Raw genomic sequence first — 56,578 nt, forward strand, 5'->3', positions numbered from 1 at the left:
GGGGGGGGGGGCGTGCTCCCCCCCCCCCCCCCCGGGGGCGCGCCGGGCCCGGCCCCCCCGGGGGGGCCCCCGTCGCCGTCGCGAGGTTCCTGGGCCGTGGTCCGCGGGTCATTCCGGGCTCGCGGTGATCGGCGCAAGCGCCGAGCCGACCGAAAGCACCCACGGACCACGCCCTAGGGCCTGTTTTTTAGAAGTGGGTGTGTGGCAGGGCCTGTTCTGGCACTGTGGATGGCGTGCCCGGACGTCATGAACTCTCCGATGCCGAGTGGGCCCTGCTCGTCCCTCTCATGCCCGCCGACCCGCGCAAGGGCAAGAAGTGGGCCGACCACCGCCGCATCATCAACGGCATCCTGTTCCGCGCCCGCACCGGCATCCCCTGGCGGGACCTGCCCGAACGCTACGGCCCCTGGGAAACCGTCGCGGGCCGTCACCGCCGCTGGTCCCTCGATGGCACCTGGCAACGCATCGCCGACCGGCTGCGCATCGACGCCGACAGCGGTGAGGAACTCATCGTGGGGATCGACTCCACCACGGTGCGGGCCCACCAGCACGCCGCCGGAGCGGCGAAAAAGGGGAGATAGCGCGGGACGAACCGGACGGGGCTGAGGCCCTGGGACGCTCCCGGGGCGGGCTGACCACCAAACTCCACCTACTCGCCGATCAGCATCGGCGGCCCCTGGTGCTGGCAACCAGCCCTGGCCAGCGCGGGGACAGTGTGATGTTCGAGCCGTTGATGGCCGCGTTGCGGTTGCCCCGCCGGGTGGGCAGGCCCCGGACCCGCCCGGACCGTGTGCTGGGCGACAAGGCCTACTCCAGCCGGGCGAACCGGGATCACCTCAGGCGTCGCAAGATCAAGGCGACCATCGCCCAGCCCAAGGACCAGCGTGAGAACCGCCGCCGTAAGGGATCGGCTGGCGGTAGGCCCCCGGTCTTCGACCGGGAGGCCTACCGGGGCCGCAACACCGTGGAGCGGTGTATCAACCTGCTCAAGCAGAACCGGGCGGTCGCGACCCGCTACGACAAGCGGGCCACGATCTTCGACGGGACCGTGTTGGTGGCCTCGATCCGGATCTGGCTCCGAGACCTCACCCGTCTAAAAAACAGTGCCTAGTGGGCGATCGGAGCGCCCTCCGAGGTGCCCGACTCGACGCGGCGCACGAAGAAGGTCGCCGCGAAGGCCAGGACCGAGATCGTGGCCCCGAGGAGGAAGGCGACGTGGATGCCGCCGGCCTGGGCGCTGATCTCGGGGAGGCCGTCGGTGAGCAGGCTCGCCGAGCTGGCGGACATGACCGCGATGAACGTGGCGGTGCCCGCCGCGCCCGCGACCTGCTGCACCGTGCCGACCACGGCGCTGCCGTGCGAGTAGAGCTCGGGCTTGAGCGACCCGAGCGCGCCGGTGAGCAGCGGGGTGAACATGAAGCCCAGTCCGGCGCTCAGCAGGACGTGCGTGGCGACCACGAAGCCCAGCGGTGTCTCGGTGCCGAACAGCGTCATCGTCCAGAGCACCAGCGAGACGACCGCCGCGCCCGGGATGACCAGCGGGCGCGGGCCGAACCGGTCGTAGAGGCGGCCGACCACCGGGGCGAGCAGGCCCATCGTCAGGCCGCCCGGCAGCAGGGTCAGGCCGGTGACGAGCGTGTCGTGCTGGAGGACGTTCTGCATGTAGAGCGGCAGCAGGATGAGCGTGCCGAACAGCGCCATGAAGCTGACCGCGACGAGGCCGATCGAGATCGAGAACTGACGCGAGCGGAACACGCGCAGGTCGAGCAGGGCGCGGTCGCCGCGCTGGAGGCGCAGCTGCCGCCACACGAACAGCACCAGTGCCACGGCGCCGCCGCCGATCGCGACCCACGGGGGCACGATCGCGGTGGCGTGGCCCTCGCCGAGGCTGGAGAACCCGTAGACGAGGCCGCCGAACGCGAACGCCGACACCAGGACCGAGAGGAGGTCGATGCTGGCGTGGCGGGGCTCGGTGACGTTGCGGATGAACAGCGAGCCGAGGACCAGGCCGAGGAGGGCAATGGGCAGGACGAGGCCGAACATCCAGCGCCAGTCCAGGGCGCTGAGGATGAAGCCGGCGAGTGTGGGGCCGACCGCGGGGGCGACCGCCATGACGATGGAGATGTTGCCCATGGTGCGGCCGCGGCGGTCCGGCGGCACGAGGTTCAGCACGGTCGTCATGAGCAGCGGCATCATGATCGCCGTGCCGACGGCCTGGACGACACGGCCCGCCAGGAGGAGCCCGAACCCGGGCGCGAGGAAGCAGATCAGCGTGCCGATGCTGAACAGCGTCATGGCCGCCATGAACACCTGGCGGAGGTGGAACCGCTGGAGCAGGAACCCGGTGGCCGGGATGACCACGGCCATCACGAGCATGAACGCCGAGGTCAGCCACTGCCCGGTGGAGACGGAGATCCCGAGGTCCCTGTTGAGCGCGGGAAGCGCCACTCCCATGATCGTCTCGTTCAGAATCACGACGAACGCCGAGACGAGGAGCAGCGGGATGACGAGGCGGTCGGCGGTGCGCGGCTCCGCTCCGCCGCTACTGCCGGCCGAGTTCTCCTCGGCCACTGATGGATTGTGCTGCCCGGTCACTGGTGTCCTCGCGTCGTCGTGTGGGTGGTCGTGTCGTGGAAAGGAACGGGGTCCGCGGGGGACGTGTTCGGACCCGCCCAGAGGTACACCAACCTCCCATGGGACCGGGACATTCCCGATCCTACGGGACGGGGCCCATTTACTTCTGTGTTCCAGATCATGGATCGTCCGGGAACCTTCGGAGGCCGTGCCGCGTGCCGGGAACCGGCTGCCCGGAAGGCTTGCACGGAGCCCGTCCACGGCGCGGGCGGGGTCCCTGACGGGTGTACCCGCCCGCGCCGCCGACGGCGCCGCGGCTACCGGGCGCCGCCCGCCGCGACCCGGTCGCCCTCCGCCGAGGGGGCGCCGTCCCCCGTGTCCGGCTGCGCTCCCCCGTCCCGCGTGTCCGGGGAGGCGGGGTCGGCGACGATCCCCTGTTCGACGGCCATGGTCCGGAGCAGGCGCGGAGTCGTCCACAGCGTCGGGAGCATGATCAGCCCCACCGGGACCGCGGTGACCACGATGAAGGACTGGAGCGCCTGCACGCCGCCGTCCCCGACCAGGAGGAGCGCGATGGCGGCGGCGCCCATGCCGAAGCACCAGAACGCCCGGAAGTACCCGGGCGGCGTGCCCTCGTGCATGCTCGACGAGGCGATCGCGTAGGACATCGCGTCCAGGGTGGAGGCGAAGAAGATCAGCGTCACCACCACCATGAGCACCCCCAGGAACGCGCTCATCGGCAGCGCCTCGACGATGGCCAGGGCGGCGGCGGGGAGCCCGTCCGCCTCGTAGGCGCCGGAGACGGCTCCGGGGTTCTGCTGCTCCAGGAAGATGCCGGTGCCGCCCAGCGCGGTGAACCAGACGGTGGTCACCACGGCCGGGGCGACCGTGGCCCCCACGAAGATCTGGCGCACGGTGCGGCCCCGGGAGATGCGGGCGATGAAGATCGCCATCATCGGCCCGTAGCCCAGGAACCAGCCGAAGAAGAAGACGGTCCAGTAGCCCAGCCACTCCTGGTCGCCGCGGAAGAGCGCCATCGGCACGAACTCGCGGACGTGGACCGACATCGCCTGGAGGTAGAGGTCGACGACGAAGGGCACGGAGCCGAGTCCGACGATGGCCAGGATCAGCGCGAGGGCCGCCCAGACGTTGGCCTTGCTCAGCAGCTGGATGCCCCGGTTGAGGCCGCTCGCCGCCGACACGGCGCCCACGACGGTCAGCCCCGCGATGATGGCTGCCTGGGTGCCGTACCCGTCGGGCAGCCCGAACAGTTGGCCCCCGATGTAGGACACCTGGAGACCGAGGAAGCCGATCGGTCCGACGGTCCCGGCGACGACCGCGACCACGCAGCTGATGTCGACGACCGCGCCGATCCAGTGGGTGCGCACACGCTCGCCCATGACCGGCCACAGCAGTGTCCGGGGGCGCAGCGGCATGCCCTTCTCGACACCCCGCATCATGACCAGGGTGGCCAGGGACCCTCCGATGGCCCAGGCGGGGAAGCCCCAGTGCACGAAGCTCTGGGCCAGCGCGACCGCGGCCCCCTCCATGCCTCCGGCCTGGTCGGCGTACGCCGGCGGCGCTGCGGTGTAGTGGGCGATGGGCTCGGCGGCGGCCCAGAACACCCCGCCCGCGGCGAGCAGGGTGGTCATGACCATCGCGACCCACCGGAACATGCCGAACTCGGGTGCGGGCATGCCGCCCATGCGGACCCTGCCGTAGCGGGAGAACGCGAGGACGGCGGCGACGGCGAGCATGGCGAGGAGCAGGACCTGCCAGTACGCGCCGAACCATTGTGCGGACCAGGCGAAGGCGGCGTCGACGGCGGCGCCGACCGCCCCGGGTGAGGCCAGGGCCGTCACCACGAAGGCGATCAGGAGCACGCAGGTGACGCCCATGACCCAGAGGTCGGGACGGTTTCCTGACGCGGACACACGTGTGCGCAGGGTGGAGAACATGGAGAAGGGGATGCTCCTCGGTGGGAAACTGCCGACCGGCATTGTCGACGGTCGGCGTGGAAGGGTCCGCCCCGGTCGGCGGCAGGCCGGTCGGACGGCGCCCGCTACGGGGCGCGCCGTCCGGCGAAACGCGGAGCCGGACGCCGTCGGGCGGCGCGGGTCCGCCCGGAGACGGTCGTCCCGGGCCGCTTCGGCGACGTACGCGGACTGTGGACGGGGCGGAGGGGTGGGGCGGCGGTGCGTTACGGCCCCCTGGCACGCCTCCGGCCCGTGCAGCGCGGACCAGTCAACCAGGGACGGGACGTGCTTCTCCCGTGAGGGAGGCCACGTCCGGCCGCGATGACGCCTGTGCGGGGGCTCCGGGGCGCCCGTGAGATAACGCACCCGTGTCCCGGGAACGCCTCGGGGGCCGCCCGGCCCCGGCACGTCCGGACCGGAACTCCCGTCCTCGGAGCACGCGGCCGTTCCGGGGGCGCCCGCCACGGCGGCTTCCCGACCGGGCCGGGGACGCACACGGGGCGGCCCGGACCGGGGGCGTGGTCTTCCGGGCCGGGGCGGGCGGTGTCGGCGGGCCGACGGGAACCGGCGCCGACAGGGTGCGGGGCGCGCGGCCGCCCCGCGCCCCTCGGGCGGCTGCGGCGTCCGGCGGGTGTGAGGGTGGCATGGGCGTGGGTGGTGAGGGGCGTCGACGGCCTTCCGGCGCGTCGGTGCGGATGTCGCGGTCCGCACCGATCCCGGAGGCCCTCTTGCCGTGTGTCGGGCGGGGAGGTCGTCACCGGCCTCCGTGGCCGGTACGGCTAGGTTGGGCCCATGTGCGTGCAGCCCCCCGCAGCCGACCGCCCCTTTCCCGCAGACCCCGCCCTCGACGCCCTCGTCGGCTCCGCCTTCGGGCGCGGGGCGCGGGTGCGCGGGCACACCGCCCTGCCCGGCGGCACCTACAACACGGTCCGCTCCGTGGTCCTGCGCGACGGCCGGAGGTCGGTCCTCAAGGTCGCGCCGCCCGCCGACCGCCCCCGCCTGACCTATGAGCAGGGCCTCCTGGCCACGGAGGCCCTGGTCTACGCCAGGGCCCGTCCGCTGCTGGGCGGGCTCGTCCCTCGCGTCCTGGCCTCCGGGCGGGTCCCCGGAGAACCGGGCCGGGAGTACCTGTTCCTCGACCACCTGCCCGGGGAGACCCTGGAGGACCTGCGGTCCGGCGAGGCGCCCGTGCGGTCCTCCGCCGCCCGCCGGGACCTGGGCCGTGCCGTGGCGGCCCTGCACACGGTCACCGGCGACGCCTTCGGCTATCCGGCGGGGTCCGCGGGGCTGCGGGCAGACACCTGGCCGGAGGCCTTCCGCGCCATGGTCGAGGCGGTCGTGGCGGACGCGCGGCGCTTCTCCGTGCCCCTGCCCGGGGGCGGCGCCGAGGTCGTGCGGCTGGTGTCCGCGAACCTCGTCCACCTCGCACCGGTCCGCACCCCCGCCCTCACGCACTTCGACCTGTGGGACGGCAACGTCCTGGCGTCGCGGCCCGGCGCGGACGGGGGCCCCGACCGCGAACCGCGCCTCACCGGGATCATCGACGCCGAGCGCGCGTTCTGGGGCGACCCCGCGGCGGACCTGGTCTCCCTGGCCCTGTTCGGCGACATCCGGGACGACGCCGACTTCCTCACGGGGTACCGCGACACGGGCGGCGTCCTCGACTTCTCCCCCGGCCTGCTCCGCCGGCTCGCCCTCTACCGGACGTACCTGTACCTGATCATGTTCGTCGAGCCCACGCCGCGCGGTCGCGCCCCCGCAGACGCGGCCCGCACCAGGGGGTTCCTGGGACCGCTCCTGGAGGCCGAACTGGCGGAGCTCGCCGGACCGGCCTCCTGAGGCGGGCCCTCCGGCGCGGGCGCCGCCCGCGGCCCCCTTCCCGCACGGTCGCGGGGCCCCGGGCGGGGGCGCCCCGCCGGGCCGGGCCGCCGGAGCCGCTGCCCCCGGAGCACGGGCCCGGCAGGGCGGATCCTCGCCCCGGGCCGGGGCGGGGCGGCGGTCAGCCGTGGTCCGGCACGGACGGCTCCCCGAGGCCCGCCCGCGCGCGTGCGCGGCGGCCGACCCCCTCGACGGCGCGCAGCGCGTCGCGCACGTCCCTGGGGGTGAAGGCGAAGGGCAGGTTGTGGATGGTCTCCTCCGGCGCGGTCGCCGCGGCCACCACCCGGTCGAGCGTGGCGTCGTCGGCGTCGCCCAGCCCCGCCTCGGTGAGCGTGGTGGGCAGGCCGACGCGGGCCGTGAACTCCGCGAACGCGTCCACCTCCGAGGTCGGGGCGCCCTCCAGGAGCAGCTGCGTGAGGGAGCCGATGTTGACCTTCTCCCCGTGCGCCAGGTGGTGCGTCTGGTCCACCGCGGTCAGGCCGTCGTGGACCGCGTGCGCGGCGGCCAGCCCGCCGGACTCGAAGCCGAGGCCGGACAGGAGGGTGTTGGCCTCCACCACCGCCTCGACGGCGGGGGTCACCAGGTTCCGGTCGACCGCCTCCAGCGCGGGGAGGGCCGACTCCCACAGGATGTCCCAGGACAGGCGCGCGAGCGTGGTCCCCGAGCGGGTCGGGAGGCCGCCCACCATGTTGTGGCTGTGCGCGTCGCGCACGGCCCGCGCCTCGATCCACGTGGCGAGCGCGTCGCCGACCCCCGCGGCGAGGAACCGGGTGGGAGCCTCGGCGACCAGCTGCGTGTCCACCACGACCAGGGCCGGGTTGCGGTCGTAGAAGCGGTACGACTCGAACGCGCCGGACTCGGTGTAGACGACGGACAGCGCCGACGTGGGGGCGTCCGTCGACGCGACCGTCGCCGCGCTCACCCACGGGACCCCCGAGTCGTCGCCCGCGGCCTTGGCCGTGTCGATCGCCGTCCCCCCGCCGAGGCCGATGACGACGTCGTGGCCGCCGTCCCCGATCACCGAGGCGACGCGCGCGGCCTCCGCCCGGGTCGGGACGCCCCCGAACCGCTCGAAGACGAGGGGCAGCCCCGCCTCGCGGAAGGAGTCGGTGACGACCTGTTCGGTCAGGCCGCGGACGACGTCGTCGGCCAGGACGAGCGGCCGCGATCCGTGGTCGGCGACCAGCTCGCCCAACCGGGCCAGGGCGCCGCGTCCCTGGACGTAGCGCCCCGGCGAGGCGAAGATCCGCAGCGTGGGGCCCTGGTTGTCGTCTCCCATGAGAGGAGAACCTCCTCTTGCTCGGTGTGTCCTGTCCTTCTCCCCCTGCTCACCGTTCACACGGCGACGCAAACCCCGGGGTGCGAAGCATCACCCGTCCTTGGGCAAACCCGGGGGTTCGGCGGCGGGCGTCCCACACGCGGCTCGGCGTCCCCGTCCCGGATCCGTCGTCCGACGTCGCGGCGCCCTGACGGCGACGGGCCGCCTCCCGGAAGGGGAGACGGCCCGTGCGCGTACGGCTCGGCGGGGTCAGCGCGGCAGGCGCTCGGCCAGCCAGGCCTCGACGTCGGCGGAGGAGCGGGGCAGGCCGGCCGACATCACGGTGCGGCCCTCCTCGGTGACCAGCACGTCGTCCTCGATGCGCACGCCGATGCCGCGCAGTTCCTCGGGGACGGTCAGGTCGTCGGGCTGGAAGTACAGGCCGGGCTCGACCGTGAGCACCATGCCCGGCTCGAGGTCGCCGTACAGGTGCACCTCCTGGCGGGACACCGCGCAGTCGTGCACGTCCATGCCGAGCATGTGGCCGGTGCCGTGCAGCGTGTACCGGCGCTGGAGGCCCAGTTCCAGGACCCTCTCGACCGGTCCCTCCAGCAGGCCCCACTCGACCAGGCCCTCGGCGAGCACGCGCTGGGACGCCTCGTGGAAGGCCGTGAACGGCCGTCCCGGGGCGACGGCGGCGATCCCCGCCTCCTGCGCGGCGAAGACCAGGTCGTACACCTTGCGCTGGAGGTCGGTGAAGGTGCCCGACACCGGCATCGTGCGGGTGACGTCGGCCGTGTACAGGGTGGTGGTCTCCACACCCGCGTCCAGGAGCAGCAGGTCGCCCTCGCGCACCGGCCCGTCGTTGCGGGTCCAGTGCAGGGTGGTGGCGTTGGCGCCGGAGGCGGCGATGGTGCCGTAGCCGACGTCGTTGCCCTCGACCCGGGCGCGCAGGAAGAACGTGCCCTCGACGAACCGCTCGGAGGTGTCCTTGGCCTGCGGCAGCGCCCGGACGACGTCCTCGAAACCGCGGACGGTGGCGTCCACCGCCAGCTGGAGCTGGGCGACCTCCCACTCGTCCTTGACCAGGCGGTGGTCGTCCAGCGTCACGGCCAGTTCCTCGTCGAGCCGGGCGGACCCGGCGCGGGAGTCCTCGTCGGCGTCGGCGCGCAGTCCGTCCACCAGGGCGTCGAGGGCGGCGTCGTGGCCGCGCACGATCCGGGTGGTCACCGCGTCGGAGCGCAGGGCCTCGGTCAGGCCGGTCACGTCGGCGGTGGGCACGCCGAGCAGGGCGGCGGCCTCGTCCAGGCTGTGGCGGCGGCCGGTCCACAGCTCGCCGTAGCCGCCCAGCCAGAACTCGCCGTTCTCGCGGTTGGAGCGGGGCTTGAGGTACAGGACCACGTCGTGGCCGCCGTCGGAGTCCGGGGAGAACACCAGGCAGCCGCCGTCGGAGGTGTCCCCGGTGAGGTACGCGTAGGCGGTGGCGGCCCGGAACGGGTACTCGGTGTCGTTGGAGCGGGTGAGCAGCTGTCCGGCCGGGACGACGAGGCGCTCGCCGGGGAAGGCGGCGCTGAGGGCCGCGCGGCGGCGGGCGGTGTGCCCGGCCTGCTCGACCGGCTTCAGGTCCCGCAGCTCGGTGTCGGCCCACCCGGTGCTCATCCACGCGGCGAGCTCGTCGGAGACCGACTGCGCCTGCCCGTTCTTGCGTGGACTGAACACGGGTGCGTCCGTCTGGGCTCCGGGGCGCTGCTGCTCGCTCACGTCGTGACTCTCCTGTCGGATCCGTCGTAGGGGCCGCGGGTGACGGCCCTCGGTGACCGCTGGTGACGGCCGTTGCCGCCCATCGTACGGGGGGTACCGTACGGGCGACCGGCCGACGGGCATAGCGGCCCCCATAACGCCCGTGGGGCGCCCGCTGTGCCCGGAGCCGACCCCGCGGAACCGGATCGCCGCAGGTCGGGCGGCCCGTGTGGCGGAGGGGCCGGGCTCACAGCTCGTGCGCGAAGGGGATCGCGGAGGAGTACGGCAGCTCGTCGAATTCGGCCGGGTCGACCCACCGGTAGCCGATGCCCTCGTACAGGGCGACGGCCTCGGGCTGGGAGGGGCCGGTGAAGAGCAGGACCCTGGTGTAGCCGAGGTCCCGGGCGGCCTCCTCCAGTGCGGCCATCACCCTTCGTCCGAGCCCGCGGCGGCGGTGGCGGCCCGAGGTCCAGATCCGCTTGAACTCGGCGGTGTCGGCCATGAACGCGCGGTCCTTCTTGTAGGGACGGATCGCGCCCCCGGCGACGACCTCCCCGTCCGACTCGGCCAGGACGATGCGGCCGTGGGGGGCGACGAACTCGGACACCGGGTACCGGGCGAGCTCCTTCGCGGCGCCCTCGGCGCCGTAGCGCTCGGTGTACTCCTCCAGCAGGCCCGCGAGCAGCCCCGCCACCCGGGGGTCGTCGTGGAGCACCCGCAGCATGCGCACCCCTCCGGTGCTGCCGCCCGCCCCGGCGTCCTCGGTGCTGGTGTGCGTCACCGCTTCCCCTCCCCTGTCGTCCGGGAGTCGCGGCGGCCGTCCGGGCGCACGGTGCCCGACCCCGCCGGAATACTACGTGCGGGACCGCCGCTCCCGCCGAAGGGGGTCGGCCGGCCCGGGGCCGCGGGGCTACGAAGGGCCCGGGGCGCGGCCGGGACCGCCACCGTCGCCGGGGTCCCCGCGGTCGGGGCCGTCGCCGCTCCCGCCGCCCGGGTCGGCGTTGGGCCCGAAACGGGCGCCGCGGTCCTGCGGGTCGGCCGGGTCGGCGAGGTTGCCCAGGGTGGCCGCGACCGGTGGGAGGACCGACGCCACCGCACACATGGCCACCGCCCACCCCGTGCCGAACACGTAGTAGACGGGCAGCGAACCGGCGAAGAGGACGAGGCAGAGGCCCATGAGGATCCCGTACTGCCGCACTCTGCGTCTCATCGGGGAACCCCCTCACCGGCGCTGACATCCACGCTACCTGCACCCGCGGCCCGGGCCGCGGGCCCCGGGGGACCCGCCCGGGGGCCGGGCCCCGCCGTCCGCACCGCCGCCGCGGGGCGGACCTCCCCCCGCTCCCCGTCACGCGTCCGGCGCACACGCCCCGCTAGTGTGTGCGCATGCCACTGACGGACCGCATCCTGCTCGGCCCCGGCCCGAGCAACCCCTATCCGGAGGCGACCCTGGGGCTCGCCGCGCCCCTCCTCGGTCACCTCGACCCCGAGTTCATCGCCGTGCTCGAACGCACCTGCGACCGGCTCCGGGCCCTGTGGGGCACCGGGAACCCGTTGACGCTGCCCCTGTCGGGAACCGGCTCCCTGGGCATGGAGACGGCCTTCGCCAACACGGTCTCCGCGGGCGACGTGGTGGTCGTCGCGGTCAACGGCCTCTTCGGCGAGCGCATGTGCGAGGTCGCCCGCCGCTACGGAGCCGATGTCGTACGGGTCGACCACGAGTGGGGACAGCCCGTGGACGTGCGGCGCGTGCTGGACGCCCACCCCTCCCCGAGGCTGGTCGCCGTGGTGCACGCCGAGACCTCGACCGGCGTGGTCAGCGACGTCGGCGCCCTGGGCCGCGCCCTGCGCGAGCGCTCCGACGACACCCTCCTGCTCGCCGACTGCGTGACCTCCCTGGGCGGCATGCCCCTGGAGCTGGACGCGTGGAAGGTCGACATCGCCTACTCCGGCACCCAGAAGTGCCTGGGCGTCGCACCGGGGCTGGCCCCGTTCACCTTCTCCGAGCGCGCCTGGGAGCGCAGGGTCACGACCCCGCCCGTGTGGTACGCCGACCTGGGGCTCCTGGGCGCCTACGTGCGCGGCGGCCCCGGCGGACGCGCCTACCACCACACCGCGCCGACGGCGATGATCGCGTCCCTGGACGCCGCGCTCGCACGCATCGAGGCCGAGGGCCCGGAAGCGGTGGCCGAGCGCCACCGCGCGGCCGGGGCCCGCCTGCGCGAGGGCCTGGTGGACATGGGGCTCGAGCTGTTCGCCGCCGAGGGGCACAGGCTGGCGCAGCTCACGTCGGTGCTCGTCCCCGAGGGCGTGGACTCGGCCAAGGTCCGGATGCGACTGCTCGACGAGTACGGCCTGGAGATCGGCGCGGGCGTGGGCCGCTACGCGGCGTCCGTGTGGCGGATCGGCCTCATGGGCCACAATGCCCGGTTGGACCGCGCCGAGGTGGTGCTCGCCGCGCTCCGCCGGGTCCTGGACAGGTAGGGGCACGGCCCGCAGCCGGCCCGGAAGCCCCCGCGGCTCGGGCGGGGCCGCCCACGGGCCGTCCCGTCCTCTCCGCGCGAAGTCCCCCCGCCGGAGGCCGTACCCCGTCGGGCGTGTGCCGGACCACGACGCGTACCGGCCCGCGGCGCCGGGGGCGGGCCCGCTCGCGACCGGGCCTCAGACCTCGGCGGGGTCGCGGGGCGCCGGCACGGCCGGCGCCCGGAAGCGCGTGCGGGCGCGCAGCGCCCGGAACCCGTTCTCGACCTCGTACCCCGCGGCCAGCAGGCGCTTCCTCGCCTCGTCGGCGCTGCGCACGGTGGCCTCGTCGAAGACGAGGTTGTAGTACCGCTCCGGCACCAGCTCCAGCCCTGCCCGCAGCCCCCGCAGTGCGGTGGTGGCGAGGGCGTCGCTCCCCGGCGGGTCCGGCAGCATCCCGTAGGCGCGACGCGCCCACGCGGGCAGGGTGGCGTAGGACAGCGCGCCGACGGGGAACCACAGGGGTTTGAGCGGGGTCAGCCATGCCAGGCGCTCGGGCACCTTGGGCCACAGCAGGAACCGCACCGCCTGCCGGGCCTCGGGGGTGGCGCGCAGGGAGGGCCGGACCGCGGCGAGGTAGCGGCGCATCCCGGCGAGGTCGCGGGGCACGTCGTCGCGGGAGAGGCCGACGTAGGCGGCGGTGCGCGACTGCTCGTCCACGTAGCGGTCCCCCTCCTCCGCCGTCAGCGGCACTCCGGCGCGGTGGGCGGTCTCCAGGTAGGAGGAGATCTCCGCGCAGTGCACCCACACGAGCAGGTCGCGCTGGTCCACCCGGTGCAGGCGTCCGGTGGCCGGGTCGGTGAAGGACAGCGCGCGGTGCACGCGGCGGATGTGCGCGCCGAGGGCCTCGGCCTCGGTGGGGCTGCCGTAGGTGGTGACGGCCACGAAGTGGGCGGTGCGGAGCAGGCGTCCGGTCGGGTCGGAGCGGAAGTCCGAGCGCTGCCACACCCCCTGCATGGCCACGGGGTGGAGCGCCTGGAGCATGAGGGCGCGCACGCCCGCCACCCACATCGACCGGTCCAGGTGGATCTTCCAGGTGACGCTCTCCGGGGCGGCGGCGGTGGGCTGCATCCGTTCTCCTCCGGGCTGCGCGGGGGGTTCGCGCCTTGTGGCGGGCGGTGGTCCCACGATACGTCCGGGGTCCGGGCGCCACCCCCGGCCCCCCTCGGACGCCGTCCCGGCCGGTGGGGTGCGTGCGCGGCGCTCCGGAGGGGAGGGCCGGCCGAACCGTTCGCGGGGCCCGGCCCGCCCGCCGTTCAGGCGGAGCGCCCCCGCAGGTAGGCCAGGACCGCCTGGACCCGGCGGTGGACGTCCTCGTCCAGGGGCAGGTCCAGCTTGGCCAGGATGTTGCCCACGTGCTTGCCGACGGCGGCGTCGCTGACCACGAGCCTGCGGGCGATGGCCCCGTTGGAGTGCCCCTCCGCCATCAGCGCGAGCACCTCGCGCTCCCGGGGGGTGAGGCGTTCCAGCGGGTCGGACCGGCGGCGCAGCAGCTGGCGGACCACCTCGGGGTCGACGAAGGTCGCCCCGTCCACCACGCGCCGGAGCACGGACGCGAACTCCCGCACGTCCCCCACACGCTGTTTGAGCAGGTAGCCGACGCCCCGGCCGTCCCCCGAGTCCAGCAGGTCGGAGGCGTAGCTCAGCTCCACGTACTGGCTCAGGGCCACCACCGCGAGCCCGGGGTGCTCGGCGCGCAGCCGGACCGCGGCGCGCAGCCCCTCGTCGGTGAAGCCGGGGGGCATGCGGATGTCCGTGACGACGAGGCCGGGGCGGTGCTCGGCGACCGCGGCCAGGAGCGCCTCCCCGTCCCCGACCGCGGCGGCGACGGGGAAGCCGAAGCGCTCCAGGACCCCGGCCAGGCCCTCCCTGAGCAGCACGCCGTCCTCGGCGAGGACGGTCGGCACGGGGGTCAGGTCAGCGGGGTCGGGGGAATCGGTCCGCACGGCAGCTCCACTCGGATTCGGGTCGGTCCGCCCTGGGGGCTGGACAGCTCCATTGTGCCGCCCATGACGGCCACCCGGTCCGTGAGCCCGGTGAGGCCGGAGCCCTGCCCCGGTTCGGCCCCGCCCGCGCCGTCGTCCGCGACCTCCACCACGAGGGTGTCCGGGGAACCGCCCGTCCCGGGCAGGACGCAGGCGCGCACGGTCACCGCCGCCGCCCCGGCGTGCTTGGCCACGTTGGTGAGCGCCTCGGCGACCACGAAGTAGGCGGTGCCCTCGACGTGGGCGGGCAGGCGGACCGGGACCGCGGCCTCCACGCGCGTGGGGACGGGGCAGCGGTCGGCCAGCTCCTCCAGTGCGGCGGGCAGGCCGCGGTCGGTGAGGACCCTGGGGTGGATGCCCCGCACGAGTTCGCGGAGTTCGTCGATGAGCTCGTCGGCGTTGGCCTGGGCGGCGGCCACGCGCCGGTCGGCCTCACTGCCCTCCTCCAGGTCCAGACGGGCCAGACCCAGGTCCACGGACAGGGCGACGAGCCTCTGCTGGGCTCCGTCGTGCAGGTCGCGCTCGATGCGCCTGCGCTCGTACTCGAAGGCGTTGACCAGCCGGGCGCGGGACTCGGTGACCTGGCTGAGCTCGGCGCGGAGCTCGTCCTTGGGCGGCCCCACGAGCAGGGCGCGGGCGATGGCGAGGTGCGTCTGGGCGAGGACCGCCGAGGCGTAGAGCAGCACGACGAGGATGACCGGGGCGAGGAGCATGTAGGGCACGGCCTCCGCGGAGGAGGTGATCGTGACGAAGCCCAGGGAGACCTGGCCGCCCCGGGACTCCTGGGCGAGGAGCGGGCCCGTGGCGAAGACCGCCGCCGCGCTGATCAGGGAGCCCAGGACCAGGCAGACCAGGAGTGCGACGGGGACCAGGAGCACCGAGTAGGCGATCTCCCGCCAGGTCGCCCCTTCCGTCAGGCGGGTGCGGGCCCAGGCCCACAGGCCGGGTTCCGGTACCCGGTGGCCGCTGGGGAAGGGCCCCCGCGTGATGAACACGAGGCGCCTGCGCTCCAGCACCCCCAGGGGAAGGGCGATGAGCGGCGCGAAGACCAGGACCATGGCCAGGCCGCCCAGGAACCCGGCCGCCACGGGGCCGGTGGAGAGGGTGTCCCACGGCCTCCTCAGGAGCATCCCCCCGACGAGCGTCCACGGCAGGTAGACGGGCATGGCGACCACGGCCACCGCCAGGCCGACGAACACGGTGTTCGCGGAGTGGGCCAGGGCGCGCCAGGGCCAGGCGGTGAGGAGGAAGCGGGGGCTCAGCAGGGCGGCCAGGAGTGTCCTCGGCTGCGCCTTCGTCATGCGGGGCGGCGTGGTCATGCCCCCACCGTAGGCAGCGGGCGCGGGGGCCGGAATCGGCCCCGCCCCCGGGCCGGGGGTGGGGCAGGGCCCACCCGGGGCGTGTCCCCCCTTCTCCGGGCCCGCGTCCACCGGGCCTCCTCCCACCGCGCTTCCCCACCCGTGGAGCACGGACGGGCCGAGGCCGGGGCGGGCGGCGCAGCTCAGGACGGTAGGGTGGGGCGACGTGAGCGCGAAACCTCTGATCCCCGATGTCCTGGCTGCCCGCTACGCCTCGGCGGAGCTGGCCCGGCTGTGGTCCCCCGAGTACAAGGTGGTCTCCGAGCGGCGGCTGTGGCTGGCCGTGCTGCGGGCCCAGTCGCGTCTGGGCGTCGACGTCCCCGACGGCGTCGTCCAGGACTACGAGAAGGTCCTGGAGCAGGTCGACCTGGCCTCGATCGCGGAGCGCGAGCGGGTCACCCGGCACGACGTGAAGGCCCGGATCGAGGAGTTCAACGCCCTCGCCGGCCACGAGCACGTGCACAAGGGCATGACCTCGCGCGACCTGACCGAGAACGTCGAGCAGCTGCAGGTGCGCGACAGCCTGCTGCTGGTGCGCGACCGCGTGGTGGCGCTGCTGGCCCGGCTCGGACGGCTGTCGGCCGAGTACGGCGGGACGGTGATGGCGGGCCGCTCCCACAACGTGGCGGCGCAGGCCACGACCCTGGGCAAGCGGTTCGCGTCGATCGCCGACGAGGTGCTGGTCGCCCACGGCCGGCTGGAGGAGCTGATCGCCCGCTACCCGCTGCGCGGGATCAAGGGGCCGGTGGGCACCGCGCAGGACATGCTGGACCTGCTGGGCGGCGACCGCGGGGCGCTGGCCGCCCTGGAGGACGAGGTGGCCGGGCACCTGGGCTTCGCGCACCGGTTCACGAGCGTGGGGCAGGTGTACCCCCGTTCGCTGGACTTCGAGGTGCTGACGGCGCTGGTGCAGCTGGCGGCGGGCCCGTCCTCGCTGGCCAAGACGATCCGGCTGATGGCCGGGCACGAGCTGGTGACCGAGGGGTTCGCCGAGGGCCAGGTCGGCTCGTCGGCCATGCCCCACAAGATGAACACGCGTTCGTGCGAGCGGGTCAACGGGCTGACCGTGGTCCTGCGCGGTTACGCGTCGATGGCCGGCGAGCTGGCCGGGGACCAGTGGAACGAGGGCGACGTGTCGTGCTCGGTAGTGCGCAGGGTGGCGCTGCCGGACGCGTTCTTCGCCTTCGACGGCCTGGTCGAGACGATGCTGACGGTGCTGGACGAGTTCGGCGCCTTCCCCGCTGTGGTCTCCGCCGAGCTGGACCGGTACCTGCCGTTCCTGGCCACGACCAAGATGCTGATGGCGGCCGTGCGCGCGGGCGTGGGCCGGGAGACCGCCCACGAGCTGATCAAGGAGCACGCGGTGGGTGCGGCCCTGGCGATGCGCCAGGAGGGCGCGGGCAACCGGCTCCTGGAGCGGCTGGGCGCTGACGAGCGCTTCCCGCTGGACCGTGCCGCGCTGGAGGAGCTGCTCGAGGACCGGATCACCTTCACGGGGGCCGCGGCCGACCAGGTCGCCTCCGTGGTGGCGCGGATCGACGGGATCGTGGCGGAGCGCCCGGAGGCCGCCGCCTACTCCCCCGGTTCGATCCTGTAGCCGTTCCGGCCCCGCGACGCGTCGCCGCGGGGCCGACCGCCGGGCCCGGGACAGGGGCGCCGTCCCGGGCCCTCCGTGTGTCCTGGGCCCTCGCCCGCCCGGGGCCGTGTATGACGCAGTTCACTCGTGCTAACACTGGGTCCGAAAGTTAACGCCTATTACGGTGAGGGGACCAGACCGCCCGCGAACCCCCGGAGCCCCCGTGACCGACCCCTCCTCCTTCGGCACCGCCCTGTGGACCCTGCTGATCGTCGCCGCGCTCGTCGTCGCGCTGGGACTGGCCGCCGTGTCCGACATGGCCATGCGCCGCCGCGAGGACCGAGCCGCCCGGAACACCCCGGCGACCGGCCCGGGCTCCCGTTCCGCCTCCCCCGCCGCCCAGGCGCCGCAGGCGGGCGCGACCGCGGGCGGCGTCCCCGACCGCGACGCCGCCGAACGCCGCTGACCGCAGCAGCACCTCCCGCGGGACGTCCGGTGCCCGCCCGCGGAGACCGTGACCGCGCAGCGCTCCGCCTCCCCGCGCTCGGCCGCCGGGCCCGTCGTGGACGCGCGCGCCGGTACCGGGCCGGGCCCGGCCAAACGCCGTGATCACCGACGACACGAGCAGGCCGTCGGCCTCGGCCCTGCAGCCCGGGCGGTGGGCCGCCCACACGAACGCCGACGGCCGGCGGAGGGGCAGGGCCGTGCCCGGCAGCCCGGGGACCTGCCCACCGGGCGGCGTACGCCGAGCCTGAGGCGCTCTCCTCAGCCCTGTGCCGCCCCCTTCTGTCCGAGAGATTCCCTCGTCCGCCCCGACCGCCCGGTCCGGGGAACCGCGTGCGGCCGCGCCCAGGGATCCGGCGCGCCCGGCGCACGGCATCACCGGGAAGGGGGCCGCCTCGTGGGACGTGTGCGGTACGAGGACCTGCCGGCGCTGTTGCGCGCCGCCGACACCAACTCCCTGTCCGGGCAGCGCCGACTCCTGCTCATCACCCGGGTCCAGCTCGCCTCGCTGGTCGCCGCGGCCGGGTTCGGAATGCTCAGTCTGCAGGGGTGGGCCGGCGACGCCGCCGCCGTGCTCGCGGCGGTGGCTTTCGGCACGGCCCTCGTCACCGAGGTCTACCGCCTCAAGGACCGCCCCGACCGGCTGTGGTACACGGGGCGCGCCGTCGCGGAGTCGGCCAAGACGCTGACCTGGAGATACATGGTGGGAGGAGCGCCGCTGGGGCTCGGCGAGGTCGACGCCGACCGGGCGGACACACGGCTGCTGGACCGCTTCCGTGACATCGCCTCCGACGTGGACCCCGCCTCGCTCGTGCCAGCCGAGGGTTCCACGGACGAGATCACCTGCGCCATGCGGCGCGCCCGGGCCCTCCCCCTCGCCGACCGACGCGACCTGTACCTGCGGGAACGGCTCGACGACCAGCGCGCGTGGTACGCGGACAAGTCCCGGTGGAACGCCGGGCGCTCCACCCTCTGGTCGGTGGGCCTGGCCTCGTTGGAGCTCGTCGGGCTCGCCCTGGGGATCGCACGGGCCGCCGGGCTGGTGGAGGTCGACCTCCTGGGGTTCGCCGCCGCGGTGGTGGCGGCGGGGGCGGCCTGGGTCCAGACCAAGCAGCACCAGGGCCTGGCGACGGCGTACGGCATCGCCAGCCACGAGATCGCCCTGATCCGGGCGCGCGCGGAACAGGAGGTCACGGAACAGGAGTGGGCGCGCTTCGTGTCCGACGCCGAGGAGGCCATCTCCCGGGAGCACACGCTGTGGCGCGCCTCTCGCGGAGGGGGATGAGGCGCCGCGGACGCCGGCTCCCCGGGTCGGCGCCGTGCCCGGGCGGGACCGCGCGGCCGTACCGGGGGACCTTGGACGACAGAGTGACCGGAGGAGGACCCCGGCATGACCGAGCACGACCCCGTCCCTGAGAAGCCGCGGGCAGCAGGGACGCCGGAGCGTCCCAGGAGGGTGTTCGTCAGCTACTCGCGCCGGGAGTTCTACTTCGCCGAGGCGATGACCGCGGCGCTGCGGAGCCGGGCCGGGCTGGATCCGTGGTTCGACGTCGAGCGCCTGCGGCCGGGCACGGACTGGGCCGCCGCCCTGGACGCCGGCCTGGAGGACGCCGACTGCCTGCTGCTCCTGGCCTCGCCCTCCTCCCTCGCCTCGGAGTTCGTGCGCCACGAATGGACGCGGGCGCTGGAGCGGGGGATCCACGTCCACGTCGCGGTCGTCGAGGCGGTGGAGCTTCCCCATGAACTGTCCGCGTGCCCGGTCCACGACCTGCGCACACGGTTCCTCACCCGCGCCCTCACGCTGGGAGGGCAGATCGAGCGGGGAGCCACGGGGGCGACGGCGCCCCCTCCCCGCCGCCGGGGGCTGCCGGCACGCCTTCCCGCGCCGATCGCCGCCGTCGTGGCGCTGTCACTCCTCACGTCGGTCTTCTTGGTGTGGCTGGTGGCGGCGCTGGTGGTCCTGGACACAGCGCTCGTGCGCCTGGCCTGGAACCCCTTCGACGACGCCGTGCACTGGTCCGCCCGCGGAAGCGCGCTGGACGTGATGCGCGGCAACCAGTGGACGATGCTGATGTTCGTCCTCGTGGGTGTGACGGCCCTCGCCCTGTCCCTGACCCCCTATGTCCTCGTCCCGGGCGTGGGCGTGCTAAGACGCGGGAGCAGCCGTGTCGTGCTGGTCCTGGGCCTCCTCGCGAGCACCGCCGTCGGCACGCTCCTCCTCACCGGGGTGGTGCTGTACCTCGAGTACGGGGCCATGGGCGACCCCGCCCTCTCCGAGCTCATCCACCCCGTGCCCGCCCCCGTCACCGAGGCCGCGGAGGCCCTGAGGGCACCGGCCGCGGGGGTGATCGCCTGCTCGGCGGTCGGCGCGGCCGTGGCGGGGAGCTCCCGGACGCTGCACCTGTGGTCGCCCACCGGGACGAGCCCCGACTTCTACCGCGCACAGGTCACCCGGAGACGTCCCACGCACCGGCAGGTGTCCACCGTGTGGAAGGACCTCCGCGGCATGTGGGCCGTGGACTCCTCCCTGCCCTCCACCGCCGCGCCCTCCCGCCTGGACCGGTCCTTCGTCGTCCGGTGGACCCACCTGCTCGGTGGGGCCGCGCCCCCTCCGCATGCGGAGGGGGACGCGGCGGCGACGTTCGCTGTGGTGCGCACGGCGCCGGCGGACGCGGTGGTCGCGGACCATCTGGCGTGGGCGTTCCGGCAGGCGGGCACGTACGCCGGTCCGGACGAGGCCCGGTGGGTCCTCGTGCTCGTCTCCTCCCAGGCGTCCTGGGAGGAGACGACGCGGGAGGTAGGGCGGTTCGGGCCCCGCGCGGTCTGCGTCCTGGTCGACACCATGGCCCTGCCTCCCGACGCCGGGCCGCTGCGCCGCCAGCAGTGGTTGGACTTTCGCGAGCGGCGCGCGGACACCCTGCTCCAGCTCGTCACGGACCTGCGGTCCTCCGGGGCCGTGCGCACGGACCGGGGGCTGCCGACGACGCCGGTCATCACCCACCGCTTCCGCGCGCCGACGATGGTGCGCTACTGCGTGCGCCTGTGCGTCGACGTCCCCGCCTTCTTCCCCGGGTTCTCCCTGGTGGCCGTCGTACTCCGGCCTCTGGAGGTCCAGAGCACGCTGCTGCTCGCGGTCGCGGTGCTGGTGACGGTGCTCTTCGCGCGCCTGGGGATCCGGGTCGCCCGACGGCGCGCCTCCTCCGCGCGCTTCCTCGGGAGCGCCGGGCTCCTGTCGGCGCTGATGCTCCTGTGGTCGGCGGTGGCGGCCTCGGTCCTGTGGATACCCGCTGACCGCTCCCCGGCGGTGCCGGAGGGGTGGGAGCACGCGCCCGTGGAGCGGATCCTGGCGCTCAGCGGACCCTCCGGGGTGGTCTCGTTCGTGATTCCGGCCCTCGTCCCCTCCCTCTGCCTCGCCCTGGCCCTCGCGGCCTTCTACGTCCTCGTCAAGGAACCGTGGCTCCTGCCCGGGCCCGGAACCGCCGACCCCTCCCGTCTCCTCCCGCGCCGGGGGTTCCCGGTCGGTTTCTGGCCCGTGTTCGCCGCGTACGGGATCCTCGTGAGCCTCATGGTCGAGTACGCCGTGGCGTACATGTAGGCGCGGGAGCGCGGGGAGACGTCAGCCCACGCCATCGGGCGGCGTGCACCGATCCGGAGGCACCGCCCTCAGCCCTGTGCCACCAGGCGGGCGAAGAGGCCGGGATCGGCGTTGCCGCCCGACACCACCGCCACGGTCGCCTCGGGCCGCCCGGGGACGGTGTCGATCCGGCCGGCGAGGAGGGCCGCGGCCGCCAGGGCCCCGCTGGGCTCGGCGACGACGCGGGCGCCGTGGGCCAGCACGCCGACGGCGCGGGCGATCTCGTCCTCGGTGACGGTGACGATCCCGTCGAGTCTGGCGGCGAGGTGCGCGAACGTGCGCTCGGAGAGGCCCACGCGGACGCCGTCGGCCATGGTGCGGCCGGTGCGCTCGGGCGGCCAGGTGACGGGGTGTCCCACGCTCAGGCTCTCGGCCGCGTCGGCGGCGAGCTCGGGTTCGACGCCGATGACGCGGACGCGGCGCGGGTGGACGGTCCAGGCCGCGGTGGACACCCCGGAGGCCAGCCCTCCCCCGCCCACGGGGACGACGACGGTGGTCACCTCGGGCGACTGCTCCAGGATCTCCAGGCCGACGGTGCCCTGCCCGGCGATGACGTCCGGGTCGTCGAAGGGCGGGATCAGCGCGAGCCCCTCGGTCCGGGCCAGTTCCCCGGCGACCGCCTCCCGCTCCCGGGGCGGCGCCATGACGACGCGGGCCCCGAGAGCGCGTATCCGGTCGACCTTGACCTCGGGCGCCCCCTCGGGGACCACGACGGTGCAGGGTGCCCCGTGCCGGGCGGCGGCGAGGGCGAGGGCCTGTCCGTGGTTGCCGGAGGAGTGCGTGACCACGCCGGAACGGCGCTGCCCCGGGCCGAGCAGGGCGACGGCGTTGGTGGCGCCCCGGATCTTGAAGGCGCCCGTGGGCTGGAGGCTCTCGGGTTTGAGGAGGAAGTCCGTACCCGGGGGACCTGCCGTCAGGGGCGTGCGGACCACGTGGCCCTGGAGGCGGGTGGCTGCGGCGCGGACGTCGTCGGCGGTGACCAGTTCCATGCGCCGTGTATGCCCGTCGGCTGCGCCGGCACACGGCCGAGGCTGCATAATCGGAGCCGATGCGTACCGAATGGACCCCAGACGACCTGCCCGGACGGGCGTTCTACCAGCTGATGACCTCCGTGGTGGTGCCGCGCCCCATCGCGTGGGTCTCCACCACGTCCGGCGACGGCGTGGACAACCTGGCGCCGCACTCGTTCTTCACGATCTCCTGCACCGAGCCCCCGATCGTGCAGTTCACGTCGGTGCGGCGCAAGGACTCGCTGCGCAACGCGGAGGAGACCGGCGAGTTCGTGGTGAACCTGGCCCCGGAGGCGATGTGGGACCAGGTCAACGCCAGCGGCACCCCCTACCCGCCGGAGGTCGACGAGTTCGAGGCCCTGGGGATCGGGCGCGAGGCGAGCGTGTCGGTGCGTCCGCCGCGGGTGGCGGGGTCCCCGGTGGCGCTGGAGTGCACCCTGCACTCGACGCTGGGGCTGGGAGACTCCACGGTGGTGTTCGGAAGGGTCGTGCGTGTGGCCGTGCGCGAGGACGTGCTCGCGGACGGGCACCCGGACGTGGAGCTGATGCGCCCGTTGGCGCGGCTGGGCCGCAACGAGTGGTCGACGCTGGGCGAGGTGCGGGCGGTGGACCGCCTCCCCTACCGCCCCTGAGGGCGGGCGCGGAGGCGACCGGCCCCGGAAGAGCCGGTTCCGGGGCCGGCGGCTCCGCCCGGGCCGCCGGCGCGAGGGGCCGGTCCGCGCTCCGGCCCGGGAGCGGTTCGGGGCGCGGCGTGCTGCGGCCGGTGTTCGGCGTTTCGCACGCCGGCGCCCCGCGCGGGTCGGAGCGCGGCGGTCCGGGCCCGCGGTCGCGGGCGGGGCCGGTCAGTCCTCGTGGCAGGCCACGAGGGGCTCGATGTTCACGCCCGGGTGGGTGGCGGTGAACCCGAAGCTGGTGGACTCCCCGGGATCGAGCTGCCCGTTGTGGGCGGAGTTGCGGGCCTCGAAGTGCGCGCCGTGGTTGACGAGGGTGGCGTTCCAGACGCTGGAGATCTCCTGGCGGTTGGCGAACACCCAGTCGACCATCCAGCCGTCGACGCCCTCCTCCCCCGCGGTGACCTCGACGTCCACCTGGAAGCCGTTGGACCACTGGTTGGTGACGGTGTACTCGGCCGTGCAGTGGTCACCGGGCGGGTCGGTGGGGCCGGGCGTCGGCTCCTCCGTGGGGTCCGGGTCCGGGGAGGGATCCGGGTCCGGGGAGGGGTCCGGGTCCGGTCCGGGGCCGGTGCCCGGGTCCTCGCCGAAGACCACGTCGGAGCAGTTGTAGAACGCCTCGGGGCTGTCGGAGCGCTCCCACACCACGTAGACGATGTGGCGCCCCTCCCTGTCCGGCAGGTCCACGTCCCAGTAGTACTCGGCTCCGGCGTCGCCGCCGCTGCGCAGCGGCGGGTCCGTCACCTCGTCGACGAGTTCCAGGTCGTCCCAGTTCAGCGCCTGCTCGGGGTCGAAGCCGTCCTCGGTGACGTAGGTGCGGAAGACCCCGGGGTGCGGGGCCCAGGCGTTGTGCCGGAACTCCACGGTGGTGTTCGGCTCCAGGGCCGTGGTGGGCCAGTCGGTGCGGGCCGCGTTGAAGGCCGCGAACCTGTCGGTGGGGCCGCACAGCTCGCCGTCGGCCACGACCTCCTGGTGGCGGCCGTCGGCGTCGCTGATGAGGTTGCCGAACCAGTTCCAGAACGGGTAGTCGCCGCCCTCGGCCAGGGCGTCGGCGCAGGCCTCGTTGGTGGGCCGGAGCGCGCCGCCGCCGGTGCCGCCGGTGGCGTCCTGGAAGCAGGCGTAGGTGCGGCTGGCCGGGTAGGTGAACGCTCCGTGGGCCTCGGCGGAGTCGGGCAGGACGACGACGGCGGTGCCGACGGCGAGCCCGCCGAGCGCCGCTGCCAGGGCGATGGCGTTGCGTGACCTCATGGGCCACTCCTATCTCTGTGGGGGAGGCCCGGCCGCGCGGGGCGGCGCGGCCGGGGTTCTGTTCCGACCCTGTACGGGTCAGGCGGAGCAGGAGAGTGCGGGAGCGGAGAGGGTGCCGCCGTGGGTGCCGGTGAAGCCGAACGAGGTGGACTCGCCCGCGTCGAGCGCTCCGTTGTAGGGGGCGTTCACGGCGGTGACGGCGGATCCGCTGCTGGAGACGGTGGCGTTCCAGGCGTGGCCCACGGCCTCGCCCGCGCCGGCGGTCCAGGTGACGGTCCAGCCGGTGATGTCGGTCGCGGCGGTGACGGTCACCTCGCCCTGGAATCCGTCGTGCCACCGGTTGGTGACGCGGTACTCGGCCCGGCAGTCCCCGGCCGGGTCGGTGGGCTGTTCCGTGGGCGGGTCGGTGGGCTCCTCGGTCGGCGGGTCGGTGGGCTCGCCCGGGCCTCCGTAGACCGGGGCCTCGACGGAGGTCTCGGCGATGCCGTCGGGACCGTGGAAGATGCGCTCGCCCCAGGGGGTGAGGCTGTCGACGTCGAACCCCTCGACCATGTCGAGGTACTCCACGGGGGAACCGTTGCCGCTCCAGGACCAGCCGATGTAGCCCAGGCCCAGGCGCTCGGTGTGGGCCATGATGGCGTCCTCGTCGGGGTTGCCGTCGCTGTGGTCGATGCCGAACTCCCCGACGATCAGCGGCAGGCCGGCGTCGGTGAAGTGCTCCAGATAGGAGACCACCGTGGACTCCTGCTGGTAGACCCCGTACATGTGGACGGAGAACACCGTGTTGGCGTCGGGGTCCGCGTCGAAGACGCCCTGGGCGTTGTCGCGCATGGTCCCCGACCAGTCCTGGCCCCAGTTGGGCGCGTCCACGACCAGGGTGTGGTCGAACCCGGCGTCGCGCAGCCGGTTGATCGCCTCGCCGGTGGCGGAGGCCCAGTTCTGGTTGGTGGCGGCGTCGTTGCCGAAGGGCTCGTTGCCGATGTTGACGAGGACGTGGTCCTCCTCCCCCTCGACGGCGTCCTGGACGCGCAGCCAGTAGTCGACGGCCTGGTCCAGGGTGGCCGCCCCGTCCTGGTCGCCGTAGCCGGTGGTGTCGTGCACCTCCAGCATGCAGATCAGCCGGTTGGCCTTGCAGTCGGCCACGACGGCGGCGACGTCGGCGGCGCTGTTCTCGGTCCAGCGCTGCCCGCTGCTGAGGACGACGCGGACGGTGTTGGCGCCCAGGGACTTGATGTCGGCGAGGGCGCCGGTCTCCTGGGGGTACCAGGTGTGGGCGTGGCTGACGCCCCGGATGACGAAGTCGTTCCCGGCGGCGTCGACGAGTCGGCCGTCGCTGACCCGGAACCCGGTGTCGGCGTGGGCCGGGGCGGTGTGGACGAGGAGGGCGGTGACGAGGCTGAGGACCGCCCCGAGGGCGATGAGCAGGCGTGTGGCCATGGGGTCTCCAGTGGTGGGGGGTGTCGCGGAGGGGTCCGGGTGCCACCGGCCCGAGGAGGGGCGGGCCGGTGGCGGTCGGTGGGCGCCGGCCGGGGGCCGCCGTGGGAGGCGGCCCCGGTCCCCGGCGCCCGGTCGTGGGGCGGGCGGGCCCGCGGGGGTCAGGTCCCGGTGCAGACGGGTTGCGGTGCGGAGACGGTCCCCTCGTGGGTGCCGGTGAGGCCGAACGAGGTGGACCGGCCTGCCGCGACCCTGGCGTTGTGGACGGCGTTCACGGCGGTGACGGCGGACCCGCTGCTGGAGACGGAGGCGTTCCAGGCGTGGCCGACGCGTTCACCTCCGCCGAAGTCCCAGGTCACGGTCCATCCGTCGAGGTCCCTGCCGGCGGTGACGGTCACCTCGGCCTGGAAGCCGTTCGGCCACTGGTTGGTGACGCGGTACTCGGCCTCGCAGTCCCCGGCCGGGTCGGTGGGCTCCTCCGTGGGCGGGTCGGTCGGCTGTGGGCCCGGGGTGCCCCCGAGGGCCTCGTGGACCGCCCAGTAGGCGGGTTTGGGCTGGTAGGACTCGTCGATGGGCAGGGCCGCGCCCTGGCCGTCGAAGTGGTCGGGGACCCAGGAGTAGGCGTCGGTGACGCCCCAGACGGTCACGCCCGTACAGCCGTCGACCTCCAGGCAGGTGGTCACGACCTCCCGGTAGTCGTCCGCCTGCCGCTCCAGGTCGGCCTGGCTCGCGGGGACGTTCATCCGGATGTCGAGCTCGGTGATCCGCACCTTCAACCCGAGGTCCGTGAACCGCTCGATGTTCTGGCGCATGCTGGCGGGGACCTGTCCGACGATCAGGTGGCTCTGGAAGCCGATCCCGTCCAGGGGGACGCCCTGGTCCAGCAGGTCGACGACCAGGTCGTAGTAGGCGTCGCTCTTGGCGTTGACGCCGTCGATGCTGTAGTCGTTGATGTACAGCTCCGCCGCGGGGTCGGCCGCCCTGGCCATGCGCAGGGACTCGGCGACGAAGTCCTCCCCCAGGGTGCGGTGGAAGACCGAGTCCCGGAACCGCGCGTCGTCCCCGATGGGCTCGTTGACGACGTCCCAGGTGTCGATCCGCCCGGCGTAGCGGCCCATGGTCGTGCTGATGTGGTCGTCCATGACGGCCAGCAGCTCGTCGGCCGTGAAACCGCCGCCGGACACCCACGAGGGCAGCTGGCTGTGCCAGACCAGGGTGTGTCCGTGGACGTCCTGGCCGTTGGCCTCGGCGAAGTCCACGACCCGGTCGGCGCCGGCCCACGAGTACTGGCCCCGCTGCGGTTGGACCGCCTCCCACTTGAGGTCGTTCTCGTGGGTGACGGAGTTGAACTCGGCGGAGGCGGTCTCCGCGTACTGGGCCTCTCCGAGGCGGTGGGACGCGAGGGCGGTGCCCATGAACACGCCCCGCTGGTCGGCCAGGTCCCGGAGGGTCTCCTCCTGCGCGGTCCCGGCCGGCGGCTCCTCCTGCCCGTGGGCGGAGGCCGCGAAGCCCCCGGCGAGCAGGCCCGCCGCGAGGACGGTCGCGGCGACGGCCCCGGCACGGCGGCGCGCGTGCCCCGTGTTCTCCGACATGGTGTGTCCTAACCTTTCCACGATGTGGCGTTGCGGGATGGGGGGCCGGGCGCCCGTGGCGCCCGGCCCCGAGGTGGTCCGTGCCTATCCCGCGCCCTCACCGCCATCCACGGCCGCGCCGCCGAACAGCTCGCCGTGGGTGGCGAGCGCGGTGGCCACGTCGACCTGCGCCCAGAAGCGGTGGTAGGTGAACTCGGGGGCCTCTCCCCCGTCCAGGTAGGCCTGGACCTGCGGCCAGTCCTCGTCCTGCTCGTAGAAGGAGCGGATGGAGGCGAACGTGGAGTCGGAGTCGATCACGTCGCCGTTGGGCATCTGCCCGGTCCAGCCGTCGGGGACGTAGAGCCCGCCGTTCGGGGAGTCGAACGGGTCGTCGAAGCGCTCGTAGTCCGCCCTGGTCTCGGGGACGGCGACGCCCAGGTCGTCCTGGTGGACCAGCAGCGCGTCGAGCAGGCCCTCGGCGGTCTCCTGGGAGGCGGTGTCGCCGGTGGCGGCGGCGTAGTGCATCAGGGTCTTGGCCAGGCCGGCGGCGATGCCGACGTCCTGGTTGTGCGAGACGACCTCGACGCTCAGGTCCGGGTTGCCCGTGGGCTCACCGGTCCAGTCGTCGGGGGCCCCGCTCCACTCCATGTCGGCCGGGACGGCGAAGTCGCCGCCCTCGCCGACGGTGGTGTTGGCGATGGCCCAGGGCACCCAGGAGTCGAGGATGTCCCCGGCGCGCTCGTCCCCGCTGATGCGGTAGTACTCGGCCACGCGCTCGATGTCCCAGACCTGGAAGCCGAACCACCGGTTGGAGGGCGGGTCGTGCCAGACCGGCTTCTCGTCGTAGAACATGCCGTAGAAGGTGGGCGTGTCCGCGGGGGGCTGCGCGTAGGTGCCCTCCCAGCTGTTGGTCGCGCCGCCGGCGATGCCGCCGTCGGAGGACTGGAGCCACTGGAGGAACTCCAGCTGGCGGTCGAGGCTGGTGCCCCAGTCGTCGGCCCCGGTGGCCGACTGCGGCCGGAGCTCGTCGACCTCCGAGAGCGCGTAGGCGGCCATCACGTTCTGGTAGCCCTGGTGGGCGGAGGATCCGCCGATGCGCCAGGCCCAGGGGTACTGGGCGCTCTCCAGGGCGCCGCCCCAGGAGTAGTACCAGGCCATGAGGTAGTGCGCGGAGTCCTTGCCCGTTCCGGGCGGGCAGGACTGGGCGCCGACGCAGTCGCCGACCTCCTTGAAGTACTTGTCGAACATCGCGTAGCGCAGGTAGTCGCCCATCATCGCCGCGTTGGAGACGTTCTCCGCGATGGCGGACTCGTTGCCCTGCTCGCTCGCCCACTCGTGCGCGAGGTAGGCGACCTGGACGGCGCGCGCGTCGGCGTCGGGGGCGTTGGTGTAGCGCCACTGCTCCGAGGCCTGCGGGTCGTCGACGAACAGGTTGAGGTAGCCGGTGCCGTCGTCGCCGCCGTGCGCGAACGTCTCGCAGGAGGGGTGGGGCACGGTCTCCCAGACCGACTCGTTGGAGCCGCGCTGGAAGGTGTTGATGTAGGCGGGGGCCTCGTCGCTGCCGTCGCCGCAGAACCCGTAGCCGTACGTGTTGTCCACGTCCAGCAGCCAGTGCATGCCGTAGACCTCGTCGGTCCCGTAGGTGCTGCTGAGCTCGGCCGCGAGGGGGTCCTGTCCGGCCTCCACCCCCTGGTCGAGCGGCATCGGGTAGTCGCTGGGATCCAGGGACTCGGGGATGTAGGTGGCCGGCGACGAGGGGTCGTAGGCGCCGTTGGTGGGCTGGTCGGCGGTCCCGGGGATGATGAAGGCCTCCATGGAGGCCCAGGCGTCGTTGAACGGCTGCCAGTCGCCGGAGACGCGCCCGTAGGTCGCCTCCAGCCACAGGTAGTAGCTGAAGGCCTCCGAGGTGGTGGCGTGCCCGTGGTCGGGCGCCTCCACGATCAGGGTCTCCACGGAGTGGTAGGGGACGAGGAGGCCGTCGAACTCGCGGAAGTAGCCGCTGGACGGGTCCTTGATCTTGTCGTACTGCTCCAGGAAGGAGGCCTCGTACTCGGTGATCTCCGGGTTCTCGGCCAGGAGCGCGTCGGCCACGGGCGTGTACTCGTAGGTGGAGGCGGGCTCGGCGGGCCCGGCCTGGGCGGAGGGGGCCACCGTGAAGGTGGCCGCCACGAGTGCGGCGCTCACGGCCGCGGGGAGGGGCCACCGCCGTCTGCGGCGGCGGGTTGCGGGTCGGTCGGTCACATCGTTCTCCTCGGAGGGTGCCCCGCAGGGGCCTCTCCGGTGCCGCGGAGCAGGGGCGCGGCGCCCCGGGCGGTGCGTCGGCCGGGGTGTGGCGGCGCCTCGGCGGGGGCAGCGGGGGCCGAGACAGGGGGCTTGTGCGGGCCTTGAGGACGGGGGGCGCTGGCCGCGGCGGCGTCGGCGTCGACGGTGCGGGGCCATGGGGGGCGCGGTGTCCGCGCCGGTCTCGCTAGCGGTGCCTTCCGGTGCCCAGGGGGACCCGATCCCTTTTCGGGAGCGCTCCCATGAGCAGTGCCGAAAAGTTAACACCATTGATAAGCGCCTGCAATGGGGTCAACCAGAGGAATCCGGCCCAGGATTCGTGATCTACGGGGCTTTTCGGACAGACAGTGGGAAGCGTGCCCGAAGGAGGGACCGGAGACCGCGGGACCCTCCGTCCCGGGGCCCGTCGGAGCCGGGACGGGACCGGCCCCCGCGCCCGCTCCGGAACGCGCGCGACCGACGCGCCCCGTCCCCCGGGGCGTGTCGGTCCGCCGCGGCGGTCAGCCCTCGGCCACCGGCCAGTCGACCAGGGTGACGGGCTCGTCGCCGAGCACCCACGCGTCGTGGTTCGGCGGCAGGCACACGACCTGTCCGGCGTGCACCTCGCCCTCCGTGCCGTCGTCCATCTGCCAGCGCAGGGCGCCCGAGACGACGTAGGCGCGGTGGTTCGCCATGCACTTCGCGGTACCCCTGGACTCGGCCATGTCCACCGTCCAGCGCCAACCGGGCCGCAGGGTCATCCGGACGGCGGTGTGGCCTCCCACCCGCAGTGCCTCCGTGCGGGCCCGGTCGAGGACCTCGGTCTCCTCCGCCCGGGCGAAGTCGCCCGTCTCCGGCCGCGGGGCCGCGGGCTCGTCCCAGGCCTGCACCGTGGACTGGTGGGAGATCCGCCCGTCCCTCAGGTCGAGCATGGTCATGCTCATGACCCGGGTGCCGTCGGGGTAGGAGCAGCGCTCGGTGTAGGCGGCGTGGTCGGCGTCCACCACGCAGTCGAGGACCTCGTGGGTCATGTCGCGCGAGAAGACCTCGCGCAGGGCCGGCGCGATGGCGGCCTTCCCGTGCAGGACCGCCGGCCTGCTGGGCTGAGCCCTCTTGTCGATCATCTCCATCTCGGCGTCGTCCGCGAACAGCGCGAGCATCGCGTCGGCGTCCGCCGACTCGACGGCGCGCGTCAGCGCCCCGCCGTCGAACCGGGGATCCGTTTCGGTACGGGTGGACATCGTCCGGCCCTCCCCTCCCCGCCCGGGCGGCCAACCCTTGACCGGTCGGGCTCTCTACCCAGTCTGCGCCCGGTCCGGGTCCCGCTTTCGCCAAGACGGGGCCATCTCTGCACATGCGGCGGACGCGGAGGCCCCGGGCGCCGCCCCCTGCTGTCGGGGGCCGCCGGCCCGGGCCGCGGGGCGCGGGGCCGCGTTGCCCTCACACGGCCAGGTCGGCCGCGGGCGCGGGCAGCGTCGGCAGGAACGGGGCCGCGGACGCGGCGTCGCCGCCGCTCCAGTCCATGGCGAGGATCTGGGCGACGCTGCGCCGACCGGTCACGGCGCGGGCGAGCTCGAAGGCCGTGCCCCTGAGGGTGAGCGCGGCGCCCTCGCCGAGCGCCCACTCCTGGCCGGTGTCGGTCGCGACCACGCGCACCGGCGGGAGCTGCGCCGACCATCCCCCGGCCAGGCCGCCCAGCGGGAAGTCCGCGAGCTGGTCGGCGTCCTCGGTCTGCGCGGGCAGGCCGAGGGCGCCCCGGACGTCGTTCTCGTGGTGCCACACGTCCAGGGCGGGCAGGCTGTGGCGCCTGCGCCTCCGGGCGGTGAGGAGTTCCAGCAGGGCCGGGGTCGTGCGGGTCCACTCGGCGAGGACGGCCTCGAGGCCGTGGCCCTCCCGGTCGGCGACCTGGCGCGCGGTGACCTCGTCGCCGGCCGGAGGGGTGACGTCGCCGTGCACCACGTCGGCGCAGAGCCCGGCGAGGTGGGCGTAGACCTGCCTGACGGTCCAGTCGGGGCAGGCGGGCACGACGGTGCCGAGCTGCTCCCCGTCGAGGGTGGCGGCCAGGTCGAGCAGGCGGTTCTGACACGTCTCGTAGATGCGCGCGGAGTCCATCCCCCGAGCCTAACTAACAGCGTTAGGCCAGGGTGGGGCCGCCCCCGGGGAGGACGGTCCCCGCGGATGCCTCCCGGGTGCGGCTCCGGGGAGCGCGGGGGCCGCGGCGCCCCTACCCGCCCCGACGTGCACTGCTCGCTGCCTCGACCTGCCCGCCGCCCAGCTCGGCGGAGATGCGCGCGGCCACCGCGGCCACCTCCGGCCCCAGCCTGCGCACCTCGACCACCGGCAGACGGCTCACGAGGGAGGAGACGCTGATCGCCGCCACGGGGTCGCGGTTGTGGTCGAACACCGGTGCGGCGACGCAGCGGACCTCGGGCTCGTTCTCCCGGTCGTCGATGGCGTAGCCGCGCTCGCGCACCCGGCGCAGCTCCCCGGCGAGGACCGCCGGATCGGTCACCGTCCTCGCGGTGACCGCCGGCAGGCCCGCCGCCACCACGTCCTCCACGAGGTCGTCCGGGCAGAACGCGAGGATCGCCCTGCCCACCGCGGTGCGGTAGGCGGGCATCCTCGCGCCGATCCGCGAGGCCATCCGGACCGTGGCCGTGTTCTCCACCTTGTCCACGTAGACGACGTCGTGGCCGTCCAGCAGCACCAGGTGGCAGGTGTGCCCGGTGCGCCTCATGAGGTCGCGCAGGTGGTCCGAGGCGACCGAGCGCAGCTCCATGTCGTCCAGGTAGGCCTGCCACAGGGTGAGGGCGGCCGTGCCCAGGCGGAACCGTCCGCTGCGCGGGTCACGGGTGAGCAGGCCGTACTCCACCAGCGGAACGGACAGGCGCAGCACCGTGCTCTTGTTCACCCCCACGTTCTCGGCCACCTCGGTGAGGGTCGCGCCGCCGCTCCCGGCCGGGCTCGCCCGGACGAAGTCCACGATGGCCAGCGCGCGGCGCAGCGACGCCGACGAGTTGCGCCGGGGCGCCGGGGCCCGGTTCACCCCTTCACCGCCCCTCCCAGCCCCGAGGCGAGGCGGTGCTGCACGAACAGGAAGAACACCAGGACGGGGATCGTCATCAGGACCGAGCCCGCCATGATGCCGCCCCAGTCGTTCTGGTCCGGCTTGAAGAGCGACAGCAGGGCGATCGGCAGCGTCTGGTTCTCCTGCGCCGAGATGATGAAGGTCCGGGCGAACAGGAAGTCGTTCCACGTCATGATGAACGAGAAGATACTGCAGGCCACCACGCCCGGGGCCACGAGGGGGAAGAGCACCCGGGTGACGAAGGCGAGGCTTCCGGCGCCGTCCAGCCAGGCCGCCTCCTCCAGCTCCCGGGGGACCGCCGAGACGAAGCTGCGCAGCATCCAGATCGCCAGCGGCAGGGCGAACGCCGTGTGCACCAGCATGAGCGATCCCAGGTGGTTCAGGCCCAGTTCGGGGACCCCCTGGCCCACGGCGCGCATGAGGAAGAACAGCGGGATGGTCAGCGCCTCCACCGGGACCATCTGCGCCACCAGCACCATGACGAGCAGGGTGGTGCGGAGCCGGAAGCGGTAGCGGGTGAGCGCCACCGCGGCCAGGAACGCGCAGAGGGTCGAGGCGGTCACGACCACGACCGCCACCAGCGCGCTGTTCAGCAGGTACTGGCCGAACCCGTCGACCGTGAGCACCCGTCGGAACGAGTCCAGGGACGGGGCGAGGGTGTAGGGCGTGGTGTCGCCGGCCTCCAGTTCGGCGCGCGGCCTGAGCGCCGAGAGCAGCATCCAGTAGAGCGGCAGGGCGACGACCAGCGCGACGAGCAGTCCCGCGATGTCGTTCCTGAGTCGGCGGAGCGTCACAGGACCTCCCCTTGGCGGCGCAGGGCGCGCAGGTAGACGAGCGTGATCAGGAGGAGCAGCAGCGTGGTGATCACGCCGATGGCGGAGCCGAGCCCGTACTGGCCCGAGGCGAACGCCTTCTGGTACGCGTAGACGTTGAGCACGAGGTTCTGTCCGGCGATCCCGCCGCCCCCGGTCATGACGTAGATCTGCGTGAAGATCTTGAAGTCCCAGATGATCGACTGGATGGTCACGATGGTCACGGCCGGGCGCAGGATCGGCAGCATCACCGACCAGGCGATCCGGGACGTGGAGGCGCCGTCCAGACGCGCGGCCTCGACGACCTCCCCGGGGATGGCCCGGATGCCGGCGTAGAGGGTGACCATGACGAACGGGAACGAGCACCACACCACCTGCGCGCCGACGAGGCCGAAGGCCGACCACTTGTCGTAGGTCCAGGAGTGCCCGGTGAACTCGGTCAGGCCCAGCCCGGCGAGTGCCTGGTTGACCGGGCCGAGGGTGGGGTCGAACAGCAGGAGCCAGACCGCGCTGCCGGTGACGGCGGGCGTCGCCCAGGCCCCGAGTGCGGCGAGGAAGAGCAGGGTGCGCACCCAGGGGGTCAGCCGGGTGGCGAGCACGGCCAGCGCTCCGCCCACGGCGAGCGTGCCCGCGACGCACGCCGCGGCGAAGCCGACCGTGTTGAGCAGCACCTCCCAGAACTGGGCGTCCGCCAGCAGTTCACGGTAGTTCTGCCAGCCGACGAAGCGCAGGGGCTCGGCGCCCGTGACCTGGGGCTGGCGGTAGTCGAAGAAGGAGACGAGCACCAGCTGGTAGAGCGGGTAGACGAGCATCCCGCCCAGCACCACCGCGGCGGGCACCAGGTACACCCAGGGTTCGACCCTTCGGCTCCGGTTGCCGGAGGGCCCGCCGGTCGGGCGGCGGCGAAGAGCTGTCCGGTTGTCCATGTCGGCGCGTCACCCCCGCCCGAAGGCGTCGTCGAGGGCCCGAGCCGCCTCGTCCGCGGCCTGGTCGACCGAGGCGTCTCCCGCGGCCAGGCGCTGCACCATGGCCGGCAGGATGCCCTCGGCGTCGACGGTCGCCCAGGAGGGGGTGACCGGGACGAACCGGGTGCCCGCGTCGATGGTCTCGACGAAGGGGGCGATCTCGTCGTCGGAGGCGGCCAGCTCCGCCCGGACGTCGGTGAAGACGGGCAGGTTGCCCATGGCCTCGTACATGCGCAGCTGGTACTCCTTTCCGGCCAGCAGCTTCACGAACTCCACGGAGAGCGTGCGCCGCTGGGTTCCGGCGAGGACGCCGAGGTTGTTGCCCCCGGCGAAGGCCGGGGCGATGCTGCCGGGCTCGGTGCCCGGGAGCGGTACGACCGCGGCGTCGTCGGCGATGTCGCTGGCGCGCACCGCGTTGAGGTTGAAGTTGCCCCCGATGGTCATCGCGGCGCCGCCGGCCACGAAGTTCTGCACGGAGGCGTCCCCTCTCATCTCCGAGCAGGTCTGGGGCGGGCACACGTCGTCGGAGAGGATCTGCCCGTACAGCTCCAGGCCCTCCTTGGCCTCGGCGGAGTCGATGGTCGCGGTGTAGGAGCCGCCGTCGGGTTCGGCGATGTCGCCGCCGTGCGCCCAGACGAACGGCATCATCGCGTAGGTGTAGGCGCCGCCGGCGGAGACGCCCAGCATCCGCGGGTCGTCCTCGCGCACCGCCCGGCCGGTCTCCACGACCTCCTGCAGGGTCCGGGGGACCTCCAGCCCGAGGTCCCCGAGGACGTCGGTGCGGTAGTAGAGGGCGCGCACGCCGAGGAACCAGGGCACGCCGTAGTCGGCGCCGTCGACCCGGGCGGTGGCCGCGACGTCGTCGGAGATGTCCGCGCGGGGCTCCCAGTCGGCCAGGTCCTCGGTGAGGTCGGCCAGGCCCGCGGACTCCACGTACCCGGCCAGGTCGGTGTTGCCGTACTCGGCGACGTCGGGGGCGGAGGCGGGGTCGAGGAAGGCACCCTGGAAGCGCTCCGCGCGGGTCTCCACCGGGATGTACTGGACCTCGACCTCGACCCCGTCGTGCGCGGCCTCGAACTCCTCCACCGCCGCCGCCACGACCCGCTCCTTGGGGGCCTGGTCGACCTCGGAGAACAGCCAGACGCGGAGGGTTCCCTCCGTCTCGTCGACACCGGAGGCGGCGCCGCTGGTCTGGAGGGGCGCGCACGCGGAGACAAGGGCGGCAAGCCCGAGGAGCGCGCAGGCGCGCGCGGGTCCTGAGAATCGCATCGGTACTCCCTCACCAGGCCGGTGGGGTGGGGTCGGTGGGGACCGACAGCCTGGTGGAGTGACCGTAGTCACTCGGTCCGACTCCGTTGAAGGGAGGAGTGCCAATGTTGTGCAGGGCACAACGGAGGCGCGCAGTGCAGTGCACTGCGCGCCGTGGATCCGCCCCGGTCGGGCGTGTTCGGGGTGCGGCGGGGGGTCAGGCTCCCAGGCCGGACATCAGTTCCGCGAACGACGTGGGCTCCTCGTAGGGGTCGTCGGCCCCGGGGGCGTGGTCGGCCGCGAGCAGGGCCAGCTGCCGTGCGGCGCGGTCGACGCGCTCGGACAGCTCCCGACCGCCGCCGCCTCCCGCCCCCCAGTCCTCCGAGGCCGCGTACACGCCGGTCGGCACGACCACGGAGCGGGTGTAGGCGAACATCGGGCGCAGGGCGTGCTCCAGCACCAGCGAGTGGCGCGGGCTGCCGCCGGTCGCGGCGACGAGCACCGGCGTCCCGTCCAGGGCCTCGGGCTCGACGATGTCGAAGAACGACTTGAACAGGCCGCTGTAGGAGGCGTTGAACACGGGGGTCACGGCGATGACGCCGTCGGCGGCGGCGATGTCCTCCAGGACCCCGGGGAGCTCCCCGGTGGGCACCCGGGTCGTCATGGCGTTCATGATGTCGTGGGCCAGGTCGCGCAGCTCCACGACCCGGGTCTCGGCCTTCTCCCCCCGGTCGGCCAGCGAGGCCTCGGTGGCGGCGGTGAGCCGGTCGGCCAGCAGCCGGGTGGAGGACGGGGTGCTCAGCCCCGCCGACACGGTGACGATCCTTCGGGTGCTCATGCCTGGCCTCCACGCGAAAGGTTTTCTAAGAAGAAGTTTCCTGGAAAGGGTAACACTCGGAACGTCCGGCCCCCGGGGCCTATTCCCCGTGACCGGTCGGCCGAGCTCCTCGGGAACGCATGAGTTTCCCCCGCACCACCTGGGGGAACGCCCCGGCGCCCGTGCGGCTCACGTGTAGGGCCCTTCCCTGCGGCTATGTGCCTGGGAGGAGACGTCCCCTAGCGCGGAGGAAACGTCACATGAACGCACGTACCAGACCGTCGAGCGTCACCGCGGTCCTCGTCCTGCTGATCCTGATCACCCTCTACCAGCTCGGAGCCGGCGGGCTCGCCCTCCTCGGCGGGTTCGCCGCGCAGGCCGCGCCCTCGATGCCGACCGCGACCGAGGTCCCGGCCTGGGCCATCTTCGTGGCCGCCGCCGTCGCCCTCGTGTACGGGGCCGCCTCGCTGGCGCTCACCGTCATGGTCGCCCGGGGCCGTCCCGCGGCGCGGCCCGCGGCCCTGGGCGTCAACGCCGTCTACGGCGTGGGCATCCTCGCCCTGGCCTTCACCCCGGTCGCGGGGCTCCCGGAGCTCGTCGCCGCCGCGTTCGCCTTCACCGTGATCGCGCTGCTCTACTCCGGGGGCGCCAGGGCGTACTTCGCCGGGAGCGCCTCCCCGGCGGCGCCGGGCACCCTCGCCTGACACCCGCTCCGGGGTGCGGGGCGCACCCGCACCCCGGGCCGGGCGGGCCGGGGCTCAGGCGCGGCCGGTCTGCCCACCCTTGTCGCCCCCGGCGCCCTTGGCCGCCAGCAGGGAGGCGTGGGTCGGGGCGTCGGGGACGTGGGCGGGCCGCCCGGCCGCGAACTCCTTGCGCAGCACCGGGACGACCTCCTCGCCGAGCAGGTCCAGCTGCTCCAGGACCGTCTTCAGCGGCAGGCCGGCGTGGTCCATGAGGAAGAGCTGGCGCTGGTAGTGGCCGAAGGAGTCCCGGAAGGCCAGGGTGCGGTCGATGACCTCCTGCGGGCTTCCCACGGTCAGCGGGGTCTCGCGGGTGAACTCCTCCAGGCTGGGCCCGCCGCCGTAGACGGGGGCGTTGTCGAAGTAGGGGCGGAACTCCTTGACCGCGTCCTGGGAGTTCTTGCGCATGAAGACCTGCCCGCCGAGGCCGACGACGGCCTGGTCGGCCTTGCCGTGGCCGTAGTGCTCGAAGCGGCGCCGGTACAGGGAGATCAGCTTCTTGGTGTGCGTGGCCGGCCAGAAGATGTTGTTGTGGAAGAAGCCGTCACCGTAGTACGCGGCCTGCTCGGCGATCTCCGGGCTGCGGATCGAGCCGTGCCAGACGAACGGCGGCACCCCGTCCAGGGGCCGGGGCGTGGAGGTGAAGCCCTGGAGGGGGGTGCGGAACTTGCCCTCCCAGTTGACGACGTCCTCCCTCCACAGGCGGTGGAGCAGGTTGTAGTTCTCCAGCGCCAGCGGGATGCCCTGGCGGATGTCCTGGCCGAACCAGGGGTAGACGGGGCCGGTGTTGCCGCGGCCCATCATCAGGTCCACCCGGCCGTCGGCCAGGTGCTGCAGCATCGCGAAGTCCTCGGAGATCTTCACCGGGTCGTTGGTGGTGATCAGCGTGGTGGAGGTGGACAGGATCAGCTTCTCGGTCCGCGCCGCGATGTAGCCGAGCATCGTCGTCGGGGAGGACGCCACGAACGGCGGGTTGTGGTGCTCTCCGGTGGCGAAGACGTCGAGGCCGACCTCCTCCGCCTTGAGCGCGATCGCGACCATCGCCTTGACCCGCTCGGCCTCGGTCGGCGTGCGTCCCGTCGTCGGGTCGGTGGTCACGTCGCTGACTGAGAAGATTCCGAACTGCATGGCCTGCTCCCCGATATTGTTTCCTGAGAAGTAATTTCCTATGAAGATATCACGGGGAACGGGTGGGGCGACACAGGTATTCCCCGGCGCTCCCGGAGCGGAGGGCGTGGACGGCGGCGCCCCGAGGGACCGCCGCCCCGGGGTCCGGGGCGCCCCGTGCGGGAGGAGGGGTCCCCTCGGTTCATGGGTCCCCTCCCCCCGCCTCCGACCGCCCCGCTCCCTCACCCAGGGGAGGCGCTCCGGGCGGCGGCCCCGGGTTCCGCCTGCGGGGAACCGCCGGCCATGGCGACCTCGACCCCCTCCCTGGTGCCCCAGCGGGTGATCCGCCTGCAGGTCAGCATCGCGTAGAGGTACAGGGGCCGCAGCACCAGGAGCCTCCACACCGCGGCCGCGGGGGAGACCAGGTACAGCAGGAGCAGGTAGCCCGCCGACTCGTCGCTCCTGCGCACGGTGAACAGGCGCAGCGCCATGATGTAGTTGATCGCCAGGCCGATCACGAGTGCGGCGACCGCGATGGACCTCCACTGTTCGCGCAGGCCCTCGTCGCACAGCACGAGCAGCGGAACCGCGTAGGCCACGAACATGTGCAGGTACTCGGTCACCGTCCCCCAGAACACCACGCCGCGCAGCGGCATGTACCTCAGCCACCACAGGTGCCGCACCGTCGTCCCCCTCATCCAGCGCAGCTGCTGGCCGAAGTAGTGGCGCGGGCGCTCCGGGACGAGGGTGAAGACGATCGCGGACGGCTGGTGGACGGTGTCGCCCTTGAGCAGGGCGTAGAAGGTGAGCATGGAGTCGTCGTTCATCTGCATGGGACGGCCCCAGAAGTGCTCGTTCTCGTAGGCCCCCGCGCTCTCGCGGACCGTCTGTGCCCGGTAGAAGGCCAGGGTGCCGGAGTTGATCGTCACCCGGCGCAGGACCGACTGGGCGCTGCGCAGGCCCCGGGTGAACGGCAGGTAGAGCACACAGGTGAGCCTGGTGAGCAGGTTGGCGTCCCTGTTGAGCACCAGGACGTGGCCCGCCACCGACTGCACCCGCGGATCGGCGAAGGGCGCGAGGCCCTCCCTCACGGCGTGGCGGTCGAGCACCGAGTCGCTGTCGAGGGTGACGAAGACGTCGGCGTCGTCCTCGGCGAGCACGTGCATCTGGGCGAAGCGCTTGCCGCGGTTGGCGGTGCGGTCCCAGGTGGCCTCCACCCCGAGGCCGGCGGCCCGGGCGAGGAACGCGTCGCGGATGCCGCCGTAGTCCACGGGCTCCCCGTCGGCGTCCACGGACCCGTCGTCGACGACCCGCACACGGTCCACCGTGCGGCTCTGCGCGAGGACCGAGTCCAGGCACGCGCGCAGGACCAGCGGGTCCTCGTTGTAGACGGGGACCTGGACCGTCACGGTCAGGGAGTCGAGCGCCACCTGTTCGTCGGCGGTCGCGCGGACGGGCCTCTCCAGCCAGGCGAAGGGCGCCCACCACAGGAGCAGGAACGAGGCGAGCCACACCATGGCCAGGCTCGCCCGGGGTTCGTGGAACCCGCCGACCGCGCCGACCACGTGGGCCATGCCCCACACGGTGAACGCGGCGAACGCGAGCATCCCCAGGAACGCCATCGCGCCGGGGCGCGCGGTCCTGGCGGTGGGCAGGACCGGGTCATGCGGCGGCCGGGTCCGGCCCCCGGACCGGTCCGCGTCGCGGAAAGTGAGGGTCATCGCTCCAGCGGCCCCCTGTCCCGGCGGAAGGAGACGCGGACGAGCAGCGCTCCGGCGACGACCAGGACGAGGCCGACGACGACCAGCCAGAGGTAGCCGGCGGCGAACCCCGTCGCTGCGAGCGTCGCTCCGGAACCTGTGGAGTACCCGTAGGGCATGTGGACTTCCTCGAGATCGGGTGACTTTACGTCACATGTCTCCCACGGAACGTCCTCGCCTCCAAAAGAGAAAGGCCAATTTCACGCAAAGACCGGGGCATGGTTCGCGAACCGCTCCGCCGGGGGTGCGGACACCGGAGCGTGCGCGGGACCGACATGTCCGGAACGCTGTACCGGAGCCGGTGGCCGAGCGGTCCGCCGGACGGTCGGCCCGGCCCGCTCCGGCACTCCGTCCACAGGCCGGAGGCCGTCTGTTCACGCGGATGTGGTGCGCGGGTATGACCATGCCCAGGGACCGGACACCTCCCGGGGAAGGGAGACCGGTGCGACGCAAGCCGAACGGTCGTCACCGCGTGCTATCCCTGACCCGAACCCCGCGGTCACCGGGAGTCACGGCGACCGGGACGTCCGAGCACGTGATCACACGAGAAGGAGGAGGGCGCGCCCCACCGGCCCCCGCGCCCGGAACCCCATGGCCACCACCCTCGACCCCCGACGCGACCCCTCCGCACCGGCCACCGACCGCACCGACCGCGAGCCCGTCGTGCTCGCGGACGCCTTCGGCGACGTCCTCGCCGCCCTCACGGACCTGGACCCCGACCTGGCACTCGTGCCCGACGCCTGACACGCCGACCGGCGGGACCCCGCCCCTGCGGCCGGGGTCCCGCCCGCTCCCCTCCCGTCAGCGGGGGGAGACCCCCTCGGGGTGCTCGGGCAGGTAGGACCACACCAGCTCGATCGGGCCGCGCAGGTGGGCGTTGAACTCCGCCAGCTCCTCCGCGGGCACCCACAGCTCCAGGATCGTGCGTCCGCCCGCCTGCCTCACGGGGTACCGGGACGCGAATCCGGCGTCCACGCGGAACCGGGTGACGTGCCCCTCACCGTCGCGTGGCAGGTTCCACTCCCTGGCGATCCTCTCCGCGTACCCCCGGTTCAGGACCGGGTAGAAAATGGGCTGCTCCGGCAGCCGCGGCGGCCACTCCCGCCAGCCGGAATCCCTGGCCAGGGCGAGTTCCCGGGGCCCTGTGGGCCGCCACAGGGTCATCGTCCCCGGCGTGCCCGCGCCCCCTGCTGTGCTGTTCACAGCAGGAGCATAGACATCCCTTGCCCCAGTCAGCACCCGCTTTTTACCGGCCGGACCGAAAATCGGTGCGAGGAACGGGAACACCACAATCAGACGAAGCGTTCTCACAGGTGAAGCGCCCCAGACCGAACCCCGACCCCGTAGTCTTCCCACACCCACCCAGGTCCTGTGAGGCGCTCCCACCACAAACCAAGCGCGGATGCACGCGCTCGTGTCGGCAATGGGGGTTTCCGGCACGTATTCAGTCGCTGCATCCGCCTTCCCAGCGGCCAGACCGCACTCAGTGCACACTGGCCGCGCCCGCTGTGGCCCGCGTTGGGGGACGTGGGCCACAGCTACGTCCGGGGACGTGCCGCCACACCGGCACGTCCCCGGACCCTTTTCACCGCCCTTCCCCCGACCGCCGCTCCCCGTGCCTCCCGCACGTGCGCGTGCCGGGGTCGCCCCGCCGCTCCGGCGGAAGGCCGGGGCCCGCCCGCGGGACGAGGCCCCCGGCACGGACCCCCGGCTCCCACATCTCCTCCGCGAGGTGTCGCGCCCTCCCGGCGCCCCGCGCCGAGGACGCGGACGGCACCCGGACGGCCGGGGCCGCGCCCCGCAGTACGATGCGCTTACACCAGCGAGTCCGAGGGGACGCAGATGCCGAAGCCCGGTGACCCCGACGCGGGCGGGCCCGGGGGGCAGCGGCCCGCCCGGCGCCCGACCATGGCCGACGTCGCCGCCCGCGTGGGCGTCTCCCGGCAGCTGGTCTCCCTCGTCCTCGGCGGGCGCCCCGGCCCCAGCGCCTCCGCCCGCGAGCAGATCCTGCGCGCGGCCGAGGAGCTCGGCTACCGGGCCGACACCGCCGCCCGCCTCCTGCGCCGGACGCGCAGCCGCCAGGTCGGCGTGCTGTTCACCCTGGAACACCCCCTCGACGCGCACGTGGTCGAGGCCGTCTACCCGGTGGCGGCCGAACTCGACTACAGCGTCGTCCTCAGCGCCATGCTGCCCACCCGCACCGAGCGCGAGTCCGTCGACGACCTCCTGGGCCTGCGGTGCGAGGCCCTCATCCTCATCGGCATGTCCGCCGCCGCCCCGGCCGACCTGGCCAAGGTCGCCGAACTCGTGCCGGTGGTGGAGATCGGGCAGCGCACCGGCGCGCCCGGCACCGACAGCGTCCGGACCGCCGACGCGCGCGGGGTCCGCCAGGCCGTCGACCACCTGGTCTCCCTGGGGCACGGCGACATCGCCCACGTCGACGGGGGCGACCTGCCCGGAGCACGTGAGCGCCTGAGGGGGTACCGGGAGGGGATGGCCGCCCACGGGCTCTCCGGGCGCGTCGACGTCCTCCCCGGCGACTACACCGAGGAGTCCGGGGCCCGGGCGGCGCGCACGCTGCTCTCCCGGGTCCGGCCCCCGACCGCCGTGGTCGCGTGCAACGACCTGTGCGCCCTGGGCCTGGCGGGAACCCTGGTCCGCGCCGGGACCTCCGTTCCGGACGACATGTCCGTGGTGGGCTACGACGACAGCCGCACGGCCCGCCTGCCCTTCCTGCGGCTCACCTCCGTGCGCCAGGACGCGGCGCAGATGGCCCGGCTCGCGGTCCGCTCGGTGGCCGAGCGCCTGGACGACGGGCGCACCGGGAGCCGACACCTGGTCTTGGAGCCCGTGCTCACCGTCCGGAGCAGCACCGGACCTCCTCCGCGGCGCTGATCCGGCCCCGCCGGGGCGGCCCCTCCGGGGCCTGCCCCCGCTGCGGGTCCGGCCCGGACGCGGGAGTGGTGAGGCTCTCCCCCCGCACGGGACAGATCACACCGGAATCGTTTGAGAACCCCCCGGCCGTGCTGCGAGGCTGGATTTAGCACGTGCCAAACGACCCTTGCGCGCCTCGGCGCTCCGGCAGGGTCGCCGAGGCGCGGGCTTTCCGGGCGACGGCGCCCGCCGCGATCCCCGTCTCTTCCCCGTCCCTTGTCTGGAGGGCCCACCCATGCCTCTGGCCCTGCTCGCCCTGGCCCTCGGGGCCTTCGCCATCGGTACCACCGAGTTCGTCATCATGGGACTGCTGCCCGACGTCGCCGCCGACCTCGGCGTCTCGGTCCCCACCGCCGGCTACCTCATCTCCGCCTACGCGCTGGGCGTGGTCGTCGGCGCGCCGCTGCTCACCGCGCTCAGCACACGGGTCCCCCGCAAGACGGTCCTGCTGCTCTTCATGGGACTCTTCCTCGCGGGCAACCTCGCCACCGTCCTGGCGCCCTCCTACGGGGCCGTCTTCGCCTCCCGGGTCCTGGCCGGCCTGCCGCACGGGGCCTTCCTCGGCGTGGGATCCCTGGTCGCCGCGCAGATGGCCGGCCCCGGCCGCCAGGCGACGGCGGTGTCGCGCGTCCTCCTGGGCCTGACCGTGGCCAACATCGTCGGGGTGCCGGTGGGCACCTTCCTGGGCCAGGCGATGGGATGGCGCGCCGCCTTCCTGGTCGTCTCCGGCATCGCCCTGCTCGCCACCCTGGGCGTCGCGGCGTTCGTGCCGCGCCAGCCCGCGGCGCCGGGGGCTGGCCTGCGCCAGGAGCTGTCCGAGCTGGGACGCCCCCAGGTCGTGCTCGGCCTGACCACCGCGGTCTTCGGTTTCGCCGGGGTCTTCGCCGTCTACAGCTACGTCTCGCCGATGATGACCGAGCTGGCGGGGATGTCCGCGTCGTCCGTGCCGGTCGTCCTGGCCCTGTTCGGGGTCGGCATGACCCTGGGCTCCCTGGTCGTGGGGCCCCTGGCCGACCGCGCGCTGCGCCCCACCATCTACGGCTCCCTCGCCGCGCTGGCGATCGTGCTGGCGCTGTTCACCGTGACCGTGCACAACCCCTGGACGGCGGCGGTCAGCCTGGTCGTCCTGGGGGCGGTGGGGTTCGGCGTGTGCACCCCGCTCCAGGTCCTGGTGATGAACAGGGCCGGGGCGGCGCCGACCATGGCCGCGGCCTCGAACCACTCCGCCTTCAACCTGGCGAACGCGGGCGGGGCCTGGCTGGGCGGCGTCGGGATCAGCGCGGGCCTGGGCTACACCTCCCCCGCCGCGATCGGCGCGCTGCTGGCCGTCGTGGGCCTGGGCATCGCCGTGCTGGCGGGCTTCCTGGACCGCCCCCGCGCGGGAGGCGCCCGGGAGGGCGCCGGGGCGGAGTCTCCGAGCTTCAGCACGGCCCCCTGAGTCCGGGCTGCGCCGGGGAGGCCGAAGCAGCCTCCCCGGCGCGGGAGGTCCGGCCCCGGAAGTTTCCGGGCCGTGGTCGACGGCCCGGAACCCGTTCGGTTTCTGACCCCGGCCAGTTCGGATCAGGGCTCACGAGGGCGGCATGGGGAGAACGCCGAACTCGATGTTGCTGATCTCGCGGTCGAGTGCGGCACCCTGGTGCAACTGGGTCAGGCTGATGCCGCCGGCCCAGGGACGTTCCACGCCTTCGGCGTGGCCCGCGCCCCCGATGACCACATCCCCGTCGGCGTGCCAAGCTCCGACCCGTTCCGTGCCTCCGTCACGGCGACCGTCGATGTAGAGGGTGAGCGTTCCGTCAGTGTGGTCGTACACACCAGCGAGGGACACCCACTCGCCGATCGGCGCGGACGCGGTCGATGTGACACGGTGGACCTCGACCGACCCGGTACCGTCCCGGACGGGCACCTCGAAGACCCAGCGTCCGAGTCCGGCGTCGTAGCCGAGCGCGAAGCCGCTGGTTCCGGAGCCGCTCTGGGACAGTGCGACCGCGTCCGCTCCTCCGTCGTCAAGGCGCACCCACGCCGAGGCGGTGAAACTGCGATCGGTCCGCACGGCGGGTCCGTCGGTGCGCAGGTGCTCCCCTTCAGCGGCGTCGAGGAGAATTCCAGGTTCGAAGACCCAGTCGTTGAACACGCCCTCCCACACCGTGTCGGGGTTGCCGTGGAGTGTCGCATCCAGCCCGTGGTCCGAGGTGTCATCGGCTGTGTCACCCTCGACCTCACGGAGCCACCAGGTCCCCTCCGGAACGACCGGCTGGTTGGCCGTCTGCCAGATCTCGGATCGCCTGTCGGACGCCTCATCGTCCTCCGTGGTGAGGGCGCGATTCCACGCCAGCACGTCGTCGACCGCTCCGGGCCACGTGCCCGCGAACCCGCCACCGGCCTGACCTCCCCCGATGACGAAGGCCCCTTCGGCCGTATCCGCCGGGGTCTGCTCGACCGTCTCCTGGTGCACGCCGTCCACGTACAGCGAGAGCTCGCCCGTGGAAGGATCGGAGGATCCGGTCAGCCTGGTCCAGACCCCGGTCTGCACGGGGGCGCTCGAGGACGCCCTGTGATCGAACCCCGCGTCCGGGCCGTCCCGACCGGCCCGCTGGAACACCCACGCGTCCTCGGAGGCGTCGTAGCCGAGCTGGAAACCGCTGACGTGCTCACCGTCCTGGGAGACGGCGACGGCGTCCTCACCCGTGTCGTCCAGACGCACCCAGGCCGTCACCGTGAACGCGCCGGAGGTGTCGACGACCGACTCCTCCGTACGGAGGTGGCCGTCGGACGTGACGACCGCCGCACGCTCCAGGCGGTAGGCGGCTCCGGTGCGCGCCCCCACCCTCCCACGGGTCCAGTCGATCACGCCGGTACCCTCGGCGGCCCTTCCATCGATCATGTAGTCGTGCGCGACGGCCCCCTCTCCCTCGTCGAGGCGGAAGTAGGCGACCGGATTCGCCAACGGCGCCACCATGAAGGAGTGCACGCTCGCGCAGGAGGACGAATTGCCGTGGGCGTCCACGGAACGCGCGTACAGCCTCTGCGGACCGTCCCTGGTCGGCGTGATCGACACGGTCGCCGACCCGCCGGGGGCGTCGGCCTCCACCCGCGTCGCACACGAGCCGCCCAGACCGTAGTAGAAGGCGACCGCGTCGTCCACGCCGTTGGCGTCGAACGTGAAGTCGCCCGGCTGCCCAGGTGCACCGTGGAACCTGTTGTCGGCGGGGTAGTCGTCGGAGGTGACGGTCGGCGGCGCCGCGGGCTTGCTCGTGCTGATCTCGATCCAGCACCGGTCGGACCACTCGCCCCACGCCCGGGTGTCGTGGCCCCGGGCGCGGTAGCCGATCAGGACCTCCTCGGGCAGGTTCCTCGCGGTGACCGAGCGCGACACGGGGGGAGCGCCAGGAGCCTGCGAGACGTACGCGGAGTCCGCGCTGCCGAGCGGTTCCTCCGCGCCTTCGAGGCCCCACTCGAACTGGGCCTTGACCTGCTGGGACACCGTGGCGGCGTCGGGGTGGGCGATGAGCGCGCCCAGGGTGAGCGCAGTGCTGTTGAGAAGGGTGGGATCGTCCGGGTCCGTGGAGCAGACCTCGCCTCGCGCGGTGAGCGTGGAGGTGTCGGGGCGGTCGGGCGGACGGATGTCCTCGGCCAGTGCGGGGGACTGCCCGAGGAGGGAGAGGGCCAGTGCGAGGGCGGCCGCGGCCGCCGTCGTACGGGTCAGGGAACGACGCATGTGGGGGACGCCTGTCTGGCTGGGGCCCGCGTACGGGCTTCGAAACAGAACAGGAAGAAATTACCCAGAACCCCACATAGGCAACAAGAGTCGCTTTTCGCCCACAAGGTCCGACACTCGCCCTGACATCGGGGTAAACCCCTGCCCCCGTGTCCGGTCATGGCCACCGGACCGCCGGGCGCGGGAGGAGGCGGGCCGTCGGCAACGTCCCGGGCGCCGGCGCGTCCCCCGCGCACACGTGGGGCCGGGCCCTCATCGGCCCGGTCCCACGTGTGTCGGGTCCCGTCGCGCGTCAGGTGCGGCCGGGCAGGGTGCGGCTGCGCCCCCGGAACTCGGCGACGACCTCCTCGCCCCGGCGCACGGTGACGTCGTAGAGGCCGCTGCGGCCGAACAGCGTCCGCTCCTGGGCGGTGGCCACGAGCTCGTCGCCCTCGTGGGCGGCGGCCACGAAGGTCACGTCCGCGCCGGAGGCCACCGTCACCCCTCCCCCGTCCGTGTTGCACGCGCAGGCGAAGGCGGTGTCGGCGAGGGTGAACACGTATCCGCCGTGGGCGATCCCGTGCCCGTTCACCATCATCGGGCCGACGGTCATCTCCACGACCGCGGTGCCGTGGTCGGCCCGGACCAGGCGCATCCCCAGGTTCTTGGACGCGCGGTCGGCCTCGAACATCCGCCAGGCGGTCTCGTTGCGGGCGCTCACGAGTCGAAGTCCACGGTCACGGTGTCGGTCTCGGGGACGGACTGGCAGGACAGGGCGTACCCGGCCTCCACCTCGGCGTCGCTGAGCGCGTAGTTGCGCAGCATCCGCACCTCCCCCTCGCAGACCCTCACCCGGCAGGTCCCGCACACGCCGCCCTTGCAGGCGAAGGGCAGGTCGGGGCGGTAGCGCTGGGCCGCGTCGAGCACAGGTACGCCGCGCGGCAGGGTCAGGGTGCTGGTTCGGCCGTCCAGGACGACGGTGACCTCGCTGGAGGGCCCCTCCACCCCGGGCTCCTCGTGCCTGGCCTGAGGGGGCGGCTCCGCACCCTCGACGAAGAACAGCTCCTGGTGGATGCGGTCGCCGGGCACGCCGCGGCCCTCCAGGACCTCCCTGGCGTCGGTGACCATCCCGTAGGGCCCGCAGAGCCACCAGTGGTCGGCGGCGTCGGCGGCGACGACCGTGTCCAGGAGCGCCTCCAGCTTCCCGCCGTCCAGGCGCCCGGTGAACAGGTCGGCCTCGCGCGGCTCGCGGGAGAGCACGTGCACCAGCTCGAAGCGGTGCCCGTACGCGTCCTTGAGGTCGGCCACGTCGTCGGCGAACATCACCGTGTCGCTGCGGCGGTTGCCGTACAGCAGGGTGACGTGGGACCCGGTGCGGCGCAGCAGGGACGAGGCCATCGACAGCACCGGGGTGATGCCCGAGCCGGCGGCGATCATCACGTGGCGGGCCGAGGCGCCCAGGTCGGGGCTGAAGCGTCCGGTGGGCGCGCCCACCTCGACCTCGTCGCCCGGCCGGACCTCGTTCACCAGCCATCCGGAGAACAGGCCGTCGGGTACCAGGCGCACGCCCACGCGGGGGGCCTCCCCGACAGGGGCGCAGATGGAGTAGCTGCGCCGTTCCTCCACGCCGTCGACCTCGCGGCGCAGGGTGAGCGACTGCCCGGGGGCGAACGCGTACTCCTCGGCCAGGTGGTCGGGCACCTCGAAGGTGACGGCGACGGCGTCGTCGCACAGGCGCTCGACGGCGGCCACGCGCAGCCGGTGGAAGGCGCCCCGGCGGCGCGGCGGGGCCTGCCCGGCGTCGGTGACGGGTGTGGTCACTGTCAGATCTCCTTGACGTGCTCGAACGGTTCGAGGCAGGACCGGCAGCGGTGGAGCGACTTGCAGGAGGTCGCGCCGAACCGGGACAGTTCCTCGGTGTCGGCCGCGCCGCACAGCGGGCAGCGCGGAACGGTGCGGGTGGGCATCAGGGTCAGCGGCACGGGCCCCGGCGCCCGGCGGGGCGCCCCGCCGGGCGGTGAGATGCCGTTCTCGGAGAGCTTGCGCCTGCCCTCGTCGGTGATCCAGTCGGTGGTCCAGGGCGGGGACAGCTCGGTGCGCACCTCCACCCGGTCGAAGCCCGCGCCGCGCACGGCCCGGTCCACGTCGGCGCGCATCTCGGCCAGCGCAGGGCAGCCGGAGTAGGTGGGGGTGATCCACACGGCCGCGGTCCCGTCCTCCTCGATCTCGACCCGGCGCAGGATGCCCAGGTCGGCGAGGGTGAGCATGGGCAGTTCGGGGTCGGTGACCGCCGCGGCCGCCGCCCGGGCGCGTTCGGGGCCGGTGGTCCGGTCCGTGGCTACCATGTCGCCTCCGGGTGCTCCCTGGCCACCTTCTGGAGTTCGTCGAGCAGCGGGGCGAGGAGTTCGGTGTGCCTGCCGTCGCGCCCGGCGGTGGCGCTCTCGGGGAAGGGCGCGGGGGCGTCCAGCGTGGCCTCGACCAGCACCCGGGCGAGGACGGCGTGGACCTCGTCGCGCACGGTGGCCGGGTCCACGCCCACGCCCTGGCCGGCCAGGCGCGCCTCGACGGGGTGGGTGGCGAAGAGTTCGCCGGTGAGCGGCCACACGGCGGCGACGGCCTCGGCCGTGCGCTCGCGGGAGTAGGGGGTGCCGTCGCCCAGGCGGAGGGTCCAGGAGACCGCGTACTCGCGGTGGTAGGCGAGTTCGTTGACCGCTTTGGCGGCGATCGCGGCGAGCACGGGGTCCTTGCTGTCCGTGAGCCGGGCGAACAGGGCGAGCCGGGAGCTGGACAGGGCCAGCAGGGTGACCACGGCCCGGGCGAAGTCGCCCCGGGGGGCCTCGGCCAGGTGCACGTTGCGGAACTCGGTGGGGCCCCGCCGGTAGGCGAAGGCGTCCTCGTCGCGGCCGGTGCCGTCGGCCTGGCCGGCGCGGGCCAGCAGCAGGCGCGCCTGGCCGAGGAGGTCGAGGGCGATGTTGGCCAGCGCCACCTCCTCCTCCAGTTCGGGCGCGTCGGTCACCCATTCGACGAGGCGCTGCGCCTGGACGAGGGCGTCGTCGCCGAGCATCTGGCAGTACAGCGCGAGGTCGCCGCCGTCCACCCCCGCGGGGAGGGTGGTGTCCACGCCCGCGAGGGCGTCGGTGAAGCCGGTGCCGAAGGCCCAGCGGGCGTCGCCGCCGTGCTCCTCGGTCAGGGCGGTGAAGATGGTGTCGCCACTCATGGTTGTTTCCTTTGGCCTCGTGTTCCCCGGTCCCGTCGTCCGCGCTAGATGTGCGGGACGTCCTCGGGGATGGGGTAGAAGGTCGGGTGGCGGTAGACCTTGTCACCGCTGGGCGCGAAGAAGGGGTCCTTCTCGTCGGGGCTGGACGCGGTGATGTCCTGCGCGAGCACCACCCAGATGCTGACGCCCTCGTTGCGTCGGGTGTAGAGGTTGCGGGCGTTGTGGAGCGCCATGGTGTGGTCGGGCGCGTGCAGGGAGCCCACGTGGACGTGGTTCAGGCCGCGCTTGCCGCGGACGAAGACCTCGTAGAGGGGCCACTCGGGGCGGGCCGCCCCGGTGGCGCCGGTGCCGTCGTCGCTCATACCGTGGCCTCCTCGGTGCTCTGGTGCTTCCTGGCGTAGGCGGTGGCGGCCTCGCGGACCCACGCGCCCTTCTCGTGGGCGGCGCGGCGGCGCGCGACGCGCTCGGCGTTCTTGGGGCCGGCTCCGGAGACGACCTGCTTGAACTCGGCCCAGTCGGGCTCGCCGAAGTCGTAGTGGCCGCGCTCCCCGTTCCAGGCCAGTTCGGGGTCGGGGAGGGTGACGCCCAGCTTCTCGGCCTGGGGGACGCTCATGTCGACGAACTTCTGGCGGAGGTCGTCGTTGGTGTCGCGCTTGATGCGCCAGGCCATGGACTGGCGGGTGTTGGGCGACTCGGCGTCCGGCGGGCCGAACATCATCAGGGAGGGCCACCACCACCGGTTGACGGCGTCCTGGACCATCCGGCGCTGGCCCTCGGTGCCCTCCATCATCCGCATGAGCAGTTCGTAGCCCTGCCGCTGGTGGAAGGACTCCTCCTTGCAGATGCGCACCATGGCGCGGGAGTAGGGGCCGAAGGAGCTGCGGCACAGCGGGACCTGGTTGCAGATCGCGGCTCCGTCGACCAGCCAGCCGATCACGCCGACGTCGGCGAAGGTCAGCGACGGGTAGTTGAAGATCGAGGAGTACTTCTGGCGTCCCTCGATGAGGCGCTCGGTCAGGTCGGCGCGGTCCACGCCGAGGGTCTCGGCCGCGGCGTACAGGTACAGGCCGTGCCCGGCCTCGTCCTGGACCTTGGCCAGCAGGATGGCCTTGCGCCGCAGGCTGGGCGCGGAGGCGATCCAGTCGCCCTCGGGCTGCATGCCGATGATCTCCGAGTGGGCGTGCTGGGAGACCTGGCGCACCAGGGTCCTGCGGTAGGCCTCGGGCATCCAGTCACGCGGCTCGATGCGCTGGTCGGCGGCGACCTTGGCGTCGAACTCCGCCTGGTGTTCCAGGTCTGCGCCGGGGGGCGTCTCCTGGGCCGTCACGGTGGACATTGATCGTTCCCCATTCATAACCGAACGTTCGGTCAGTAATTAGTATCCCCGGATTCCCCCGCCCGGGCAAGTCCCCGGGGCGGGGGGATCCCCCAGCTCAGCCGCCGCCGAAGGTCGGGGCCCGCTTGGCCAGGAAGGCCTCGACCGCCCCGGCGTGGTCCGCGGTCATCCCGAGCTGGTTCTGGAGGTCGGCCTCCTCCTCCAGCAGCTCGGGCAGGTCACGGGCGCCGTCGGCGGCCGAGCGGACCTCGCGTTTGGCGGCCACGAACGCGCTGGTCGGGCCCGAGGCGAGCAGGGCGGCGACCTCGCGGGCGCGCCCCTCCCAGGCGTCGTCCTCCACGACCTCGGTGACCAGGCCCAGCTCCAGGGCGCGGTCCGCACCGACGACGGTGCCCAGGAGCATCAGCTCCATGGCCCGCGCCTGTCCCAGCGACGACACCAGGCGGTAGGCCAGGCCGGAGTCCGAGGCCAGCCCGATGCCCGTGAAGGCCGTGCCGAACTTGGCCCTGCGCGCGGCGATGCGCACGTCCCCGGCCAGGGCGAACCCCAGGCCGGCCCCGACGCACGCCCCGCCGATCCCGACCACCACGGGCACCTGGATGCCCTCCAGGGCCAGCACGATCGGGTTGTAGTGCTCGCGCACCGTGGTGAGAGCCTGCCCCGGCTCCTCCTCGAGGATCCGCGCGTGCTCTGCCAGGTCCTGGCCCACGCAGAAGGCCTTGGCCGACCCCAGCAGCAGTACGGCGCGGGCCGTGGTGGAGGCCGCCGCGCCCCGGAGCGCCGCCAGCAGCTCCTCCTTGACCTCGCGGGTCAGCGCGGGCCTGTTCAGGCGCACCGTGGCGATCCCGTCGGCCTCGACGAACTCCGCCGCCCTCTGTTCGCTCAACGCTCTATTCTCCCTCGTCCCAGGTGTGGAAGCCCTGGCCGGTCTTCTTGCCGAGCTTTCCCTCCGCGACCATACGGCGCAGCAGCTCCGGGGGCGCGAACCGGTCCCCCAGCTCGGAGGCCAGGTGTTCGGCGATGGCCAGGCGCACGTCGAGCCCGACCAGGTCGGTGAGCCGGAGCGGCCCCATCGGGTGGCGGTAGCCCAGCTCCATGGCGGTGTCGATGTCGGCGGGGGAGGCGACCTCCTCCTCGACCATGCGGATGGCCTCCAGGCCGAGCGTCACGCCCAGGCGGCTGGTGGCGAACCCGGGTGCGTCCCTGACCGCGATCTCGGTCTTGCCCAGGGCGCCGACCCAGCCGCGCACCGACTCCAGCACGGCGGGGTCGGTCCCGGGGGCGACCACGATCTCCACCAGCTTGGAGGCGGGGACCGGGTTGAAGAAGTGGGTGCCCAGGAAGCGGTGGGGGCGCTGGAGCGCGGCCGCGAGTTCGGTGACCGACAGGGAGCTGGTGTTGGAGGCCAGGACGGCTTCCTCGCCCACGGCCGCCTCCGCGGCGGTGAGCACGGCGATCTTCAGCTCCGGCCGCTCGGGCACTGCCTCCACCACCAGGCCGGTGTCGGCGGGGATGGCGGCGGTGTCGGTGACCGTGCGCAGCCGGGCCAGGTAGGCGGCCGGCTCGGCGTCGATCCTGCCCCGGGAGCGGGCCCCCTCCAGACCGGCGGCCACCCGGGCGCGGCCGGCCCCGGCGGCCTCGGCGGTGGCCTCGACCAGGACCACGTCCGCGCCCGCCGTGAGGAACTGCTGGACGATCCCGGCGCCCATGGTGCCGCCGCCGACGACGGCGACGACCGCGGGGACGCCCGCCCCGGCGGCGCTCTGCTCGTGGGTGCTCAACGCTTCTTCCTCTCCAGGAAACGGGTCATCCGGTCGTGCTTGTCGGCGCTCTCGAACAGCACGGCCTGCGCCATGTCGTCGGCCAGCGGGTGCGCCCCGTCGGCGTCCAGGACCAGCTTGGTCATGCGCAGGGCCGGTGCCGAGGAGGCCGCCATCCGGTCCAGGAGGGCGTGGGCGCTCGCGCGCAGCTCCCCGGCCGGGACGATCTCGGCGACCAGGCCGTGGCGCAGGGCAGCCTCGGCGTCCAGCCGGAAACCGCCCAGCAGCACCTGTTTGGCGACCGAGGCGCCGACCAGTTCCCGCAGCCGCCAGCACGCGCCGGCCCCGGCGATGATGCCCAGTCCCGGCTCGGGCTGGGCGAAGACGGCGGTGGGCGTGGCGAGCCGGATGTCGCACGCGTAGGACAGCTCGGCCCCGCCGCCCAGCGCCCACCCGTCCACGGCAGCCACGGTGGGCGCCGGGAGCCGGTGCAGGCGCTCGAACAGGCGGCTGTTGATGCCGGCCATCGCCTCCTCGCGTCCGCGTTCGCGCAGCTCGGCGATGTCGGCGCCGCCCGCGAACACGTTCCCGTGCCCGGTGAGCAGCAGCGGCCTGGGGTCGGCCTCGATCTCGGCGCACACCTCGTGCAGCTCGGCGATCATCCGTGCGTTGATGGCGTTGCGCGCCTCGGGGCGGTGCAGCTCGACCACCACGCGGTCCTCGCGGCGGTCGACGAGGAGCGTCCCGAAGTCCTGGCGGGCGCTCACGGGCGCTCCACCAGGAGGGCGACGCCCTGGCCGACGCCGACGCACAGGGTGGCCAGGCCGCGCCGGGCGTCCTCGCGCTCCATGCGGTTGAGCAGGGTGACGAGGATGCGGGAGCCCGAGCTGCCGAGCGGGTGGCCCAGGGCGATCGCGCCGCCGTCGGCGTTGACGATCCCCTCGTCCATCCCCAGCTGTCGCACCACGCCCAGGGACTGGGCGGCGAAGGCCTCGTTGAGTTCGGCCGCACCGATGTCGCCGACCGTCCAGCCCGCGCGGTCCAGGGCCTTGCGGGTGGCCGGGACGGGGCCCAGCCCCATGAGCTGCGGGTCCACCCCGGCGGAGGCGGAGCCGACGACGCGGGCGCGGGGGGTGAGGCCGTACTCGCGGACGGCGTGCCCGCCGGCCAGGACGAGGGCGGAGGCTCCGTCGGAGAGCGAGGAGGAGTTGCCGGCGGTGACGACTCCGCCCTCGCGGAAGACGGGCCGCAGCCTGCCCAGGCTCTCCATGCCGGAGTCGGGGCGGGGGCCCTCGTCGGCGGTGACCTCGTGGGTCCGGCCCTTGCGGTCGGTGACGGTGACCGGGACGATCTCCGCGTCGAAGCGCCCGGCCCCGGCCGCGGCGACGGCGCGCTCGTGGCTGCGCAGGGCGAAGGCGTCGCACTCCTCGCGGGTCAGGCCCTCCAGGAGGGCGACCTCTTCGGCGGTCTCGCCCATGGACAGCGTGTAGCGCAGGTCGGTGGGCGCGGCGCCGGCGGGGACCCGCGCGTCGGCCTCGGTGAAGCGCGGGTTGGTGAAGCGCCAGCCCAGGGAGGTGTCGGCGACCTCTCCGGGCTTGGCCCAGGGGGTGCCGGGCTTGGCCATCACCCAGGGGGCGCGGGTCATGGACTCGACGCCGCCCGCGACGACCACGTCGGCCTCCCCGGCGCGGATGGCCTGGGCTGCGGAGGAGACGGCGGTCAACCCGCTGGCGCAGAGCCGGTTGACGGTGTAGGCGGGGACCCGGGGGTCGAGTCCGGAGAGCAGCACGGCCATGCGTGCCACGTTGCGGTTGTCCTCGCCGGCCTGGTTGGCGGCGCCGAGGATCACCTCGTCGACGGCCTCGCCGGGGACGCCCGAGCGGCGGACCGCCTCGGCGACGGCCGTGGCGGCGAGGTCGTCGGGGCGGACGGCGGCGAGGGCGCCGCCGTAGCGGCCCTGGGGGGTTCGCACCCCGTCGACCAAGTAGACGTCGCTCACGTGCGTCCTCCCGTGTTGGCGGCAGTGGCCTGCGCCACCGCCATCTGTGAAATCATCGACACTTCTCCTTGACATGCTCGCCCGGAGACTGCGTTAATGCATTAGTAACCGAACGTTCGGTCAGTAAGCAAGTCGGGTCCCCCCGCACAGGGCCCGCACCACATCCACGACCGCGCGGCCCCCGCCCACCCTCCCCCCGGGCCTGCCGGCCCGGCGGGTTCCCGCGCACAGTACACGGAGAGGCCCATGGCAAGCCACGACACCACCACGCAGTCGGCCGGTGCCGCCCCTCACCAGCGCCTCGGGCAGGCACCCGCGCCCGACCTCCTGGACCCGGCCGAGCGCATGGGTGTCGACGAACTGCGCGCCCTCCAGCTGAGGCGCCTGCGGTGGACGCTGGACCACGCGTACGCCAACGTGCCGCTGTACAGGAAGAAGTTCGACGAGGCCGGGGTGCACCCCGCGGACCTGCGGACGCTGGAGGACATCGGCCTCTTCCCGCACACCACCAAGGCCGACCTGCGCGACAACTACCCCTTCGGCATGTTCGCCGTCCCCCAGGAGCAGGTCAGCCGCATCCACGCCTCCAGCGGCACCACGGGCCGCCCCACGGTCGTGGGCTACACCCGCGAGGACATCGACACCTGGGCCACGGTCGTGGCCCGCTCCATCCGCGCGGCGGGCGGGCGGCCCGGCCACAAGGTCCACGTCTCCTACGGCTACGGGCTCTTCACCGGCGGCCTGGGCGCCCACTACGGCGCCGAGAAGCTCGGCTGCACGGTCATCCCGGCCTCCGGCGGCCAGACCGCCAAGCAGGTCCAGCTCATCCAGGACTTCCGGCCCGAGATCATCATGGTCACTCCCAGCTACATGCTGACCCTGATGGACGAGTTCGAGCGCCAGGGCATCGACCCGCGCACGACCTCCCTCAGGATCGGCATCTTCGGCGCCGAGCCCTGGACCGAGCAGATGCGCCGCGAGATCGAGGAGCGCTTCGACATCCACGCCGTCGACATCTACGGCCTGTCCGAGGTCATGGGGCCGGGCGTGGCCAACGAGTGCGTGGAGACCAAGGACGGCCTGCACGTGTGGGAGGACCACTTCTACCCCGAGGTCCTGGACCCCGTCACACAGGAGGTCCTGCCCGACGGGCAGAGCGGCGAGCTGGTCTTCACCTCGCTCACCAAGCAGGCGATGCCCGTGATCCGCTACCGCACCCGCGACCTGACGACGCTGCGCCCGGGCACCGCCCGGCCCATGCGCCGCATGGACAAGGTCACCGGACGCAGCGACGACATGATCATCCTGCGCGGCGTCAACGTCTTCCCGACCCAGATCGAGGAGATCGTCCTGGGCCTGGACGGGCTCGCCCCGCACTTCCAGCTGGTGCTCACCAAGGAGGGCCGCCTGGACCGCATGGCCGTGCGGATCGAGGCCGCCCCGGACTGCACCGCCGAGCGCCGCACCGCCCTGAGCCGGGAGATCGTCGCCACGGTCAAGGACAGGGTCGGTGTGAGCGTCACCGTGGACGTCGTGGACCCCGAGCAGATCGAGCGGTCCGTGGGCAAGTTCCGGCGCATCGTCGACCAGCGGCCCCGGGCGTAGGCGGCACGCCCCACGGGTCCTGCACGCGCACGCCGGCGGCCGTCGGCGTGCGCGTGCCGCCCGCGGAAGACGGGCCCGGCGCCGGGCCCGCGGACCCTACCCCGGCGCCGGAAGCGCCCGTGCGACGTGGGAGGCGATCAGGCGGTAGGTCTGCCGGGCCGCGTCGTCGTCGCCCACGTCGTAGCCGTGGTCGCGGCCGGCGACCTCGTGCAGGGCCGCGAGCGCGCCGGCCCCGTCGAGCCGGCGGGCGTAGCGGCGCCCCTCCTCGCGCAGGATGTCGTGCTCGGCGACGATGACGAG

The 56,578-nt window shown here is 73.6% G+C and carries 49 protein-coding genes and 1 pseudogene (1 of these 50 cut by a window edge); 13 read left to right on the plus strand and 37 right to left on the minus strand.

The window, feature by feature from the left end; genetic code table 11:
* The first annotated feature begins 287 nt into the window (after nt 1-287).
* Nucleotides 288-1,111, plus strand: a pseudogene (locus ABZ234_RS16845) (IS5 family transposase).
* Here ABZ234_RS16845 and ABZ234_RS16850 read toward each other — a convergent pair.
* Both ABZ234_RS16850 and ABZ234_RS16855 read right to left on the minus strand, forming a co-directional pair.
* Complete coding sequence (locus tag ABZ234_RS16850) at nt 1,108-2,571, minus strand: MDR family MFS transporter (RefSeq protein WP_344176020.1); 1,464 nt, start codon at nt 2,569-2,571, stop codon at nt 1,108-1,110. The pseudogene ABZ234_RS16845 and the gene ABZ234_RS16850 overlap by 4 nt on opposite strands.
* 320 nt (nt 2,572-2,891) lie before the next feature.
* On the minus strand, nt 2,892-4,532 hold the full coding sequence (locus ABZ234_RS16855; RefSeq protein WP_355012680.1) for a BCCT family transporter: 1,641 nt from the start codon (nt 4,530-4,532) through the stop codon (nt 2,892-2,894).
* 810 nt (nt 4,533-5,342) lie between these two features.
* Here ABZ234_RS16855 and ABZ234_RS16860 point away from each other — a divergent pair.
* Nucleotides 5,343-6,389: an aminoglycoside phosphotransferase family protein gene (locus tag ABZ234_RS16860; RefSeq protein ID WP_355012681.1), complete on the plus strand. Its 1,047-nt coding sequence runs from the start codon at nt 5,343-5,345 to the stop codon at nt 6,387-6,389.
* A gap of 160 nt (nt 6,390-6,549) precedes the next feature.
* Here the strand turns inward: ABZ234_RS16860 and ABZ234_RS16865 are convergent, their stop codons facing one another.
* The 4 genes from ABZ234_RS16865 to ABZ234_RS16880 all read right to left on the minus strand — a co-directional run bounded on the left by ABZ234_RS16865 (nt 6,550) and on the right by ABZ234_RS16880 (nt 10,636).
* Nucleotides 6,550-7,707, minus strand: coding sequence for a glycerol dehydrogenase (locus ABZ234_RS16865; protein ID WP_355012682.1), 1,158 nt, complete (start codon nt 7,705-7,707; stop codon nt 6,550-6,552).
* Between the two features lie 249 nt (nt 7,708-7,956).
* Nucleotides 7,957-9,447: an aminopeptidase P family protein gene (locus tag ABZ234_RS16870; RefSeq protein WP_267944599.1), complete on the minus strand. Its 1,491-nt coding sequence runs from the start codon at nt 9,445-9,447 to the stop codon at nt 7,957-7,959.
* 226 nt (nt 9,448-9,673) lie between these two features.
* Nucleotides 9,674-10,150, minus strand: coding sequence for a GNAT family N-acetyltransferase (locus tag ABZ234_RS16875; protein WP_355012748.1), 477 nt, complete (start codon nt 10,148-10,150; stop codon nt 9,674-9,676).
* 186 nt (nt 10,151-10,336) lie between these two features.
* On the minus strand, nt 10,337-10,636 hold the full coding sequence (locus tag ABZ234_RS16880) for a DUF3099 domain-containing protein (protein WP_355012683.1): 300 nt from the start codon (nt 10,634-10,636) through the stop codon (nt 10,337-10,339).
* A gap of 176 nt (nt 10,637-10,812) precedes the next feature.
* On the opposite strand from ABZ234_RS16880, the gene ABZ234_RS16885 reads away from it, so the two are divergent.
* Nucleotides 10,813-11,910: an alanine--glyoxylate aminotransferase family protein gene (locus tag ABZ234_RS16885; RefSeq protein WP_267944601.1), complete on the plus strand. Its 1,098-nt coding sequence runs from the start codon at nt 10,813-10,815 to the stop codon at nt 11,908-11,910.
* Nucleotides 11,911-12,087: 177 nt separating this feature from the next.
* Here the strand turns inward: ABZ234_RS16885 and ABZ234_RS16890 are convergent, their stop codons facing one another.
* The 3 genes from ABZ234_RS16890 to ABZ234_RS16900 form a co-directional block, all read right to left on the minus strand.
* A complete protein-coding gene (locus tag ABZ234_RS16890; RefSeq protein ID WP_355012684.1) occupies nt 12,088-13,017 on the minus strand; it encodes an oxygenase MpaB family protein in 930 nt (309 codons plus the stop codon).
* A gap of 185 nt (nt 13,018-13,202) precedes the next feature.
* Nucleotides 13,203-13,892, minus strand: a complete 690-nt coding sequence (locus ABZ234_RS16895) for a response regulator transcription factor (RefSeq protein ID WP_267944603.1) — start codon at nt 13,890-13,892, stop codon at nt 13,203-13,205.
* A complete protein-coding gene (locus ABZ234_RS16900; RefSeq protein WP_355012685.1) occupies nt 13,859-15,250 on the minus strand; it encodes a sensor histidine kinase in 1,392 nt (463 codons plus the stop codon). Before ABZ234_RS16900 ends, ABZ234_RS16895 begins: the two co-directional genes overlap by 34 nt.
* 205 nt (nt 15,251-15,455) lie before the next feature.
* Between ABZ234_RS16900 and purB the strand changes: the two genes are divergently transcribed.
* The 4 genes from purB to ABZ234_RS16920 all read left to right on the plus strand — a co-directional run bounded on the left by purB (nt 15,456) and on the right by ABZ234_RS16920 (nt 20,964).
* Entirely contained in the window at nt 15,456-16,886 is a 1,431-nt protein-coding gene (gene purB / locus ABZ234_RS16905; protein WP_344176005.1) for an adenylosuccinate lyase, read from the plus strand.
* A gap of 202 nt (nt 16,887-17,088) precedes the next feature.
* Complete coding sequence (locus tag ABZ234_RS16910) at nt 17,089-17,331, plus strand: histidine kinase (protein WP_355012686.1); 243 nt, start codon at nt 17,089-17,091, stop codon at nt 17,329-17,331.
* A gap of 435 nt (nt 17,332-17,766) precedes the next feature.
* Complete coding sequence (locus ABZ234_RS16915; protein WP_355012687.1) at nt 17,767-18,654, plus strand: DUF4231 domain-containing protein; 888 nt, start codon at nt 17,767-17,769, stop codon at nt 18,652-18,654.
* A 105-nt stretch (nt 18,655-18,759) separates the two neighbouring features.
* Nucleotides 18,760-20,964, plus strand: coding sequence for a toll/interleukin-1 receptor domain-containing protein (locus tag ABZ234_RS16920; RefSeq protein WP_355012688.1), 2,205 nt, complete (start codon nt 18,760-18,762; stop codon nt 20,962-20,964).
* A 68-nt stretch (nt 20,965-21,032) separates the two neighbouring features.
* Here the strand turns inward: ABZ234_RS16920 and ABZ234_RS16925 are convergent, their stop codons facing one another.
* Nucleotides 21,033-21,992, minus strand: coding sequence for a threonine/serine dehydratase (locus ABZ234_RS16925; protein WP_355012689.1), 960 nt, complete (start codon nt 21,990-21,992; stop codon nt 21,033-21,035).
* Nucleotides 21,993-22,051: 59 nt separating this feature from the next.
* Here ABZ234_RS16925 and ABZ234_RS16930 point away from each other — a divergent pair, with 59 nt between their 5' ends.
* Nucleotides 22,052-22,645 carry a flavin reductase family protein gene (locus tag ABZ234_RS16930; protein WP_267944608.1) on the plus strand — a complete coding sequence of 198 codons (594 nt, stop codon included), beginning with the start codon at nt 22,052-22,054 and terminating at the stop codon, nt 22,643-22,645.
* Nucleotides 22,646-22,855: 210 nt separating this feature from the next.
* Here the strand turns inward: ABZ234_RS16930 and ABZ234_RS16935 are convergent, their stop codons facing one another.
* From ABZ234_RS16935 to ABZ234_RS16985, 11 genes are all read right to left on the minus strand, one after another.
* Complete coding sequence (locus ABZ234_RS16935) at nt 22,856-23,932, minus strand: lytic polysaccharide monooxygenase (RefSeq protein WP_355012690.1); 1,077 nt, start codon at nt 23,930-23,932, stop codon at nt 22,856-22,858.
* Between the two features lie 78 nt (nt 23,933-24,010).
* Nucleotides 24,011-25,369 carry a cellulase family glycosylhydrolase gene (locus tag ABZ234_RS16940; protein WP_355012691.1) on the minus strand — a complete coding sequence of 453 codons (1,359 nt, stop codon included), beginning with the start codon at nt 25,367-25,369 and terminating at the stop codon, nt 24,011-24,013.
* A 158-nt stretch (nt 25,370-25,527) separates the two neighbouring features.
* Nucleotides 25,528-26,958 (minus strand): endo-1,4-beta-xylanase, encoded by a 1,431-nt coding sequence (locus ABZ234_RS16945; RefSeq protein WP_267944611.1) that lies wholly within the window; start codon nt 26,956-26,958, stop codon nt 25,528-25,530.
* 84 nt (nt 26,959-27,042) lie between these two features.
* Nucleotides 27,043-29,178 carry a glycoside hydrolase family 48 protein gene (locus ABZ234_RS16950; protein ID WP_355012692.1) on the minus strand — a complete coding sequence of 712 codons (2,136 nt, stop codon included), beginning with the start codon at nt 29,176-29,178 and terminating at the stop codon, nt 27,043-27,045.
* Nucleotides 29,179-29,717: 539 nt separating this feature from the next.
* Entirely contained in the window at nt 29,718-30,437 is a 720-nt protein-coding gene (locus ABZ234_RS16955; protein WP_355012693.1) for a nuclear transport factor 2 family protein, read from the minus strand.
* Between the two features lie 199 nt (nt 30,438-30,636).
* A complete protein-coding gene (locus ABZ234_RS16960; RefSeq protein WP_355012694.1) occupies nt 30,637-31,308 on the minus strand; it encodes a maleylpyruvate isomerase family mycothiol-dependent enzyme in 672 nt (223 codons plus the stop codon).
* 112 nt (nt 31,309-31,420) lie between these two features.
* Nucleotides 31,421-32,242, minus strand: a complete 822-nt coding sequence (locus tag ABZ234_RS16965; RefSeq protein WP_355012695.1) for an IclR family transcriptional regulator — start codon at nt 32,240-32,242, stop codon at nt 31,421-31,423.
* Entirely contained in the window at nt 32,239-33,078 is an 840-nt protein-coding gene (locus ABZ234_RS16970) for a carbohydrate ABC transporter permease (RefSeq protein WP_355012696.1), read from the minus strand. The genes ABZ234_RS16965 and ABZ234_RS16970 overlap by 4 nt, the downstream gene beginning before the upstream one ends.
* Nucleotides 33,075-34,022 carry a sugar ABC transporter permease gene (locus ABZ234_RS16975; protein WP_355012697.1) on the minus strand — a complete coding sequence of 316 codons (948 nt, stop codon included), beginning with the start codon at nt 34,020-34,022 and terminating at the stop codon, nt 33,075-33,077. Before ABZ234_RS16975 ends, ABZ234_RS16970 begins: the two co-directional genes overlap by 4 nt.
* Before the next feature lie 9 nt (nt 34,023-34,031).
* Nucleotides 34,032-35,330 (minus strand): extracellular solute-binding protein, encoded by a 1,299-nt coding sequence (locus tag ABZ234_RS16980; protein WP_355012698.1) that lies wholly within the window; start codon nt 35,328-35,330, stop codon nt 34,032-34,034.
* Nucleotides 35,331-35,526: 196 nt separating this feature from the next.
* Complete coding sequence (locus ABZ234_RS16985; protein ID WP_355012699.1) at nt 35,527-36,147, minus strand: FMN reductase; 621 nt, start codon at nt 36,145-36,147, stop codon at nt 35,527-35,529.
* 239 nt (nt 36,148-36,386) lie between these two features.
* On the opposite strand from ABZ234_RS16985, the gene ABZ234_RS16990 reads away from it, so the two are divergent.
* Complete coding sequence (locus tag ABZ234_RS16990) at nt 36,387-36,830, plus strand: hypothetical protein (protein ID WP_355012700.1); 444 nt, start codon at nt 36,387-36,389, stop codon at nt 36,828-36,830.
* Nucleotides 36,831-36,884: 54 nt separating this feature from the next.
* Here the strand turns inward: ABZ234_RS16990 and ABZ234_RS16995 are convergent, their stop codons facing one another.
* From ABZ234_RS16995 to ABZ234_RS17005, 3 genes are all read right to left on the minus strand, one after another.
* Nucleotides 36,885-37,994, minus strand: a complete 1,110-nt coding sequence (locus tag ABZ234_RS16995; RefSeq protein ID WP_355012701.1) for an LLM class flavin-dependent oxidoreductase — start codon at nt 37,992-37,994, stop codon at nt 36,885-36,887.
* A gap of 221 nt (nt 37,995-38,215) precedes the next feature.
* Nucleotides 38,216-39,694 (minus strand): glycosyltransferase family 2 protein, encoded by a 1,479-nt coding sequence (locus tag ABZ234_RS17000; RefSeq protein ID WP_355012702.1) that lies wholly within the window; start codon nt 39,692-39,694, stop codon nt 38,216-38,218.
* Complete coding sequence (locus ABZ234_RS17005; protein WP_267944624.1) at nt 39,691-39,852, minus strand: LPXTG cell wall anchor domain-containing protein; 162 nt, start codon at nt 39,850-39,852, stop codon at nt 39,691-39,693. Before ABZ234_RS17005 ends, ABZ234_RS17000 begins: the two co-directional genes overlap by 4 nt.
* 472 nt (nt 39,853-40,324) lie before the next feature.
* Here ABZ234_RS17005 and ABZ234_RS17010 point away from each other — a divergent pair, with 472 nt between their 5' ends.
* Nucleotides 40,325-40,477 (plus strand): hypothetical protein, encoded by a 153-nt coding sequence (locus ABZ234_RS17010; RefSeq protein ID WP_267944625.1) that lies wholly within the window; start codon nt 40,325-40,327, stop codon nt 40,475-40,477.
* A 57-nt stretch (nt 40,478-40,534) separates the two neighbouring features.
* Here ABZ234_RS17010 and ABZ234_RS17015 read toward each other — a convergent pair whose 3' ends face one another.
* A complete protein-coding gene (locus tag ABZ234_RS17015) occupies nt 40,535-40,897 on the minus strand; it encodes an ADP-ribosylation/crystallin J1 (RefSeq protein ID WP_355012749.1) in 363 nt (120 codons plus the stop codon).
* Nucleotides 40,898-41,641: 744 nt separating this feature from the next.
* Here ABZ234_RS17015 and ABZ234_RS17020 point away from each other — a divergent pair.
* A complete protein-coding gene (locus tag ABZ234_RS17020) occupies nt 41,642-42,628 on the plus strand; it encodes a LacI family DNA-binding transcriptional regulator (RefSeq protein WP_352985350.1) in 987 nt (328 codons plus the stop codon).
* 274 nt (nt 42,629-42,902) lie between these two features.
* Nucleotides 42,903-44,105: an MFS transporter gene (locus ABZ234_RS17025; RefSeq protein ID WP_267944626.1), complete on the plus strand. Its 1,203-nt coding sequence runs from the start codon at nt 42,903-42,905 to the stop codon at nt 44,103-44,105.
* Between the two features lie 129 nt (nt 44,106-44,234).
* Here ABZ234_RS17025 and ABZ234_RS17030 read toward each other — a convergent pair whose 3' ends face one another.
* The 11 genes from ABZ234_RS17030 to ABZ234_RS17080 form a co-directional block, all read right to left on the minus strand.
* Nucleotides 44,235-46,382 carry a LamG domain-containing protein gene (locus ABZ234_RS17030; protein WP_355012703.1) on the minus strand — a complete coding sequence of 716 codons (2,148 nt, stop codon included), beginning with the start codon at nt 46,380-46,382 and terminating at the stop codon, nt 44,235-44,237.
* Nucleotides 46,383-46,674: 292 nt separating this feature from the next.
* On the minus strand, nt 46,675-47,082 hold the full coding sequence (paaI, locus tag ABZ234_RS17035; protein ID WP_267944628.1) for a hydroxyphenylacetyl-CoA thioesterase PaaI: 408 nt from the start codon (nt 47,080-47,082) through the stop codon (nt 46,675-46,677).
* Complete coding sequence (gene paaE / locus ABZ234_RS17040) at nt 47,079-48,182, minus strand: 1,2-phenylacetyl-CoA epoxidase subunit PaaE (protein ID WP_355012704.1); 1,104 nt, start codon at nt 48,180-48,182, stop codon at nt 47,079-47,081. The genes paaI and paaE overlap by 4 nt, the downstream gene beginning before the upstream one ends.
* Nucleotides 48,183-48,184: 2 nt before the next feature.
* Nucleotides 48,185-48,706 (minus strand): 1,2-phenylacetyl-CoA epoxidase subunit PaaD, encoded by a 522-nt coding sequence (gene paaD / locus ABZ234_RS17045; RefSeq protein ID WP_267944630.1) that lies wholly within the window; start codon nt 48,704-48,706, stop codon nt 48,185-48,187.
* Complete coding sequence (gene paaC / locus ABZ234_RS17050) at nt 48,700-49,578, minus strand: 1,2-phenylacetyl-CoA epoxidase subunit PaaC (RefSeq protein WP_352985238.1); 879 nt, start codon at nt 49,576-49,578, stop codon at nt 48,700-48,702. The genes paaD and paaC overlap by 7 nt, the downstream gene beginning before the upstream one ends.
* Nucleotides 49,579-49,622: 44 nt before the next feature.
* Complete coding sequence (paaB, locus tag ABZ234_RS17055; protein WP_355012705.1) at nt 49,623-49,940, minus strand: 1,2-phenylacetyl-CoA epoxidase subunit PaaB; 318 nt, start codon at nt 49,938-49,940, stop codon at nt 49,623-49,625.
* A complete protein-coding gene (gene paaA, locus ABZ234_RS17060) occupies nt 49,937-50,914 on the minus strand; it encodes a 1,2-phenylacetyl-CoA epoxidase subunit PaaA (protein ID WP_355012706.1) in 978 nt (325 codons plus the stop codon). The genes paaB and paaA overlap by 4 nt, the downstream gene beginning before the upstream one ends.
* A gap of 97 nt (nt 50,915-51,011) precedes the next feature.
* Nucleotides 51,012-51,800, minus strand: coding sequence for an enoyl-CoA hydratase-related protein (locus tag ABZ234_RS17065; protein WP_267944634.1), 789 nt, complete (start codon nt 51,798-51,800; stop codon nt 51,012-51,014).
* Nucleotides 51,801-51,804: 4 nt separating this feature from the next.
* Nucleotides 51,805-52,695, minus strand: coding sequence for a 3-hydroxyacyl-CoA dehydrogenase family protein (locus ABZ234_RS17070; protein ID WP_355012707.1), 891 nt, complete (start codon nt 52,693-52,695; stop codon nt 51,805-51,807).
* Nucleotides 52,692-53,441 carry an enoyl-CoA hydratase/isomerase family protein gene (locus tag ABZ234_RS17075; RefSeq protein ID WP_355012708.1) on the minus strand — a complete coding sequence of 250 codons (750 nt, stop codon included), beginning with the start codon at nt 53,439-53,441 and terminating at the stop codon, nt 52,692-52,694. The genes ABZ234_RS17070 and ABZ234_RS17075 overlap by 4 nt, the downstream gene beginning before the upstream one ends.
* Nucleotides 53,438-54,673 (minus strand): thiolase family protein, encoded by a 1,236-nt coding sequence (locus ABZ234_RS17080; protein WP_267944637.1) that lies wholly within the window; start codon nt 54,671-54,673, stop codon nt 53,438-53,440. Before ABZ234_RS17080 ends, ABZ234_RS17075 begins: the two co-directional genes overlap by 4 nt.
* 246 nt (nt 54,674-54,919) lie before the next feature.
* Here ABZ234_RS17080 and paaK point away from each other — a divergent pair, with 246 nt between their 5' ends.
* Complete coding sequence (gene paaK, locus ABZ234_RS17085; protein WP_355012709.1) at nt 54,920-56,278, plus strand: phenylacetate--CoA ligase PaaK; 1,359 nt, start codon at nt 54,920-54,922, stop codon at nt 56,276-56,278.
* A 96-nt stretch (nt 56,279-56,374) separates the two neighbouring features.
* On the opposite strand, the gene ABZ234_RS17090 is transcribed toward paaK, so the two are convergent.
* Nucleotides 56,375-56,578, minus strand: partial view of an alpha/beta hydrolase fold domain-containing protein gene (locus ABZ234_RS17090; protein ID WP_355012710.1) — the final stretch only. The gene runs 720 nt beyond the window's last position; the window shows 204 of its 924 coding nt (coding positions 721-924); its start codon lies beyond the right edge, outside the window; its stop codon occupies nt 56,375-56,377.

It is taken from the genome of Nocardiopsis sp. NPDC006198 (genome assembly GCF_040613895.1).
Classification (GTDB): Bacteria; Actinomycetota; Actinomycetes; order Streptosporangiales; family Streptosporangiaceae; genus Nocardiopsis; species Nocardiopsis tropica.

Excerpts from the sequence above, each read along its gene's own strand:
- ABZ234_RS16855 (WP_355012680.1), bottom strand. The coding sequence starts at position 4,532 with ATGTTCTCCACCCTGCGCACACGTGTGTCCGCGTCAGGAAACCGTCCC.
- ABZ234_RS16860 (WP_355012681.1), top strand. The coding sequence starts at position 5,343 with ATGTGCGTGCAGCCCCCCGCAGCCGACCGCCCCTTTCCCGCAGACCCC.
- ABZ234_RS16865 (WP_355012682.1), bottom strand. The coding sequence starts at position 7,707 with ATGGGAGACGACAACCAGGGCCCCACGCTGCGGATCTTCGCCTCGCCG.
- ABZ234_RS16875 (WP_355012748.1), bottom strand. The coding sequence starts at position 10,150 with ATGCTGCGGGTGCTCCACGACGACCCCCGGGTGGCGGGGCTGCTCGCG.
- ABZ234_RS16880 (WP_355012683.1), bottom strand. The coding sequence starts at position 10,636 with ATGAGACGCAGAGTGCGGCAGTACGGGATCCTCATGGGCCTCTGCCTC.
- ABZ234_RS16885 (WP_267944601.1), top strand. The coding sequence starts at position 10,813 with ATGCCACTGACGGACCGCATCCTGCTCGGCCCCGGCCCGAGCAACCCC.
- ABZ234_RS16890 (WP_355012684.1), bottom strand. The coding sequence starts at position 13,017 with ATGCAGCCCACCGCCGCCGCCCCGGAGAGCGTCACCTGGAAGATCCAC.
- ABZ234_RS16900 (WP_355012685.1), bottom strand. The coding sequence starts at position 15,250 with ATGACCACGCCGCCCCGCATGACGAAGGCGCAGCCGAGGACACTCCTG.
- ABZ234_RS16920 (WP_355012688.1), top strand. The coding sequence starts at position 18,760 with ATGACCGAGCACGACCCCGTCCCTGAGAAGCCGCGGGCAGCAGGGACG.
- ABZ234_RS16925 (WP_355012689.1), bottom strand. The coding sequence starts at position 21,992 with ATGGAACTGGTCACCGCCGACGACGTCCGCGCCGCAGCCACCCGCCTC.
- ABZ234_RS16930 (WP_267944608.1), top strand. The coding sequence starts at position 22,052 with ATGCGTACCGAATGGACCCCAGACGACCTGCCCGGACGGGCGTTCTAC.
- ABZ234_RS16935 (WP_355012690.1), bottom strand. The coding sequence starts at position 23,932 with ATGAGGTCACGCAACGCCATCGCCCTGGCAGCGGCGCTCGGCGGGCTC.
- ABZ234_RS16940 (WP_355012691.1), bottom strand. The coding sequence starts at position 25,369 with ATGGCCACACGCCTGCTCATCGCCCTCGGGGCGGTCCTCAGCCTCGTC.
- ABZ234_RS16945 (WP_267944611.1), bottom strand. The coding sequence starts at position 26,958 with ATGTCGGAGAACACGGGGCACGCGCGCCGCCGTGCCGGGGCCGTCGCC.
- ABZ234_RS16955 (WP_355012693.1), bottom strand. The coding sequence starts at position 30,437 with ATGTCCACCCGTACCGAAACGGATCCCCGGTTCGACGGCGGGGCGCTG.
- ABZ234_RS16960 (WP_355012694.1), bottom strand. The coding sequence starts at position 31,308 with ATGGACTCCGCGCGCATCTACGAGACGTGTCAGAACCGCCTGCTCGAC.
- ABZ234_RS16975 (WP_355012697.1), bottom strand. The coding sequence starts at position 34,022 with ATGGACAACCGGACAGCTCTTCGCCGCCGCCCGACCGGCGGGCCCTCC.
- ABZ234_RS16980 (WP_355012698.1), bottom strand. The coding sequence starts at position 35,330 with ATGCGATTCTCAGGACCCGCGCGCGCCTGCGCGCTCCTCGGGCTTGCC.
- ABZ234_RS16985 (WP_355012699.1), bottom strand. The coding sequence starts at position 36,147 with ATGAGCACCCGAAGGATCGTCACCGTGTCGGCGGGGCTGAGCACCCCG.
- ABZ234_RS16990 (WP_355012700.1), top strand. The coding sequence starts at position 36,387 with ATGAACGCACGTACCAGACCGTCGAGCGTCACCGCGGTCCTCGTCCTG.
- ABZ234_RS16995 (WP_355012701.1), bottom strand. The coding sequence starts at position 37,994 with ATGCAGTTCGGAATCTTCTCAGTCAGCGACGTGACCACCGACCCGACG.
- ABZ234_RS17000 (WP_355012702.1), bottom strand. The coding sequence starts at position 39,694 with ATGACCCTCACTTTCCGCGACGCGGACCGGTCCGGGGGCCGGACCCGG.
- ABZ234_RS17005 (WP_267944624.1), bottom strand. The coding sequence starts at position 39,852 with ATGCCCTACGGGTACTCCACAGGTTCCGGAGCGACGCTCGCAGCGACG.
- ABZ234_RS17010 (WP_267944625.1), top strand. The coding sequence starts at position 40,325 with ATGGCCACCACCCTCGACCCCCGACGCGACCCCTCCGCACCGGCCACC.
- ABZ234_RS17015 (WP_355012749.1), bottom strand. The coding sequence starts at position 40,897 with ATGACCCTGTGGCGGCCCACAGGGCCCCGGGAACTCGCCCTGGCCAGG.
- ABZ234_RS17020 (WP_352985350.1), top strand. The coding sequence starts at position 41,642 with ATGGCCGACGTCGCCGCCCGCGTGGGCGTCTCCCGGCAGCTGGTCTCC.
- ABZ234_RS17025 (WP_267944626.1), top strand. The coding sequence starts at position 42,903 with ATGCCTCTGGCCCTGCTCGCCCTGGCCCTCGGGGCCTTCGCCATCGGT.
- ABZ234_RS17030 (WP_355012703.1), bottom strand. The coding sequence starts at position 46,382 with ATGCGTCGTTCCCTGACCCGTACGACGGCGGCCGCGGCCGCCCTCGCA.
- paaD (WP_267944630.1), bottom strand. The coding sequence starts at position 48,706 with ATGGTAGCCACGGACCGGACCACCGGCCCCGAACGCGCCCGGGCGGCG.
- paaC (WP_352985238.1), bottom strand. The coding sequence starts at position 49,578 with ATGAGTGGCGACACCATCTTCACCGCCCTGACCGAGGAGCACGGCGGC.
- paaB (WP_355012705.1), bottom strand. The coding sequence starts at position 49,940 with ATGAGCGACGACGGCACCGGCGCCACCGGGGCGGCCCGCCCCGAGTGG.
- paaA (WP_355012706.1), bottom strand. The coding sequence starts at position 50,914 with ATGTCCACCGTGACGGCCCAGGAGACGCCCCCCGGCGCAGACCTGGAA.
- paaK (WP_355012709.1), top strand. The coding sequence starts at position 54,920 with ATGGCAAGCCACGACACCACCACGCAGTCGGCCGGTGCCGCCCCTCAC.